We start from the raw sequence: 57,422 nt of genomic DNA on the forward strand, positions 1-57,422 counted from the left end.
GATATAATACGTATTCAAGACGAACACGAGGCAACATGAATGAGGAGGTCACGCTCATGACACAACGAGTCCGCACGGTCTTCGCGGCGTTCATGGCCGTTGCGTCGGCCGTGCTGCTGACCGCCGCGGCGCAGGCGGCCGCGCTTTTCTCGGACATCGGCGGCAGCCCGTATCAGCAGGCGATCATCAAAGTGGGTGTGACCGGCGTGATGACCGGCGGGTCCGACGGCACCTTCAAGCCGGACCAGCCGATCACGCGGCTGCAGGCGGTTGAAGCGCTGGCCGCGGGCCTGAACGTCCAGGGGACCGGGACAATCCCCAACTACAAAGACCTGAACGATATCCCCGAGAGCGTCCGGCCCGCGATCGCGGCGTTGCTCAACACCGGCGCAGCCTCGGCCCAGAACGCCCAAGTCAAAGATGGCGACATCACCTACACCCTCACGACCGACAAGGCGGTGTACGGGGTCGACGACCCCGTCGATCTCACGTTCACGATCGCGAACACCGGCAAGAGCGACGCCGTGTTCCAGTTTCCGTCCACACAGAATTACGATTTCATCATCAAACGCGGCAGCGATGAACTCGCGCGCTGGTCGCTCGGTCAGACGTTCGTGCAGACCCCGACGTCGCTGACCCTGGCCGGGGGGCACGCGTTTTCCTTCACGACGCGCTGGTTGCAGCGGGATCAGGACAGCCACTCGGTTCCGCCCGGGACGTACACGCTGAGCGCGCTGTTCCCGCTGAAGGATCACCCCGTGCAGGTGAACCTGGACTTCCAGAAGGGGTTGTTGACCACGTTTCCGGACAACACGTTCCGGCCGAACGCCCAGGTGACGCGCGCGGAGTTTGCGGCGCTGCTGGTCCGGGCGATGGGGCTGCAGGGCGAGGCGACCCAGAAGGCCCAAGCGTCGCTGTCCTTCAAGGATGCGGGTGACGTGCCGGCGCCGCTGCATGGCTACGTGGCGGTGGCGATCGACCACAAGATCATGCCGTTGCTTCCGGACGGGGGCTGGCGCCCGGCCCAGCCGACCACGCGCGGGGACGCGGCGGGTGCGTTGGCCGCGGTGATGGATTCGCTCAACAAGTTCAACTACGTTAAAGGCACGTTCGTGAGCGTCACCGGGTCCAACGTGACGGTCAGCAGCATCAACAAGACGGTCACAAGCTACGCGCTCACGCCCTCGGTCGCGATCTACCGAAACGGGAAGCCGGCGGCCGCGGGTGATCTGAAACCCAACGATCAGGTGGTCATGCTGCTGACCGGGCCGAGGGGTCGGGCCGGCTACATCGAGGCAACAGGTCAGTGAGCGTCGTGGACACGTTCGCGAGCCTCCTTCCCATGGGGGCGACCACAACGGAGGTGGCACGGCGTGGCGATCGCTGAGCTCGACACCAAGAGTCTCAACGAGCTCCAGGATGTGGCCAAAGATCTCAACATCCCGAATTTCCGGCGTTACCGGAAGCAAGAGTTGATCATGAAAATCTTGCAGGCCCAGACCGAACAGAGCGGGTTGATGTTCCGCTCCGGCATCCTCGAGATCATGCAGGAAGGGTATGGCTTCCTGCGGACGAGCGGCTACCTGCCGGGGTCCGAGGACATCTACGTGTCGCCGTCCCAGATCAAGCGGTTCGGACTCCGCGTCGGAGACGAGGTGCTGGGTCAGGTCCGGGCGCCGAAGGACAACGAAAAGTACTACGCGCTCCTGCGCGTCGAGGCCGTGAACGGTCTCGATCCCGAACAGGCCCGGTCGCGGCCCGACTTCGAGAAGCTCACGCCGGTGTTCCCACACGAGCGGCTCAAGCTGGAGCTGCCCCAGAGCGACCTGACGGTGCGCATCGTCGACCTGTTCTCGCCGATTGGCAAGGGACAGCGGGCGATGCTGGTGTCTCCGCCCAAGGCCGGCAAGACGACGCTGCTCAAGAAGATCGGTCAGAGCATCGTGCAGAACCATCAGGAGATCTACCTGATGGTTCTGCTCCTCGACGAGCGGCCTGAGGAGGTTACCGATATGCGGCGGTCGGTCGAGGCGGAGGTCGTGGCCTCGACCTTCGATCGGCCGCCGGAAGAACACGTGCAGGTTGCAGACCTGGTGCTTGAGCGCGCGAAGCGCCTGGTGGAGGGCGGCCGCGACGTGGTCGTGCTGCTCGACAGCCTGACCCGGTTCTCGCGCGCTAACAACCTCGTGATCCCGCCGAGCGGGCGTACGCTGTCCGGCGGTCTCGATCCAGCCGCGCTGCACCGGCCGAAGCGTTTCTTCGGCGCGGCCCGCAAGATCGAGGAGGGGGGCAGCATCACGATCGTTGCCACCGCGCTGATTGATACCGGCAGCCGGATGGACGACGTGATCTATGAGGAGTTCAAAGGCACCGGCAACATGGAGCTCCATCTCAACCGGAAGCTCCAGGAACGGCGGACGTTCCCTGCGATCGACATCAAGCTCTCCGGGACGCGGCGGGAGGAGCTGCTCCTGTCCGAGGAGGAACTGCGGAAGGTCTGGGTCCTGCGGAAGAGCCTCGAGACGCTCGACACGGTCGCGATGACGGAGTTGATCCTCGACCGCCTGCGCAAGACGCCCAACAACCAAGCCTTCCTGCGCTCGATCATCAAGAACAGCGAGGCGGACGCGTAGGCGACGGCGCGTCGCTTCGTGTCGTCTGAGCGCACTGAGGGCCACCTGGCACGGGTGGCCCTTACGTTCGCTGTCCGCGCCCGTGCGTTGCGCCACGCACACGCGATCGCGGGCGGCGCGATGAACCGAGCGCACCGCGCCGCCGGCGGGTTCCATCGGCCGCCGCCTCGCGGGTGCTCCATCCGACGACGCGTCGGCCAGCCCTGACTCACGCACGCGACGATCGTCGACCGGGCGCTCACCTCAGGGCCGCGAGACGGCGAGAACGAAGGAGATCGAACGACATCCGGGCTGCGCACAGAAGACAGTTGACGGCCAGGCCGACGCCGAGTGCACAGGAAGGGAGTCGCAGTGCCCGCACCGAAGCGCCAGTCAGGCTAGAAAATACACACGCCGCACCCGTTCGACACGCTCAAGCGGACGCTGTTACTTCGACCCAGCGATCCCACGCTACAATCTCAAGGGTCCCGTGTGCCGCAGGAGGGCTGATGACCCGGTTCAGTCGGTTTGCGCCTGCCATCGTGCTGCTCGCCGTCACGCTCGCAATCGTGCCGAGCCTGCTCCCGGGGAGTCTCTTGGCGCGGAGTCACTCTGCGCCAACGCTGTCTGCCCCGACACAGACGAGGGTGCAGACCCACCCCGTGATCGTCGTGCACCTCCGGCCGGTCGCCCTTCCGATGCCGGTGTCCCCACCGCCGCTGGCGCACACGGTCGTCGCAGGCGACACACCCTGGGACGTCGCGCGCATGGCGGGTGTCGACGTTGCGGCGCTGCTCGCCGTGAACCATCTTGTTCCAGGAGCGTTGCTCCATCCCGGTCAGGTGCTCGTGCTCCCGCCGGCCGATACCCCGGGCGTCGGGGACGTCCGTCGTGCCGCGGCCCCGCCGCAGCCTGTGACGCACACGGTCGTGCCCGGGGACACGCTCTGGGATATCGCCGCGAGCGCGGGAGTGAGCGTGAGCGCGTTGGCCGCGGCGAATCAACTTGTCCCGCGCGAGACGCTGCACCTGGGGCGCGTGTTGATCGTTCCGGCGGAGGGAAGTGCGCCGACGGTGCGCACCGCGACCGGCCCCGCCGCGCCACGTCCCGGTTCGGCCGGGTCGAGCGGCGAGCCTCTGTCGACAGCGCAGCAAATCCAGGCGCGGCGATCGCAGTTGTCGTGGCCGGCGTCCGGCACGATCACGTCCCGGTTCGGGTGGCGCATCCATCCGATCTTTCGAACCCGAGAGTTCCACACCGGCCTCGACATCGCGACGCGCTGGGGATCGCCTGTGCTGGCGGCGCGGAGCGGCGTCGTGCGGTTCGTGGGCTGGAAGTCCGGATACGGCCAGATGATCGTGCTAGACCACGGCGACGGTCTCGAGACCACCTACTCTCATCTGTCGTCCGCCGTGGTGTCGCCCGGGCAGACGGTGGCGCAGGGACAACTCATCGGGCACATCGGGAACAGCGGGTGGAGTACTGGTCCGCACCTCTTCTTCGAAGTCCGGCGAGACGGGGTCGCGGTCGACCCGACCGGGTACCTGAACTAGGCTGGCCCTGCGACGCCGCGCCGACTCGCGGCACCCTCATGACTCACAGGCCCGGTGTTTGCTTGGTCGCGAGGGGTGTGGTATACTTTCGGCTGTTGTGACGCGTTCCGCCGCAGGGCACTGACGCCGCGGCGGCGTCCGAGGGAGACCCCCCATGAAGAAGGGCATTCATCCGCAATATCGTCAGACGACGGTGACGTGCGCGTGTGGCGAGACATTCACCACGGGTTCGACGAGGGAGAACATCCGGGTGGAGATCTGCTCGAAGTGCCACCCATTCTATACGGGACAACGGAAGTTCGTCGACTCCGAGGGGCGCGTGCAGAAATTTGCCAAGAAGTACGGCCTTCAGATCTAAGTTCTCGGAGCGATATCCGTGTGGGTCGGGCGGGGGCGGACACCCCCGCCCGCGGTGTCCATGGCGTCCCTGACGATCGGCGGCCAGGCGGTGATCGAGGGGGTGATGATGCGCTCCCCCCGATACGTGTCGGTTGCGACACGCCAGCCGTCCGGCGCGCTCGCGGTCGCGACCCGGCGCGCGTCGTCCCTGCTCCTCGCCGCACGGTGGCTGCGCCTACCGGTTCTGCGGGGCATCGCAGTGCTGTACGATGCCGTGGTGCTCGGCGCGGGTGCCATTCTGGTTTCTGCGAACGCCACCGTCGACGGCGGCGCGCAGCGCCCGCTCACCGGCCGCGACGTGGGGGTCGCCGTCGGGATTGGCCTCGGGGTCTCGCTCGGGCTGTTCTTCGTGGCGCCGACGCTGCTCGCGCGGGCGGCGGAGCCGTATGTCTCCTCCCCGGTTCTGTTCAACCTGGCGGAAGGCATCTTGCGCATCGCGCTTGTGGTGGGGTACGTCGCGGCGATCGGGCACATGTCGGGGCTCGGTCGGGTCTATGCGTATCATGGCGCGGAGCACAAGGTCGTGAACGCGTTCGAGCGTGGCCTGAGCCTGGACGTCCCGTCGGCGCGCGCGTGCAGCCGGTTTCATCCGCGCTGCGGCACGAGTTTCGTGCTGGTCGTGTTGCTCGCGTCCATCATCGTGTTTGCGTTCCTCGGTCGGCCGCCGCTCGGCGTCCGCCTCGCGGAGCGGCTGCTGTTGCTGCCGTTGATCGCCGGACTCAGCTACGAGATCATCCGGGGGGCGCGCCGGTGGGCGGTCTTGCGTGCGCTTGTCGCACCCGGGATGTGGCTGCAACGCCTGACGACGCGCGAGCCTGACGACGCGCAGATCGAGGTGGCGATCCTGGCGTTGCGCCGGGTCGCCGAGGCCGAGGCCGCCGCCGCGCCCGCGGTGTGGTGAGCAGCCGGGGACCCGCCGGTCCGATGCTATAATCAAGGCAGTCTTCAGGGAGGCGGCCGCGGTGCGCCCAGAGCTGCTCAGCAAATTGGTCACCATCGAAACGCGCTACAACGAACTCACCCAGCGGCTGGCGGATCCGGCGGTGTTCGGCGAGCCCGCGCAGTACCAGCAGCTTGCCCGGGAACACGCGGCGCTTCGCGACCTGATGGCCGCGTACGACGAATATCGCCGTGTCGTGCGGGAAGCCGAGGAAGCCGCCGAGCTGGCGCGCGCGGAAGGCGACGCGGAGCTGCGGGCACTTGCCGAAACGGAGCGCAACACGCTCGTCGCGCGGCAGCAGGCGCTCGGGCGCGAGATCGAGGCGCTCTTGGTTCCGCGCGATCCCCGCGACGAGCGCAACGTCATCATCGAAATCCGGGCGGGGACGGGGGGCGACGAAGCGGCGTTGTTCGCCGGCGACCTCTTCCGAATGTACGCTCGGTACGCGGAACGGCACGGCTGGAGCTCCGAGGTACTGTCTGGGAGCCCCACCGGGCTCGGCGGGTTCAAGGAGGTCGTCGTCGGGGTGCAGGGGCGGGGGGCGTACAGCCGGTTGAAATACGAGAGTGGCGTCCACCGCGTGCAGCGGGTCCCGGCGACGGAGGCGAGCGGCCGGATTCACACCTCGACCGCCACGGTCGCCGTCCTTCCGGAGGCCGAAGAGGTCGACGTGATCATCCGTCCCGACGAGTTGCAGATCGACACGTACCGCGCAGGCGGGGCGGGCGGTCAGAACGTGAACAAGGTCGAGACTGCGGTGCGGATCACGCACCTGCCGACCGGGATCGTGATCGCGTGCCAGGACGAGCGCTCTCAGCATCAGAATCGTGAGAAGGCGATGCGGATCCTACGCGCCCACCTGTTGGAGCGGGCGATCGAGCAGCAGAAGGCGGAGATCGACGCGGCCAGGCGACGGCAGGTTGGCAGCGGCGAGCGCAGCGAGAAGATCCGGACCTACAACTTCCCCCAAGATCGCGTGACCGACCATCGGATCGGCAAGACCGTGCATGACCTGCCGAGCGTACTGGACGGCGATCTCGACGAGCTGATCGAGGCCCTGGCGGCGTCCGATCGGTTGGAGAGCCTGACGTCCGCGACCACGTGAGCGAGGAGTCGTCCGCGCGCCCCGGGGCAGTCCAGGCCGGATCGGCACGCGCGCCGCGCACGAGACAGGCGGCCTGGGCGTGGGCCGAGGCGCGGCTGCGCGCGGCCGGCGTTGCTCCGGCCGAGGTGCGTCTCGAGGCCGAGGTGCTCCTGCGGCATGCCGCCCGCCTCAGCCGGGAGGAGTTGTTTGCGCGGCCCGACGGCGCGCTGCGGCCTCAGTGCGCACGGGCGTACGCCGCGTTGATCGACCGGCGGGCGGCGGGGTGCCCCACCGCGTACCTGGTGGGACACCGCGAGTTCTTCGGGATCGACCTGCTCGTGGACGAGCGCGTGCTGATCCCGCGGCCAGAGACCGAGCGGCTCGTGGAGGTCGCGCGCGACGCGTTGCGCGGACGGGCGGCGCCGCTCGCGGTCGATATCGGGACCGGCAGCGGTGCGATCGCGATCGCGCTGGCGCAGGGGCTCCCGACGCTGCGTGTCATCGCCACCGACGTCTCCCCCGGCGCTCTCGCGGTGGCCCGGCGAAACGCGGCGCGTGCCGGGACCGGCGACCGGATCGTGTGGGCTGCCGGGGCGGGTACCGCGCCGCTCCAGGGGCGTGTGCCTCCGGGCACCGTGGACGCGATCGTGTCCAACCCTCCCTACATTCCCACGGCGCAAGTGGCGGGGCTGCCCGTAGAGATTCGCGCGCACGAGCCCATGGCGGCGCTCGACGGCGGGCCCGACGGGCTCGTCGTCCACCGCCAGATCGTGGTCGGAAGCCTGCGGTACCTGCGCGCGGGCGGAGTGCTCGCGCTCGAAGTGGCCGCGGTGGATGATCAGGCGCGCGCCGTTGCCGCCTTGATCGTCGAGGCAGGCGGCTATACCGCACCGACGATCGTGCGCGACTACGCGGGAGCCGATCGCGTGGTGCTGGCCGAAAGGGGCCGAGAACATGCGAATTCTGGGCGTTGATGCGGGAACCGCCGATGTGCCCCCGGAGGCCCTGAGAACGCTTCTCGAGGGCGGGCTCGTCGCGTTCCCGACCGACACGTACTATGCGCTCGGCGCCGTGGCGACGAACGCGGCGGCGGTCGCCCGCGTGTTCGCCGCGAAGGGCAGGCCGCCCGTGGACCCGCTGCCCGTGCTGGTGGCGGATCGACAGCAATGGCGCGCGGTGACCGAGGTGCTCCCCGGTACCGCGCTGCGTCTCGCCGACCGCTTCTGGCCCGGCGCGCTGACGATTGTGTCCCGCCGGGCACCGTATCTGCCCGCGGCCCTCACCGGGGGCGGCGACACGATCGGCGTCCGTCAGCCGCGGGCCCCGTTGGCGATCGGGTTGTGTCGCGTGGTCGGGGCGCCGCTTGTCGGCACGAGCGCGAACGCCCACGGCCGGCCGGCGCCCGTGACGGCGATCGAGGTGGCCCTGGACCTCGGCGCCGCGGTCGATCTGATCCTCGACGGGGGCCGGTGCGCCGCCGCGCGCCCTTCCACGGTCGTGGACGTCACGGAGACGCCGCCGAGGATCGTGCGTGTCGGCGCGATCGGCGAGGATGCGCTGCGGGAGATCCTCGGCGAGATCGTGCGAGCAGGCGCATAGACGCGGGAGGCCCGACGTCCGCGGGAGCCGCTGTGGCGTCCGGCTTGCGGGTATGATTCAAGGAAGGCCGGGCCGCGTCCCGCAGGGGTCGTCCGGGTTCCGGCGGAACAGAGGAGCGGTCGCGCCTCGGATCGCGCGGCCCCAAGGAGGACGTGTTGTGGAAGATCTCCGGCGTACCGACCCCGAGATTGCCGCCGCGATCGATGACGATATCGAGCGCCAGCGGTTCTACGTGAATCTCATCGCGTCTGAGAACTACGCCAGCCGGGCGGTGCTTGAGGCTCTTGGCAGCGTGATGACCAACAAGTACGCGGAGGGGTATCCGGGCAAGCGGTACTACGGCGGCTGCGAGTTCGTCGACATCGCCGAGCGTCTCGCGATCGACCGGGCCAAAGCCCTGTTCGGGGCCGAACACGCCAATGTCCAACCGCATGCGGGGGCGCAGGCCAACATGGCCGCGTACTTCGGGTTGATCAAACCCGGCGATCCGATCCTGGCGATGAACCTCGCGCACGGCGGGCACCTCACGCACGGCAGCCCGGTCAACTTCTCCGGACAGCTCTACCGGGTGATCCCGTACGGCGTCCGTCAGGACACCGAGCAGATCGACTATGACGAGCTCGCGCGGCTGGCCCGCGAGCACCGGCCCCGGGTCATCGTGTCGGGCGCCACCGCCTACGCGCGGGTGTTCGACTTCCCGCGTATTCGAGCGATCTGCGACGAGGTGGGCGCGGTGATGATGGTGGACATGGCACACTTCGCCGGGCTTGTCGCCGGCGGGGCGCATCCGGACCCGGTGCGATACGCCGACGTCGTCACCTCGACCACGCACAAGACGCTGCGCGGGCCCCGCGGCGGCATGATCCTCTGCCGCGCGCAGCATGCGCAGGCGATCGACAAGGCGGTGTTCCCGGGGACCCAAGGCGGTCCGCTGATGCACTGCGTCGCCGCGAAGGCGGTCTGTTTCAAGGAGGCCGCCGCCCCGCAGTTCCGCGCGTACGCCTCGCGCATCGTCGAGAATGCGCGGGCACTCGCGGAAGAAATGCTGCGACGCGGCTACCACGTCGTCTCGGGCGGCACCGACAATCATTTGGTGCTGGTCGACGTGCGGAGCAAGGCGCTGACCGGCCGGAAGGCGGAACAGCTGTTGGATGCCGCGCACATCGTCGTGAACAAGAACATGATCCCGTTCGATCCGCAGAAGCCGATGACGACTAGCGGCATCCGGATCGGCACGCCCGCGATGACGACCCGCGGCATGGGGGTGCAGGAGATGCGCACCATCGGCGCCTGGATCGACACGGTGCTCTCCGCGCCGGACGACGCCGCGGTGACCGGGCGCGTGCGGGGCGAGGTGCGCGAGCTGTGCGCGTCGTTTCCGATTTACCCGGAGCCGGTGGAGGTGGCCGGGTAGGCGATCCTCGCGGCGTGAGCGTGCGTTCCGCCGGCGCCTCCCTCGGCTCGGGCAGAGAGCGCGCCTCCCGCACGCAGGACCGGACGTCCGCCGTCCGCGATCTGCCGTGGGGTTGGTCCCCCCACGGACCAGAATCGGCGTCCTCCTCCACAGGGTGTGAAGAGGCGCAACGCGAATCCCCTGCGAGACGCCGTCCGGAGCGCGGGGTGATCGTATGGGCCAGGTGCGGGTGTTCGACCATCCGCTGATCCAACACAAGCTGACCATCCTGCGAGACGCGCGTACCGGCCACAAAGAGTTCCGTGAGCTCGTTGAGGAGATCGCGATGCTCATGGCCTTCGAGGCCACGAACGACCTCCCGCTTCGCGCTGTCGAGGTGCGCACCCCGGTCGGCGTGGCCCGAGGGGCGACCGTCGCCGGCCAGGAGATCGCGGTGGTTCCCATTTTGCGCGCGGGACTCGCGATGGAGGCCGGCGTACTGCGGCTGATGCCGACCGCCCGGGTGGGGCACATCGGGATCTATCGAGATCCCGCCACGCTCGATCCCCACACCTACTATTGCAAGCTGCCGGCGGACATCGACGCCCGGCAGGTGCTGGTGGTGGATCCGATGCTGGCGACCGGCGGATCGGCCGTGGAATCGATCCGCCTGCTCCGCGAGCAAGGGGCGCGGACCATCCGGTTGATGGTGTTGATCGCGGCGCCCGAGGGCATCGAACGCGTCCACGCCACACACCCAGACGTGGACATCTACACCGCCGCGGTGGACCAGCACCTCAACGATCACGGGTACATCATTCCCGGTCTCGGCGACGCCGGGGACCGACTCTACGGCACGCGGTGACGAGTGGTTCGCAGATGACGGCCCGGCCCTCCTGGGACGAGTACTTCATGAGTCTGGCGCGCCTCGCCGCGACGCGCTCGACGTGTGTCCGCCGGCGTGTCGGCGCGGTGATCGTCAAGGATCGGATGGTGCTGAGCACCGGGTACAATGATACGCCCCGCGGCATGAAGAACTGCGGCGACGGCGGGTGCGAGCGGTGCCGGTCCGGCGCCGCGGCGGGGACCGCGCTCGATAGCTGCCTCTGCCTGCACGCGGAGCAAAATGCGATCATCCAGGCCGCGTATCACGGTGTGGGGATCGCCGGCGGCACGATCTATTCCACCCATCAGCCGTGTCTCACGTGCGCGAAGATGATCGTCAACTCCGGGATCCTCCGCATCGTCTACCAGGAACCGTATCCCGACGCGCTCGCGGAGCAGCTGCTTCGCGAGGCCGCCGTGGAATTCGTCCGCGTCGACGGCGCGGCGGCGTCGCCCGCGACTTGATGTCCCGTTGTCGGCTTCCCGCGGGGGTGTTATAATGGGCCGTCGTAGAGATTCCCGCGCGTGCGATCGTGTGTTCGGGCGTGGCACACCGGAGCGGGGGGCAGGAACCGGGAGGGTTCAGGTATGGAACGGATCAGCCTCGGCGCGGTGACGCGCTCGGCGGTTGGCAAGAACGCGGTCAAGAAGATTCGGCAGGACGGATTTGTTCCGGCGATCCTGTACGGGCGAACGCGTGAGCCGCTGCCGCTGTCGCTGGCACGTAAAGATGTGTTGGGTGCGCTCGCGACCGGCCGGAACGTGCTGATCGATCTTCGGATCGCGCGCGACGGCGAGGAGCTGTCCGATACCGTGATGATCACCGAGATCCAGCGCCATCACCTTCGCCGCGAGGTCCTGCACGTGGATCTTCACCAGATCAGCATGACCGAGGCGCTGGAGGTCGACGTCCCGATCGTGTTTGTCGGAACTCCCGAGGGTGTGGCCTCGGGCGGCGGGATCCTGGAAGCCCACCGGCGCGAGGTCACCGTCCGCTGTCTGCCGACGCAGATCCCCGATCGGCTCGCGGTCAGCGTCGCCGGCCTGGGTGTGGGCGACGCCCTCCATGTCCGTGACATCCAGGTGGCGGAGGGCATCGAGGTGCTTACCCCGCCCGAAGAGGTCCTCGTGGCCGTCGTGGCGCCCAAGGAGGAAGTCGAGGAGGCGCCCGCGGTGGCCGAGGGCGAGGCCGCGGTCGAACCGGAGTTGGTTGGGCGCGCCGCGGCGGCCGAGGGCGAGGCGGCCCCCGCAGCCGAGGCCAAGCCAGCCAAGGCCGAGAAGAAGGAGTAGCCGCAGCCGAAGTAGCGTGGCCGTGTGTATGCGACGTCGGTTGGGAAGGGCGTGGACGTGTGCCGCGCCCTTCACGCTTGTGCGATGATCCTCATCGTCGGCCTCGGCAACCCGGGGCGGCGGTACCGCGGGACGCGTCACAACGTTGGGCGCGATGTCGTCGAGCGGCTGGCCGCAGACTTAGGCGTGCGGCTGGACGACGACGGGTGGGCCCGGGCCGGCCGGACGCGCATCGGTACCGCGACGGTCACGCTCGCAATCCCGGAGACGTTCATGAACGAGAGCGGCGTGGCCGTTCGCGATCTGCTCCACCGCCGTCGCCGGCGGCCTGCGGACCTGCTGATCGTACACGACGACCTCGATCTTCCCTTCGGGCACCTGCGCCTGCGTCCTGGAAACAGCGCGGGGGGCCACAACGGCATCCGGTCGATCATCGACGAGATCGGGACCGGCGCGTTTCCCCGGTTGCGGATCGGCATCGGCCGGCCCCCGGCCGGGATCGATCCCGCGGAGTTCGTCCTGGAGCGGTTCGCCCCCGATGAACGGCCGTCGATCGACGAGGCGGTCTCCCGCGCGGTCGAGGCGGCGCTCGCCGTCGCCCGCGACGGGCTCGAGGCGGCGATGAGTCGGGTCAACCGACGCCCCACACCGCCCGCCGCTGCGGCCGCACCGTGATGCTGGGGTCCCGGCCCGCGTCCTGCGCGTCCCTCCTTCAGGGGAGCCCCCGTGGCTGACGTGGCGGGGACGCCGCCCGCCCAGATCCATCTCGCCCCGGAGCCGCACCTGCGCCGCGATGTCTCGCTGTGGGGCTCGTTCATGTGGGGCTTCGCCGACGTCGGGGCGGACATCTACGCGGCGCTCGGGATCGTGATCGCGGCAACGATGGGCGCGGCGCCCCTCGCGTTCGCCGCGGCCGGGCTCGTCTACGTCATGATCGGGCTCGCGTACACCGAGCTCACCTCCGCGTACCCGATGGCGGGCGGGGGGCAGTATTTCGTGAGCCGGGGACTCGGCGACCTGCCGGGGTTCGTCGCTGGGGCGGCGTTGCTGCTCGATTACACGATCGACATCGCGCTGTTCGCCACGTTCGCGGCCGGCTACGTGAACTTCTTTCTCCCCGCGGTCCGGGACTTCAGGATGACGCTGGGTCCGTTCGTCAACATCAATCCGCTGTGGGCGGGCGAGACGACGATCCTGATCGTATTGCTCGCGTGGGTGAACGTGATCGGTGTGCGCGAGTCGTCGCTGCTCAATGAGGTGCTCGGGGTGTTCGGCCTCGTCGTCGAGGCGGGCCTGATCATCATTGGCCTGGTCTTCGCGTGGCGGCCGGAGCTTCTTGCGCAGCAGTGGGTGCACCAGTTCCCGACGCTGAAACAGTTCATGTACGGGTCGTCGCTGGCGATCATCTCGTACGTCGGATTGGAGTCGATCTCCCAGGCGGCGCAGGAGACGCGGCGGCCTGCGACGGTGATCCCCCGGACCGCGATCGGGCTGATCGGCAGCGTGTTCCTGTTCGCCGTGTTCTTCTCGATCACGGCGCTCGGGATTCTGCCGTGGCAGGCCTACGCGAAGGACGTCGGTGACTCGGTGGCGCTGTTCGGCAGCCGGTTGCCGATCGTCGGCGCGTTTGCCGGGCCGCTCGCCGCGACCCTCGGTGCGGTCGTCCTGCTGATCTCCGCGAACGCCGGCGTGATGGGGGCGAGCCGGCTGGTGTACTCGATGAGCCGCCTCAACCTCGCATCGTCGTGGCTGCGCGATGTGCACCCGAAGCATCGCACGCCGGTGCGCGCGATCATCATCTTCTCCGGGATCGGCCTCTTGGAAGCCCTGCTCGCGTTCCTGACGCCGAACGCGGTGAACGCGCTCGCGAACATGTACGCGTTCGGGGCGACGCTCGGGTACACGCTCGTGTTCGTCGCGCTGATCGCCCTTCGGTTTCGCGACCCGTACACGCCCCGGCCGTACCGCGTCCCGGTGAACATCCCGTGGCAGCGCGGCGGGACGACGGTCATGATCCCGATCGTCGGGTTTCTCGGTCTCGTCGGCGTGCTGTTCACGTTGACCGAGGTCGTGTTGACGCACGCGATCGGCCGGGTGGCCGGTCCGGCGTGGGTGCTGGTGTGTTTGGCGTACTACGTGCTGTACCGACGCCGTCGGCGGCTGCCCGTGACCGGCAGCATCGAGCACCACTGGGAGGAGCAGCAGCGCGCCATTCTCAAGGACGCCGAGGAGCACGACTTGCTCGAGCAGTACGACATTGCGTTGGCCCAGCGCGACCGCCGGCTCACGAGGGCGCAGCCCCATGCGTGAGGCGCCGCGGTTCACCTGGACCGACGGCTACCGGACGGTGTCCAGCGTCCTCATGGTCGCGCTCGGCATCGTGATCCTGGCGCGCACTCTGCCGCTCGGCGTTCACCTCACCGCGATCCTCGTGGGAGGTTGTTTCGCGGGGCTCGGCGTCTACCGGCTCTCGTTCGTCGTCGCGTACCTGCGGCGCGGACGGAGGGCGACGTGAACGCGGCATTGCAGGTGAGCGCCGTCGGTACCGTCCTCGCGGCTGGGTTCGCCGCCGCGCTGGCGGCGCTGTTGCTATGGATGCTTCGGGTTCCCCGTCCGGTCTCGCCGGAGGTGGCGCGCGCGGTCCATTCGGTCGGGGCGGTGCGCACGATCCTCGTGCCGATTCTCGAGGCGTACTACTCGGAGCGTGCGGTGGAAGTCGCGAGCCGGCTCGGCCAGTTTCAGAAGGCGTCGATCCGCCTGAGCTACATCGTCGAGGTGCCCCGCACACTCTCGCTCGGCGTCCCGCTGCCGGACGTGGAGCAACAGGCGACCGTGAGCCTCGAGCGGGCGAAGCAGATCGTGGAGATGCACGATCTCAAGGTCGAAGGAGAGATCGTCCGCGCACGGGACGCCGGCGAAGGCATCGCGCGGACCGCGCGGGACAACGACGTCGATCTCATCGTGATGGGGATCTCGCCGGGCGCCGGGCTGCTCGAGGGCTCGACGGCGCGCGCGGCCGAGTCGCTGCTCCGCCAAGCGCCGTGTGAGGTGATCATCGATCGGCTCGCGGAGACCAGCATCGGGGCGACCGCGGCTCCACCCGACGGAGCGCCGGCGGGGGAAGCGGGGAAGGGGCAGGAAGCGCCTCTGCGTCCGGTGTAACGGGACACGGGGGCATATAGCCAAAGGGGGCGTATGACGATGCACGTAGTTGTCCTCGGGTGCGGACGGGTCGGCGCAACGCTGGCGATGGCCCTCGAGTCCGAGGGGCATTCGGTGGCGGTCATCGACCGGAATCGGGAGTCGTTCCGACGGCTTGCCCGAGGGTTCAAGGGCAAGATGATCCTCGGGATCGGGATCGACGAGGACGTGCTGCGCAAGGCCGGAATCGAGCGGGCGGGGGGATTTGCCGCCACCACGAACGGGGACAACACCAACATCATGTCTGCGCAGATCGTCAAGGTGCGATTCAAGGTGCCCCGGGTCATCGCGCGGATCTACGATCCGCTGCGGGCCGAGGCGTACCGCGAGCTCGGCATCGACACGATCAGCCCGACGCTGCTGGGGGCGGGGATGTGCCGGGACTATCTGGTCGGCGTTCCGTACCGTAGCGTGGAGGACTACCAGGCGGTCCGCGGCACGCCCAGCGCGTGGCCGCGGGGGTCGTCGGGCGCCGTGCCGGAAAGGAGCCGGTAACCAGATGTACGTGATCGTCGCCGGGGGCGGGAAAGTCGGGTACTACCTGACCAAGGCGTTGCACGCCGCGGGGCAGGAGGTGACCCTGATCGAGAAATCGCGTCAGCGGTACGACCTGCTGCAGGAGACGTTCGGGGACAGCGTCATCCTCGGGGACGGGTGCGAGGTGACCACCCTCGAACAGGCGGGCGCCGCGCGGGCCGATCTTGTCGCCGCGGTCACGGGCGACGACGAAGACAACCTCGTGATCTGCCAGATGGCGAAACGGAAGTTCCAAGTGCAGCGCGTGATCGCCCGCATCAACAATCCCAAGAACGAGGTGACGTTCCAGCTGCTCGGGATCGACGAAACGGTCAGTTCCACCAAGCTGATCTACAGCCTGATCGAACAGGAAGTCGAGGTCGCCGACGTCATCCCGTTGAGCGCCCTCCGCCGCGGCAACCTCGAACTGGTCGAAGTCGCGTTGACGGCTGGCGCGCCGGCCCTGCGCAGGCGCGTCCGGGACCTCTCGTTGCCGCCGAACTGCGCGCTCGCGATCTTGGTGCGAGGGGAAGCCGCGGAGGTGATCTCCGGCGACACCGTGTTCGAAGCGGGGGACCTCATCGTGGGGATCACCCCATCGACGTGCGTCCAGGCGTTTCGCGAGGCGCTCCTCGGCGGAGGGGTGCCGACCCGCTGATCTCGCGCGCACGGGGAACTTTCCGCCCCCCGACGACGCTATAATGCGAAGGCGGCACCGAGGGGGCGGGAGATGGGTGACGCGGTATTCGCGCTGGACGGGCTCGCGGGGAGAACCGGGGTGACGTTCGGATCGGCCGACCGAAGCGGTACCCACCGTCTCGCCGCGTTCGAGGAGCTGCTGCATCGCCACCTGCGGAGTATTCACCGCGTCGCGTACCGTCTCGCGGGCAACGCCGACGACGCCGAGGATCTGGTCCAGGAAGCGCTCGTGGAGGCGTTCCGCGCGTTCGACCGGTATCAACCGGGGACGTACTTCGACCGCTGGGTCTACCGGATCATGACCCGTACCCACATCGACCGGGTACGGCGCCGAGGACGACGCCCCGAGACGTCGCTGGATGCGCCGGTCGGGCCAAGCGGCGACGCGCTCGTCACGCTGATCGGCGACACACGCGACGATCCCCAGCAGTTGACCGAGGTCGCCGACTTGGACGGGCCGATCCAGGCAGCGCTGGACCGGCTGCCGGAGGAGTTCAAGACGGCCGTCGTGCTTGCGGACGTGGAGGGCCTATCGTATGATGAGATCGCGGCCGCGGTGGGCTGTCCGGTCGGCACGGTGCGGTCGCGCTTGCACCGGGGCCGGGAGATGCTCCGGCACGCGTTGCGGCCTCATCTGGTGAGAAGGAGCCGGGAGTGAACGAGCACGTCACCGATCGCCTCTCCGCCTATCTCGACGGCGCGCTGAACGCAGGCGACCTCGAGCGGGTCGAGGCACACCTTGAGGTATGCGGGAGCTGCGGCCGCGCCTACCGTGAACTACAGACGCTGCAACAGATGTTGCGCGGGTTGCCGGAGCCTGCGATGCCGGAGGGCCTTACGGAGCGGGTGCACTGGCGGTTGCAGCGAGAAACCGCACGCGCGCCACGCCGCGGTGCGCTCGCGTGGTTTGCCGTTCGTCCGCCGTTTCGCATCGCCCTTGCGTGCGCGACCCTGCTGTTGATCCTGGGGCTGCCGACCGCGTGGATCGCCGATCGGCTCATGCCCCGGGAGACGCCCCTCGATACGGATGCGTACGTTCGCGAGTACCTTGTGTTGTCGGTTGACCGGCCGCTCGGAGACGAGGCGGCACCGACGTTCGTGACCTCGGATACCTCCACCCCGGAGTCGCCTCGTCCGTAACATGATCGCGCTGGCCCGCCGCCGGATCGCCGTTCTGGCGATCGGCGTGATGGGGTGGAGTCTCGTCGGCGCCGCCCTCGCGCCTGCGGCGAGGCCCCAACCCGCCGCGCCTCCGCCGGCAGTCGACGCGGCCGCCTTGGATTGGCTCCGCGCGGCCGCCACCGCGCTCGGCCGGGTGAGTTACCGGGGGACGCGGACGTCGACGGTGTGGGCCGGTCGCGTGCAGGCGGTTCTGGTCCGCGTATATCATCAAGCGCCCGACCGGACGCGGCTCGAGTACCTCGCCGTCGGGGATCAGCCGGCCCGGATCGTGGTGATCGACGGCGGTGCGCAGACCACATACGTCCGCGCGACGAACCGGATCATCCGCTCGCCGGCGGCCCGAACCGACGAAGAAGCGCTGACGCAGCAGATTCTCCCGCAGATCGCGGAGAACTACACCGTGCGTTTCGCCGGGGTCGAGCAGGTCGCGGGCCGGGCCGCGCGCGTGATCGACGTCCAGAGTCGCTTCCCGGGTCGGCCGCGTCTCAGAGTCTGGGTGGACGTGGGGACGCGCCTCATTCTCAGATTTGAGCGGTACGGCCCGGGCGGCGCCCTCAACCAGGCGTCGGCGTTCATCAACATCCAGATCAACCCGACGTTTCCCCCGGGATTGTTCGAGGTCACCCCGCCGCCGGGCGCGCAGATCGAGACACGCCGGCCTCCCGCCAAGCTAGCGATCGAACAGATCGCATCTCGCGTCGGGTTCACGCCGCAACTTCCGGCGTACCTCCCGGCCGGGTACAAACTGGTCGGCTCGCGCGTCGTCGCCCTCCACGAGGTGCCGACCGCAGTGTTCGCCTTCACGGACGGCGTGGCCACGCTCACGCTGTTCGAGAGCCTGGGTGCGCAGGGCGCGCCGCCGAACGCGCAGCAGGTGCAGGTCGACGGCGTCTCCGGCATGATTGCCGCCCGCGGCGTCGCCAACGTGCTGCACTGGAACGCCCGCGGCGTCTCATTTACGCTTGTCGGGGATCTCCCCTCACCGGAGATGGTGCGCGTCGGCGCGTCGCTCCGGTCCGTTGGGTCGTTGCGCACGCCGATGGAGTGGGACGCGCGGGCGCGCGCGTGGCTCGCGGCCATCCTGTCCCCGCTCCCCGCGGAGGCCGCGGCGTCCGGCCCACAACAGCCGTCGGCGGTGCCGCCCGTGCCCGTGTCGCCCTACATCACCAACAACACCCACGTGATCGGATCGGGCATCGCCGCGGAGGAGAAGGTGGTGTGGAGGGCGCTGGCCGCCCGCGGGCTGACACCGTTCGTGGTGAAGGTGACGGTCGCGAGCGACGGGGTCACGAAGCTTTCCGACGGCCGACTGGCGCGTTTGGCCTGGGTCTGGTTCGTGTACGGCATGGACTGGACCGGCGGCGCCGGCGCCGCCGTCCGCGAGGTCCAGGCGAGCGCGTACGCCCTGAGCACCACGGCGCTCCGCGCCGACCCGCGAGTGACGCGCGTGCTGCTAACCGGCTACTTCCACCGGTCCGGCCGGTTCGACGGACGCCGGACCGACGCGACGTTCACCGCCCAGGTCGCGCGCGCGCGCCTCCTCGACGGCGGATCGGATCCGAACCCCGGCGCGGCGCTCGCCCGGGCAGGCGACATCTGGTACAGTCCGGTCCTGCTTGCGGGCGACCTGGTCGAGCCGGCGGCCGAGCCGCACGATCCTCACCTGCCGGCCGGCGAGCGGGTCCGGCTCCCGCGGCTGCCCGGCGACCGGACGGCCGAATCGACGGAGACCTTCCACGGCGGCCTGTTTGCGAGCGTCGTCGAAACGAAGCGGCGGTTGCAGGGGCTCCTGTTCGGTGGCGAGAATCAGGGCCGCGTCTGGCGCGGGACCCCGTTGCGCCGCGAGATTGCGTTGACCTTCGACGACGGCCCGAGCCCGGTGGCGACGCCGCTGCTGCTCGCGATCCTGCGCCGGTACGATGCGCACGCGACGTTTTTCGTGATCGGCGAGCACGCGCAAGCGTACCCGTACCTCCTCAGAGAGATGGCCGCCGACGGCGACGAGATCGGCGATCACACGTTTCATCATCCCAACATGACATCGGTGGACGACGCGACGGTTGCTCAGGAGATCGAGGTCACACGCGCCGTCATCGAGCACGCCGCCTCCCGATGGCCACGCTGGTTCCGTCCGCCCGGCGGCGACTACACCGACGCGGTGGTGGCGGCCGCGCACCGCGCGGGCTTGGGGCTCGCCATGTGGACGGACAACTCGGGGGACTGGGCGCTGCCACCGGCGAAGGTAGTCGTGGACCGCGTGTTGGCGCACGCGGAGCCCGGCGGTATCGTCCTATTGCACAACGGGACGCTGAACACGGTGCGCGCGCTCCCTTCAATCATCGTTGAGCTCCAGCGGAGAGGCTATCGGTTAGTGACGGTCTCCCAGCTCATGCAGGATGCGCAGTGAGATGATGACGCACGACAAAGAGATGACCCTCATCGAGCACTTGGAGGAGCTGCGGCAGCGGCTCACCTACGCCATTGTCGGGTTGCTCATCGGGAGCGGGGTGGGACTGGTCTTCGTGGACGTCCTGCTGCATCTCTTGCTCCGGCCGCTCGGTGGGATCAAGCTCACCACCCTGACGGTGCTCGAGCCGTTCCTCGTGAAGATGAAGGTCGCGTTCCTGTTCGGGATCGGGGTAAGCATGCCGTGGATCGTCTATCAGATGTTCGCGTTCATTGCTCCCGCGCTCACCGACCACGAACGGCGCCGCGTCGTCCCCATCGCGCTTCTCGCCGGCGTGCTGTTCGCGTGCGGCGTCGTGTTCGCGTACGTCTTCGTCCTCCCCATCAGCACGCACTGGCTCATCTCGCAGGCGGGCAGTCAGTTCAACGTGCTGATCACCGCGAACGCGTACATCACCTACATCCTGTTCTTTCTGGCGATCGTCGGCGGGACGTTCGAGACGCCGCTGTTGATCCTGTCCCTCGCGATGCTGGGGATCGTCAGCCCCCGGACCCTCCGCAAGGAGTGGCGGATCGCGTACATGATCGCGGCCGGGATCGCCGTGTTGGGGACCCCGGACTGGAGCCCCGTCACCATGATCCTGGTGTTCATCCCGATGGCGCTGCTGTACGAGTTCAGCCTGATTCTGTGCCGGATCTTCGTCCGGCCGGCGGCCCCTCAGCCCGCCCACACGCCCGGTATGTAGCCGGCGCTCCCCGCGCCGCGGCAGGCTGTTCCAGCCGTGGGGCGCCTGCCCTGTCCGAATGCGCGCGAAACACCGCCGATCGAACGGGCCGGAGCGCGAACAGCGCGAACTTTGTTGGAACAAAGGACCTTTCCCGACCGTGTTTCTGGTATAATGTCGCGCAGAGTGCTAAGCGTCGGTCGGGTCGTGACAGGGTCCCTTCGCCTCCGTGTGATCGCGGGTGTGTTGCTGTGCGCAGTGTGCCTCGTGGTTCCAGGCGCGTGGAGCGCGGCGAGCGTTCCACCGCCCTCGTTCCCCTACCAGTGCTCCGTCACGGTCCCGGTGTACGTCGCGGGCGGGACACCAGCGGGGGTCGCGGCGGCCGTCGCGGCGGCCCGCATGGGAGAGCCGGTGTTCATGACCGAGGCACGTCCGTACCTGGGCGGCGACTTGACCGGCCCCATGCTGAACATGCTCGATATGGACTACGGCCACGACGGGCAGCAGCTGGCCCAGGGCGTCTTCCTGGAGATCTACCAGCGGTTAGGGATGACATTCGACATCGACGTGGCCAAGCGCGTGTTCCTCGACGAGGTCCGCAAGGAGCCCTTGATCACGCTCCGAACGCTGACACGCCCGGTGGCCGCGATCGTCGATGGACCGTGGATCAGGGGCATCATCGTCCAGAACCTCCTGACGCACCAAGAGGAGACGGTCTGCGCGAAGCGGATCATCGACGCGACGGACGACGCGGACGTCTCCGCGATGGCGGGCGTGCCCTACGCCCTCGGGCGCGAGAGTTCGGGCATCGACCGGACGATGATGTCCTCGACGCTCGTGTTCGAACTCGGTGGCGTGAACTGGCGGCAGGTCATGGCGTACGTGAGCGGCCGGAGTCATGCGATGCTTCGCACCGCCGGGATGTATCGCGGAAACGTCTGGGGCTACGACACGATCATGCGGCAGTATCATCCGACGCAGCCCGGCGTCGCCATCTACGATCTCAACATCGGCGCGCAGAGCAACCATTCCGTACTGATCAACGGCCTACTAGTCTTCGATGTCGACGGCACCGACCCCGTGTCCGTGGCGGACGGCATGCGCCGCGGGCGTCTGGAGCTTCCGGCGCTGGTCGAGTACCTTCGCGAGATGGCGCCCGGATTCGACCACGCCTTCCTGATCCGGTCCGCAGACTACCTCTACGTGCGGGAGACGCGGCACATCCGCGGCCTGTACACGCTGACCGCGCAGGACATCGTGGCGAGCCGGGTGTTCTGGGACGCGGTCGGCGTCGCAAGCTATCCGATCGACCTGCATCCATACCGGCCCGGCGAGTTCAACCCGTTCGCGGCGAGGCGGTACGTCTACACGATTCCGCTGAGGTGCCTCGTGCCCTACGGCCTGGGCAACCTGCTCGTCGCCAGCCGGTCGATCTCCGCGACCTATGAGGCCGCCGGCTCGGCGCGCGTCGTGCCGACGACGATGGAGGAGGGCCAGGCCGCCGGTCTGGCCGCGGTGATCTCCATTGACAACCGCACCTCGTTCCGCCAGATGGCGCTCTCCCCGGAGCTCGTGCACAGTCTGCAGGGGGCGCTGCACGCGCAGGGGGCGTACCTGCTTCCCGAGACGCTCGCGGCGGTGGGACATTCGGTGCGGGTTCTCGGCGGCCGTCCGCCGGTGGCGCCGACGCCGATCGCACAGTCGCGCGCGCACCCGTAGCCCCTCCGAGGCAGCTGAGGGAGACCAGGGTGGCAGACACCACGCGGCTGAAACTTCCGCCCGGCCAGACGAAGACCGAGAAGTGGCCGGTGCTCCACTACGGCGGCATGCCCCGGGTCGACCAAGCGACGTGGATCTTTGAGGTGACCGGCGAGGTCGAGACGCCTGTCCGCTGGACGTGGGACGAGTTTTCGCGGCTGCCGCGCGCCCTCGTGCGCTGCGACATCCACTGCGTCACCGCGTGGTCGCGGTTCGACAACACCTTCGAAGGCGTCGCGTGCCGGGAGGTGTTGCGGCACGTCACCCCGAGAGCCGGCGCCGGTTTCGTGACCGTGCACGCGTACGGCGGATACACCACCAACCTCCCGCTCCAGGCCCTGCTCGACGACCATACGCTGTTCGCGTTCACGCACGACGGCCGCCAGCTTGCGGCCGAGCACGGTGGTCCCTGTCGCCTTGTCGTGCCGAAACTCTACTTCTGGAAGAGCGCGAAGTGGGTGCGCGGGATCGAGCTGACTCGCCAGAACCAGCCGGGATTCTGGGAGCGAAACGGCTACCACCTGCACGGCGATCCGTGGAAGGAAGAGCGGTACTCCGACCCCTGGTAGGCCCATGTCGCCCCGGCTGGCCCCGGGAGAGGGGGACGATCGGACGTGCGCGGTGGTGACGATCGCGCGATGATCTGGAACGTGGCCGCCGAGACGATGCCCCGCGCGGACTTGGCGGCGCTCCAGGTCGCCCGGCTACGCGACGTGGCGCGGCGCGTGTACGATCGCGTGCCGTTCTATCGCGCGGCGTTCGACCGGGCCGGGGTTCGCCCCGAGCAGATCCGGCACGTCGACGACGTTCGCCGCCTACCGATGACGCGCAAGACCGACCTCCGCGAGCACTACCCGTTCGGGCTGTTCGCCGTGCCAATGGACCAGGTCGTGCGTGTGCACGCGTCGTCGGGGACCACCGGCAAGCCGACGGTGGTCGGGTACACGCGCGGCGACCTCGGCGTGTGGGCGGAGGTGTGCGCCCGTTCGCTCGCGGCGAGCGGCGCCCGACCCGGCGACGTCTTTCACAACGCCTACGGATACGGGCTGTTCACGGGCGGATTGGGCATGCACTACGGCGCGGAGCTGATGGGGCTCACCGTCGTGCCGGTCTCCGGCGGCAACACCGAGCGTCAACTGCTCTTGATTCAGGACTTCTGCCCGCGGGTGATCGCGTGCACGCCGTCGTACATGCTGACGCTCGCTGAGGCGGCGGCCGCGCGCGGTCTCGATCCCGCCTCCCTGTCGCTGCGGATCGCGGTGCTCGGGGCGGAGCCGTGGACCGGCGAGATGCGCCGGCAGATCGAGCGGCGGTTGCCACTCAAGGCGGTGAACATCTACGGCCTGAGCGAGGTGATCGGTCCGGGTGTGAGCAACGAGTGCGTCGAGGCACAACACGGGTCGCACGTGTTCGAGGATCATTTTCTCGTCGAGGCGGTCGACCCCGGTTCCGGGGAGCCGGTGCCCGCCGGCCAGCCCGGGGAGTTGGTGTTCACGACGCTGACCAAGGAAGCGCTGCCGGTGATCCGGTACCGGACGGGGGACATCGCGTCGCTCGACCCCACGCCGTGTGTCTGCGGCCGGACGCACGTGCGGATGTCGCTCGTGATCGGCCGCACCGATGACATGCTGATCATCCGCGGCGTCAACGTGTTCCCGTCGCAGGTGGAGTCGGTGCTCGTGCAGTTCGACGAGCTGTCGCCCCACTACCAGCTCGTCGTGACGCGGCCGCGCACGCTCGACGCGCTGGAGGCCCGGATCGAGGTCTCGCCGGCGCGGCCCGGCGCGTCGGGTCCGCTCGGGTCGGGCACCCCCGCGGCCGAGGGGCTTCGCGATCGCATCGCCAGGCAGCTTCGCGGGGTCGTCGGCATCGCGATCGAGGTGACCCTCGCGCCGCCGGGCACGCTGCCGCGCAGCGAAGGCGGAAAGCTCCGGCGGGTCGTGGACGAGCGCACGCGGTAGCAGGTTACCTGCGGACCGCCCGCATGCAGGCTCAGCCCGCCCGTCCGAACACCAGGCTCGCGTTGATCCCGCCGAACCCGAAGGAATTGCTGAGCACATAGCGCGGCGACGCCTCGCGGCCCCTCCCCGCCACGTAGTCCAGGTCGCACGCCGGATCGGCGTCTTCCAGGTTCAGCGTCGGGGGGATGTACCCGTGTCGCAGCGCGAGCATGCAGATCGCCGCCTCGATGGCGCCGGTGGCGCCGAGGGCGTGGCCGTGCATCGGCTTCGTGCCGCTGACCGGGATGTCGTGCGCGCGGTCACCGAACACCTGCTTGATCGCCAGCGTTTCGGCGCTGTCGTTGAGCGGCGTACTGCTCGCGTGGGCGTTGACGTAGTCGACCTGATCGGGCGTGAGGTCCGCTTCCGCGAGCGCGTCGCGCATCGCCCGGGCCGCCTGGGCGCCAGACGGCAACGGCGCGGTCATGTGGTGGGCGTCGTTCGAGTTCCCGTACCCGACGACGGTTCCATATGCCGGCGCGCCGCGCCGGCGCGCGTGCTCGCGTTCTTCCAGGACCAGCAGCGCCGCGCCCTCGGCCATCACGAAGCCGTCCCTGCCACGATCGAACGGTCGGCACGCCCGCGCCGGCTCGGCGTTGCGCGTGGACATCGCGCGGATCAGGTCGAACGCCCCGAAGACGAGAGGCGCCAGCGGCACCTCGACGCCTCCGGCGATCATCACGTCGGCGTACCCGTCGCGCACCGCGCGGAACGCGTTGCCGATTGCGATCGTTCCGCTCGCGCAGCTGTCCGAGTTGGCGCTGCTCGGCCCTCGCAGGTCGTGCTCGATCGCGATGTTGCACGACGCGGCGCCGCAGAACACCGCCAACGCGAGCGTCGGCTTAATGCGGCGGATCCCCTGCGACAGGAACGTCGCGTGCTGCTCCTCCGCGAACGCGCCTCCGCCGAGCGCGGAACCGACGAAGCACCCGATTGCGTCGTGGTTCTCGTCGGTGAGGTCGAGGCCCGCGTCGTCGAAGGCCATGCGTGCGCACGCGACCGCGAACTGCGCGTAGCGATCCAGCCGGCGCAGGCGCCTGGCGTCCATGTAGGCGGCCGGATCGAACTCCCGCACCTCACCGGCGATCTGGCAGTTGAACGGCGCGGCGTCGAACCGGGTGATGCGGTCGATCGCGGACCGTTCCCGGCGCAGCCCGTCGTAGAGACCGGCGGCGCGGAGCCCTATGGGCGTGACCGCACCGACTCCCGTCACCACAACCTGGCGTCTCATGCGTCCCCTCCTTCGACGAGTGCCTTGATTCGTGCCAGCGTTCGCCCGGCGATGGGCTCGACGAACACTGGACCGATGATCCACCGCGCCACGGCACCTCCGATGAGCGGCCACCGCAGGGTGAGTTCGTGCACGATCGTGACGTGCACGTCGCCCGCCGCGCCCGGCTCGAGGCGCCACTCGACCTCCATGCCGCGGGTGACGCCCCGCAGATGCGTGTAGCGGATCCGGCGTTCCGCCGGCAGCCGCACCTGCCGCGCCCACCACCACACCGGCAGCCGGCCGCGTCGCGCCTTCATTTCAATGGTGCGCTCAGGACCGTGCGTGTCGAGGATGCGGACGCTGCGATAGTGCGGCAGCCACTCGGGCCAGTGTTCCACGCAGGCCGCGTACTCGAAGATCGCGTCCACGCGGCCGTGGATGCGGATCGTAGTCTCCGTGTGCATCGCCACCGGCCGCCGCCGGGCGCGTGCCTGCGCCGCCATCACAACACCCCGAGCGCCTGCGCGAGGAATCTGGCGCGGAGCACAGATCCCGGCGCGGCGAAGTTCCCGATCGCCCCGATCAGGGCGGCCCCGAGCTCCGGCCGCGCGGCCAGGCGCCGGAGGGTGCGGCTCGCGACCCCGGGGCGGAATGCGAGCGCCTGCAAGACCCGGGAGATCGCGAAGACTCCCCAAAGTTCCCGTCGCCGGTCTCGTTCGTACGTGCCGAGGCTCCCCAGTCGAGGTCCGGTCCGGTCCAGCGCGCGCAGCGCGGTGGCCGCGGCCAGTTCCGCGCCCCGCAGGGCCAGATACACACCCTGACCCGTGAGCGGGTCGATGTACGCCGCGGCGTCACCCACAAGCATGATCCCGTCGGCGACGCAGCGGCGGCGCCAGTAGGCGAGCGGTCCCGTCGCGGCCACGGCATCGACCCGCCGCGCCCGCGCCAGACGGTCCGAGAGCGCCGGGAAACCCCGCAGCGATGCCCAGTACCCTGCCTCGACCGCGCCTCGCCACGCGCGCAGCTCCGTGCGCCCGAGGGCGAGTGTGACGTTGGCGAGGCCGCCCGGCAGGTAGACGACGCCACAGTACCGTTCGCGCCGCAGGTGGATCTCGCCCACATCCCCGCCGCCGCCGTCCTCCAGCGGCAGCACCCCCTCCAGGTATGTGCCGACCGTGTACCGCCCGCGGCGCGGCGGGCCGCCGAGGCCGGTCGCGCGCGCCACCAGGGAGCGAAGCCCGTCCGCGCCCACGACCAGCGCGGCCGTATGCGTCTCGGTGGCCCCGGTGCCGCGATGCGCGACCGTCACCCGCGTCCTCCCGCCGTCTCGCTCGATCGCCACCGCGCTCACGCGCTGGTGCACGCGCACCCCGGTGTTTGCCGCGTGAGCGAGAAGGAGCTGATCGAGCGCCCGACGCGGCAGCGCCCATCCCGCGCGTCCCCCGAACCGCAGGGTCACCGCGGTGCCTTCGGGTGCTACGATGTGCATCCCGAGCACAGGCCGTGCGCCCGCGCCCGCCACCGCGTCGCGCACGCCGAGACGTTCAAGCGCCGCGGCGCAGCCGGCATTCAGGAAGTCGCCACACGGCTTCCGGCGGGGAAACGTCTCGCGTTCGAACAGCGTCACCCGGCAGCCCCGCCGGGCCAGCGCCGCGGCGGTCGCGCTGCCCGCCGGGCCGCCTCCGACGACGATGACGTCGGCCGTCAGCGTCATTCGAGGCGCGTCAGCGAGACGCGAAACAGCGGCAGCGTGGAGACGCGCAGGCCCGGTACGCCCGACGCCTGGACCAGCTGGCGATACTCCCCCACGGAGCGCGCCCGGCGGACGGAGAGCGGTCCGTCATGACGGATCAGGGCGCTGCGGCTCAACCGCGTCATCAGCCACACGGCCGTGTGGCCGGCGCGCCCGCGCACGAGATCCACGGCGAGAAACCCGATGCGCGCGAGCCGGTGCAGTTCCCGGAGGAGGATCGCGCTGTCGTCATCGCTCATGTGGTGGAGCGCGAGCGTGCAGACGCCGACGTCGAAGCTGCCGGCGGCGAACGGGAGCGCGCGTGCGTCCGCCAGCACGACGCTGATATCGGGGTGGCGTGCGGTGGCCTCCCGTGCCAGGCGCACGATCGTGGGGTGGCGGTCGACCGCGACGACGCGCACGTCGACACCGCGCCGGGCGGCCCAGCGCGCCGTGGCAGCCGGGACGTCGCCACCGCCCGTCGCGACGTCGAGCACGCGGAGCGGAGCGGTTGCGTGCGCGCGGTGGGCGCGCCAGACCGGCAGCGCGCGGTCGAGGTAGGCCCGGACGAACGCATGCGCCCCGAAGCTCCGGTTGATCCGGGCGAGATCCCGCAGCGCCTGGCGGAGCTCGTGTTCTCCGCAGGCCGGGTCGTCCATCAGTTCCTGCGCGGGCAGGCGCGCGTCGGTCCGCATCGGCATCTTAGTATAACTTGTCCCCTGCAACGCGCCGGTAACGGTGCCGCACCAAGTCTTGACGCCCCCGCCACCCATCCGCGCCGCATGCCGGCGGCTGCTCGCGCGGCCCCGGCCGCGATTTGCTATCCTGAACGTGATGCCGCCACGCGCCGTGCTGTTCGACTTCGATGGCCTGATCGTCGACACCGAGATGCCGGAATATCTCGCCTGGCAAGCGCTGTACGCGCGCCACGGGCTTACCTTTCCGATGGCGTCGTGGCTCAAGAACGTCGGCCGCAACGACCGGCCGTTCGATCCGTTCGGGCCGTTTCGCGGCGACGACCCCGCATCCGTCGACGCGGTGCAGGCGGAGTGGCGCGCGCTGTACGACTCGATCGAGCCCTCGTACATGGTCCCGCTGCCGGGCGTCGTGCCGCTGCTCCGCCGCCTCCGGGAGCGCGGGTGGCGGCTCGCGATCGGGTCGTCGTCCCGGCACGCCCGGGTCGCCTCGATGGTGGAACGGCTCGGCCTTGCGGGCCAGTTTGGCGCGATTGCGGGAGGGGACGAGGTTCCGCTCGCGAAGCCCGCCCCAGACGTCTATCTGCTGGCCGCGCGCCGGCTGGAGGTGCCACCGGACGTGTGCACGGTGCTCGAGGACAGCGAGAACGGCGTTCGCGCCGCGAAGGCCGCCGGCATGCGATGCATCGCCGTGCCGTCGGCGTTGACGCGCTCGCTCGACTTCTCCGCCGCGGATGCGGTGCTCGACGGTCTGGAGCACGTCACGTTCGAGGTGCTCGTTGCGCCCGAAGACGGGAGCGGATACACAGGGCCGTCGAGCGGTGGGCGGAGGTGAGGATCGCCACGCTCCTGCCGAGCGCCACGGAGATCGTCTGCGCCCTGGGGGTCGCCGGCGATATCGTGGCCGTGACGCACGAGTGCGACTATCCTCCGGAGATCCGCGGCCGGCCGGTCGCGGTGCGGCCGCTGATCGACGCCGCCGCGTCCAGTCGGGAGATCGACGCGCAGGTCACGGGTGCGCTCTCGCGTGGAGAGCCGCTGTACCGGATCGACCTGGACGTGCTCGCCGCCGCGCGGCCCGACCTGCTGATCACGCAGGATCTCTGCGACGTCTGCGCGCTGCCGAGCCTCGACGTAGAGGCGGTGGCGGCGCGCCTGCCCGGGTCGCCACGCGTGGTGCGGCTCCATCCCCACACGCTGGATGACGTCCTCGGGAACATTCTGGCGGTCGGGGAGGCCGCCCGGCGCGGGGAGGCCGCCCGGCAGATGGTGGGGCGTCTCCGGGATCGGATCGCCGCGGTGGAGCGTGCCGTACGTGATCGTCCGCGACCGCGCGTGTTCTGCATGGAGTGGCTCGATCCGCCGTTCTGCGGGGGCCACTGGATGCCCGAGATCGTGGAGCGCGCCGGGGGGCATGAGGTGCTGGGCCGACACGGACGCCCCTCGTTTCGGGTGGAGTGGGATGAGATCGCGCGCGCCGCGCCGGACGTGGTGGTGCTCACGGTGTGCGGGTTCGACGTGGCGCGCACGATCCGCGAACTCGGCGCGATCGCCGGGCGGCCGGAGTGGCGCGCGCTCCCCGCGGTCGTCTCCGGCCAGGTGTACGCAACCGACGCCAGCAGCTTCTTCAGCCGCTCGGGGCCGCGTGTCGTGGATGGGATGGAGATCCTCGCGGCAATCCTCCACCCCGACGCCGAGGCCTCGACGGCACCGCCCGGCGCCTGGGTCCGGGTGACGGGCGAGCTGGTGGGCCCGGCGGTGTCCGGCGGCTAACCAGGTCCGGGCGCTCTCCGCCGAGCGCGCCTCGTCAGTTGTTGGTGTGATCGCCGGTCCGTCCGGGTGGCCGAGCGCCTTCGGCACCCGACCGTCACAGGAGAAGGAGGTAGGCGTGGACCTGTCCGTGAACGCGGTGATGCGCCGCGGTATCCTGAGGCTTTCGACGCACCGCGGCGCGGCCGCGTGGATGCGCCGGTACGGCATGCGGTTGGGCGCGGCGCGGTTCGTGGCCGGGGAGACGCTCGACGAGTGCGTCGCCGTCCTCCGGCGGCTCACCGATCTCGGGTTCGAAACCAACACGACCTTGCTCGGGGAAAGCGTCGGCGACGCCGCGGCCGCGACCGCGATCGCAAACGAGTACCTGGGAGTGCTGGACCGTCTTGCGCATGAGCGCCTCCCCACGCGACTCGCCGTGAAGCTGACGCACCTGGGGTTGAACGTCGGCGAGGAGCTGGCCTACGCCAACGTTGCCCGCCTCGTCGAACGGGCCGCGGCGCACGGGCAGTTCGTCCGAATGGACATGGAAGAGTCGGCGCGCGTGGATCCCACCCTGCGCATCTATCGACGGCTCCTCGCCGCCGGGCACGCCAACGTCGGCACGGTGCTGCAGGCGTACCTGTACCGGACGGAGCGCGACCTCGAGGCGCTACTCCCGCTCCGTCCAAATCTACGGCTGGTGAAGGGAGCCTACCTCGAGCCGCCGGACGTGGCGTTTCCCAAAAAGGTGGACGTCGACCGCAACTTGGTGAGCCTGATCACGCGGTCGCTCCGGGAAGGCGGGTACACTGCGATCGCGACCCACGACGACCACGTCATCGACCAGGCGCTGGTGTTCGTCCGCGAGCAGCAGATCCCTCGCGAGCGCTATGAACTGCAGATGCTGTACGGGGTGCGTCCGCAGTTGCAGCGTGATCTGCGGGCGCGCGGCGAGCGCGTGATGGTCGCGACGCCGTTTGGCGCGGAGTGGTATCCGTACTTCATGCGGAGGCTGGCCGAGCGCCCGGCGAACGTGCTGTTCTTCGTCCGTAATCTGTTGCGCCGGTAGTCCCGCGGTGCCCCCGTGTCCCGTTCGTCCCGCTGCGGCAGGGCGGACCGTGGTACGATAGGAACAGTATCGGACAGGACGGACGGCGGGGAGGGGCGGAGCGTCGTGGAACGTCCGGCGTTGAGCCCGATCGAGCGGTGGCTCCGCATGACGATGGGACTGGTCGTCGTTGCGGCGTCCGCCTACCTCCTGTTTCGCCTCCGCTTCGTCCTGGTGACGGTGGCCATCGCGGCGATGCTGGCGTACGCGCTTCTGCCGCTCGTCGATTGGGTGGCGCGCGTCCACATCGCCGGTCGCCCCGCGCCGCGCGTCCTGGCCGCCCTGTTCGTGTTCGTCGTCGTGGGTGTGGTGCTGACCGGCGTGTTCCGTGTGGCGGCCCGACCCGTGGCGGTCGAGTCCAGCCGGTTCGTCCAAAATGCGCAGCAGTACCGAGACCAGGTGTCGGCGTTCCTCACTAATACTCGCGCGACCGTCCGCCGCGGCCTCCCGCCGCCGGCCCAAGTGAGATTCGATCAGGCCATCGATCAGGCCGGAACCCTGGCGGTCACCGCGGCGGGGCGGATGCTGCAGGCGGCGACACGGTGGCTCACGCACCTGGTTGAGCTCGTGTTGATCCCGATCCTCGCCTTTTACTTTCTCGTCGATCTGCCGTCCCTCAGCCGTGAACTGCTCGGATTTCTGCCGGTGCCGTGGCGCAGCGTGACCCTGCGCGCCGGCCGGCACGCGGACCGTATCGTCGCTGGGTACGTGCGCGGGCAGATTCTCTTGATGCTGATCTCCGGGATCGTCGTATGGGCCGGACTCACTGTCCTCGGCGCGCCCTTTCCGCTGCTGCTCGGCATCGTCGCCGGCCTGACGCGTGCGATTCCGATCGTCGGGCCGGTCTTGGGTGCGATCCCGATCGTCGGGGTGACCCTGCTGCACTCGCCCAACACAGCCGTGGCGGTGTTGACCTTCTTCATCGTGCTGCAACTTGTCGAATCGAAGTTCATCCTCCCGCAAGTCATCGGACACGAACTCCGGCTCCATGCCGCGACGATCCTATTGGCCCTGCTGATCGGGAACGCCCTGTTCGGACTCATGGGGATGTTCCTGGCACCGCCGGCCGCGGCGTTCGTGAAGAGCCTCCGCGAGATGGCCGACGAGGGCGAGATCGGACCGGGCGGCCTGGGCGGAAAGATCGAAGCCACGCCGGTCGCGGCGGGGCGTACGTAGGGGGGACGGCCGTCCCAGGCGCGGACCTACCGTTCGTGCCGCGGGCGCTGGACCAGCGTGTTCAGCAACGCCGGAAGCCCTGCGCTGACGGCGCCGTTCGTGACGACGAGGTCGCATCCGGCCTCGCGCGCCGCCGCCTGCCGCGCGACGTCGCGGTGGCCGCAGAACCCCAGCAGGGGGATCGCGCGCGTGTCGGCGGCAGTCTTCGCGCCGCGGACCGCTGCGGCCGCGTCGAACCGGTGTGCGGCGAGATTGACGATCCCGGCCGCGGGTCCCTCCGCGAGCTCGCGCCGGAAGGCATCGAGCGTGCGCACCACGACCGGCACGTATCCGATGGACGTCAGAACGGCGGAAATCCGGGCCGAAAAGAAGAGGTCGTCGTCCGCCACCACGACGGTGAGCTGGGGCTGCGCATCCTCCATCACGGGACCGGCCGCGCGCCGGGGCCGCGGCGGCTCACGCCGGCCGGACCGGATCGACCGAGGAGCGCGGTCTCAGACGGCGAACCCCATGGCCTGGAGCTGCAGTCGACCGTCATCGCTGAGACGCTCGGGAGACCACGGCGGAGTCCACACCATGTCCACCTTGCAGTCCTCGATGTCCTCGAGAGTGAGCATCTTGGACTGGATGTCCGCGATCAATTGGGGGCCCATCGCGCAGCCCATCGCCGTGAGCGTCATCTTGATGTCCACGACGCCTTCAACGATCGTGATGTCGTAGATGAGCCCGAGATCCCAGATGTTCACCGGGATCTCCGGGTCGTAGCAGGTTTTCAAGACGTCGATGACCTGATCGCGCGTGATCATGGCACCATCCTCGTCAGTATTGTACCATAGACGCTGATCCGCAAACTCGACGGTGGGGAGGCCAGCCGATGACGATTCGCCGCGTGCTGCTCGTCGTGCTGGTTGGCCTGCTCGTGGCCATGCCCGCGCTCGCCCGCTGGTACACCGAGTGGCTGTGGTTCGGCGAGGTCGGGTACCGGGTGGTGTTCTGGACGCCGATTGTCTCCCGCGTGGCCATTGCGCTGATGGCCGGCCTCAGCGTCTTTCTCATCCTCTACGTCAACCTGCGTTTGCTGCTGCGGCTGCGTCCGGTGCCGCGGGTGATCGAGCTGCGGGCCGCGGGCGGCCGTGCGTACCGGCAGATCGTGACCCGGCTGCACCCGGGACGCGTCACCGCGCTCGGCGCGGCGGCGGTGGGCGTGGTTGCGGGCGTGGTCGCCTCCCAGTCGTGGCTCGCGTTCCAGGTGCTCATCCACCAGGTCCCGTTCGGCGTGCGGGATCCCGTACTGGGCATGGACGTCGCATTCTACGTGTTCACGCTGCCGGTGCTCCAGATGATCTACGCGTGGTTGTTCGGCTGGCTGCTGGTGGCGCTGGTCGTTGTCGCGATCGGATACTACCTCGACCTCGCTCCGCTGGCGATGCGAGGGGTCTGGGCGGTGCCGAAGGGGGTCCGCGGCCACCTCAGCGTGTTGCTGGGGCTGCTCGCGCTGCTCCAGGCCGGAGGGTTCTGGCTTCAGACCTACGGACTCCTCCTGGCGCAGCGCGGCGTGGTGTTCGGCGCGGGCTACACCGATGTGCACGCGACGCTGCCGGCGCTGCGCCTGCTGTCGGTGCTCTCGGCCGTGGTCGGCGTCCTGCTGCTCCTGTCCTCCCGGATGCGCACCTTCCGGCCCGCGGTGGTCGCGCTGGTGGTGCTCGCGGCCGCCTGGCTCGTCGGCGTCCAGTTCTACCCAGGCTTCGTCCAGCAGTTCAACGTTGCCCCCAACGAGCTGCGCCGCGAGACGCCGTACATTCAGAGCAGCATCGACGCCACGCTGCGGGCCTACGGCCTCGACAAGGCGCAGGAGAAGCAGTTCCCGGCGTCGGCGAACCTCGAGCCGGCCGCGGTGATCGCGAACCAGTCCGTTCTGGATAACGTGCGGCTCTGGGACGACCGCCCGCTGCTGCGCACGTATTCGCAGTTGCAGAGCCTGCGGCTGTACTACACGTTCACGAGCGTCGGCATCGATCGGTACCGCGTCGGCGGACGCGAGCAGCAGGTGATGCTCGCCGCGCGTGAGATGGACATCTCGCGGGTGCCGTCCGATGCGCGCACCTGGGTCAACGATCACCTGGTGTTTACGCACGGCTACGGGTTGGTCATGAACCCCGTCAACCGCATCTCCGCCGAGGGGCTGCCCGAATTCTACATCAAGGACATCCCGCCCCAGAGCGTCATCGGCCAGCGTGTCACGCGTCCGGAGCTGTACTACGGCCTCCTCGCGACGCCGTACGTCGTCGTGCACACGCGGACGAAGGAGCTCGACTATCCCCAGGGCGACCGGAACGCGTACGCGAGCTACGCCGGCAGCGGCGGCGTGCCGATCGGCGGGCCGCTCAGCCGCCTGGGGTTTACCTACCGGTTCGGCGCCCTGCCGCTCTCCCTGAGCGCGGACATCACGCCGGACAGTCGGATCATGTTCCATCGCGCGGTGCCGGAGCGCGTCGCGCACATCGCGCCGTTTCTGACGTTTGACCACGATCCGTACCTGGTGCTCGCGGGCGGGCGCTTGTTCTGGATCGTCGACGGCTATACGACCAGCGCCGCCTATCCGTACTCGCAGTCGGCGGGCGAGATCAACTACATTCGGAACTCGGTCAAGGCGGTCGTGGACGCCTACGACGGCACGACCCGCTTTTACGTGGCCGACCCAACGGATCCAATCATCCAAACCTACGCGCGTGTCTTCCCCGGTGTGTTTGTACCGCTGTCCACGATGCCGCGCACCCTGCTTGCGCATCTGCGGTACCCGGTGGACCTGTTCACGGTGCAGGCGCAGATCTTCGCCACGTTTCACATGCGGGATCCGCAGGTGTTCTACAATCGTGAGGATCTGTGGGCGGTGCCGAACGAGCTGTTTGCCGGCGCGGCGCAGCCGCTGACGCCGTACTACGTGAACTTGAAGCTCGATCGGTCCTCGGGCGACGAGTTCACGCTGATCCTGCCGTTTACGCCGTCCGGGAAGGACAACATGGTCGCCTGGATGGCGGCGCGGAGCGACCCGCCCAACTACGGCCACCTGCTCATCTACCGGTTCCCGAAGGACCGGACGGTGTTCGGTCCCATGCAGATCGAGGCGCGCGTCGACCAGGACCCGACGATCAGCAGCCAGCTGACGTTGTGGAATCAGCAGGGGTCGCAGGTGATTCGCGGCAACCTCCTCGTCGTTCCCATCGCGAACGCCCTGCTGTACATCGAGCCGCTGTACCTGCAGGCTTCGGGGAGCGCCCTGCCCGAGCTGAAGCGGGTCATCGTGGCCTATGGCACTCGGATCGCCATGGAGTCGACGCTCGACGAGGCGCTCGCGAGAATTTTCGGGGTCCCATCGGAGGAGTCGGCGTCCGCGGCGCCGCCGTCGGGCCCGTTGGGGTCCGGGCCGCCCGTCGGGGCAGCGGGCTCGAACGGCGCCGCCAGCGCCGCCCCCTCGACTGCGGGCGCGGCTGCCCGTCCCGCCGCGCCATCGGCGCCGGGGGCCGCCGCCGGTGCGGCCGCCCATCCCGGCGGGACACCGTCCCAAGGCGCCGCCTCCAGCGCAGCCACGCCTCCCGCCACGACACCGTCTCTGCCGGCCGCTCCCAGCGCGGCCACCCCTCCCGTCGCGACCCCGCCGCAGGGCGCCGTCTCCAGCGCGGCCACGCCGTCCGGCGGCGCCTCGAAGCGGGGGCCGACCGGTGGTCCGTCCGGGGTGGGGTCGCCCCGGGTCGCCGCCCCGGCTGCACCCTCCGGAGGAGCTTCCCAGCGCATCTTCACGGAGCGTGTCGCGGCACTCGTGGCGCAGGCCAACGTCCACTATGCACGAGCGCAGGAGGCGCTGCGCGCAGGGGACTATCCGACATACGGGCGTGAGATCGGAGCCTTGGGGCGCGTGCTCGACGAGCTCAGGCAGGTGACGGGCGCGCCGTAGCGCGGAGGCGGGCATGCGCGATCCGTATCCGGGTTCCGTCGTGCAGGACCGCGAGCGCGGCGGGGCGGCGGATACCGGCGAGGGGGACACCGGGCGCATCGAGCCGTTCAGCGACGGCGTGTTCGCGATCGCGATCACGCTGCTCGTGCTCGAGTTGCACGTCCCGCAGCGTGCTGCGGGCGTGCCGCTCGCAGCTGCCCGCGCCGGTCAGTGGCCGTCTTATCTGGCGTTTCTGACCAGTTTCGCCACGATCGGCATCATGTGGATCAACCACCACCGGATGTTCTTGGTGATCCAGCGGTCCGATCACACCCCGCTCGTGTTGAACGGGCTGCTGCTGCTGGCGATCACGGCCGTCCCGTTCCCGACCGGGTTGGTCGCAGCCTACCTCCCGGATCGGGACGCGCGGACCGCGGTGATGGTGTACTGTGGCACGTTCACCGCGATCGCGGTGTTCTTCAATGGTTTGTGGCGGTACGCGTCGTCTGGCCACCGGTTGTTGGATCCGAGCATCGACCGACGTGCTGCGTCGGCGATCACCCGGGCGTACGCGTTCGGCCCGCCGCTCTACTTCGCGCGTTTTGCCTCTCGGTGGTGTCCGTCGCCGCAGCCCTTGCGCTGACGGTTGCGCTCGCCACATTCTTCGCGCTCCCTCCGCGTCGCGACCCGACGGGCTAGTCGGCGATCACGGCGAGCGGAGCCGGACGAGCGCGGCGGCGTACTCCGCGGGGGTGTTGATGTTCTCGAACGACGCGAGGGTGGGGTCGAGGCGCCGGAGTTCGTCTTCCTCGACCGCCCGCACGCGCACTTCGTCGAAAAACCCAGTGGTGGGGCCCTGCCGCGCGACGCAGCGGCGCATCGCCGCGAGGCACGCCGGCGTATACACCGCGTGCAGTGGTTCGTAGCCCCGGCTGTGGCGCGGAATGACCACGTCCGCGTCGTCCGCGAGCGCCGCCAGGTAACGGATCAGCGCCGGGTTGAGAAACGGCATATCGCAGGCGCAGACGAACGCCGGGCCGTTCGCGTGAAGCACCCCAGTGTAGACGCCGGCCAGGGGATGCCCGGAGGGGAGCGCATCTCCCGCCGTCCGGAACCCCGCGTCCGCGAGATGCGCAAAGCCTTCCGGCGCGTTCGTCACCACGAGGAGCGGATCGAGCGCCGCCTCGCGGAGACGGCCGGCGATCACCTCCACGAGTACCCGTCCGTCTACCGGGAGCAAGGCCTTGTCGCGGCCCATCCGGCGGCTCTGTCCGCCGGCGAGGATCACGCCGGAGATCGTCACGGCCCGAGTATACCATCGTGGTCCGCCCGCGCGCCCCGGGGCGGCGCGGGACGGTAGACGAGCCAGGCAACACGCACGGTGTCGTGAGGGAACCGCGATCGGTGAGGCCGGCCGGTACGACGGTCTTTCGCGAGCAGGTCGCGTGGTTCATCGACCGGCGGCGCGCGCGATCGGAGGACAGGATGGGACGGCCGGGGCCGCCGTTCTCATCCAGCTCGGCACCGAGGCATCCGAGTTGCACCGGCAGTGGCGGCTGTGCCCAATCTCGTGCTCCACGAGGAACGCGAGGCGTACTGTGAGATCGCGCACGCGGGGGCGTTCCGTCCCGCGCCCGTAGGAGCGGGGCCGTTACTGCACCGTTACCTCAGTTGGCCAGCGGGCTGTCCGGCACATGGCCCGGCCGCGAAGGCACGGCGCACGGAGAGGGGCCCGACGCCCGCGCAACGAACTTGGAATACCTTGCGGATTGCGTTCATGCCGTTGAACGGGGGAGGTCATGTCAAACATGAAGATCGAGAACGTGCTCGCTGATCGTCAGCCCCGCGCGCGTCTGTCGCGCCGTGAGCTGATTCGAATGGCCGCGCTCGGTGCCGCCGCGGCCGGAGGGCTGGGCTCGGTGCTCGGGGGGCCGACCGGGACGCGGGCGGCGGCGATGGTCGGCAAGCGCGGGGGCGTGTGGCGGATGGCGATCCCCGGGAATCCGACTGCGTACCCGATCACGATTCCCGGCAAGCTCGTGGACATTCTGGTCGACAAGACGATCTTCAGCACGCTCGTGAAGTACCAGTTGCACAATGGCGCCATTCAAGTCGTCCCCGATCTCGCGCAGTCGTGGACGACCAACGCCACGTTGACCGAGTACACGTTCCGGTTGCGTTCCGGCGTGAAGTGGCACGACGGCCAGCCGTTCACGGCGGACGACGTGAAGTTCACGATGGACGCGACGCTCAATCCCAAGGTCAACGCGGGAATGGCCGGCGTGGTGTCGGCGATCGCGCAGACGACGGTCGTCGACCCCAACACCGTCAAGTTTACGCTCAAGTACCCGTATGCATCGCTACCGGTGATGCTGGGCTACAACGTCGCGATCGTCCCGAAGCATCTGCTGGAGAACCAGGACCTGAACCAACCGGTGCAGTTCATCCGGAACCCCGTGGGGACCGGGCCGTTCAAGTTCAAGGCGTTCGCGCAGGACAGCTACCTCGAGGTCGCGGCCAACCCCGACTACTACTTCGGCGCCCCGATGCTCGACGGGATCGTGTTCAAGGTGATCCCCGACAGCAACGCCCGCCTGGCGCAGCTGAAGGCCCGCGAGATCGATTTTTCGGTGATCGATCCGCCGCAGGTCCCGGCGGTCCAGGGCGCGGCGGGCATCGAACTCCGCCGTGCCCCTCAGGTCAACTACTACTTCTTCGCGATCAACCACGACTTGCCGAAGTTCGCGGACGTGCGCGTCCGGCAGGCGCTGACGTACGCGATCGACAAGGCCGCGATCGTGAAGAACGTCCTGAAGGGTGACGGGCGTCCGGCGACGGGCCCGATCAACCCGCTCCTCGGCGCGTATTACAATCCGAACGTCGAGACGTACCCGTACAGCCTGGACAAGGCGCAGGGACTGCTCGCCGAGGCCGGGTGGAAGAAGGGGGCCGACGGGACCCTCGCCAACGCGAAGGGCGAGAAGTTCACGCTGCTGTTCAACGGGCCGAAGGGCTACCCGGTGATGGAGCAGGTGATGACGTACGCCCAGCAACAGTACCAGAAGCTGGGGTTCGACGTCACGCTCGACATCGTGGACTGGCCGGTGCATCTGCAGAAGTACCATGACCACAAGTACGACCTGTTGATGGAGTGGTGGATCACTCCGCCCGACGCCGATCTGTACGATCACTATTACAGCCGATCCTCGGACAACTGGTGGGGATATAAGAACGCGGCGCTCGACCAGATGCTGATCAAGGCGCGCAGCGAGCCCGATCAGCAGAAGCGGATCGCCATGTATCACGAGATCCAGGCCGTGATCGCGAAGGACGTGCCGCTGGTGTACCTGTACTACCCGCCGGAACTCCAGGCGCTCAGCTCGCGCACGCAAGGACTGCCGTTGATCGGATATCGGGACGCCCTCTCGTGGGCGTCGCTGATTTGGCTCGCGTGACGATCGTCTGAGGGGCTCCACGCTCGGCGGCAGGGCCCGCGAACGCCCCGGGGCGTTCGCGGGCCCATCGTCGCACCCGATGAACGCGCGATGACCGGCTACCTTGTGCGCCGCCTGTTCCAGGCGATCGGGCTCCTGTGGATCGTGAGTGTCGTCACGTTCGTGCTCATCCACGCGGCGCCCGGGGGACCCGCCATGCTCCAAAACCCCGATCTCAGCCGGGACCAGATCGCGCAGTTCCGCGCGAACCTCGGGCTGGATGACCCGCTGCCCGTGCAGTACACGCGCTGGCTTCGAGGCGTCCTGCACGGGGACTTCGGACGAAGCTACAACACCGTCGAGTCGGTCCCGCGCCTCCTCGCCACGCGCATTCCGAACACCTTGGCGCTGACCGGGCTCGGACTCGGGCTCTCGCTCGCCATCGCGATCCCCCTCGGCGTCGCCTGCGCGACCCACCGCAACACACCGTTCGACCGGGTCATCGCCGGGGTCGCCTTTCTCGGCATCTCCACGCCCGTGTTCTGGCTCGGGATCGTCCTGATCGTGGTGTTCTCGGTCCAGCTCAAGGTGTTGCCGGTGGGCGGGATGTACGAGATCGGCGCGCCGTTCTCCGTCGGGGATCGCATCCGGCACCTGCTGATGCCGGTGTTCGTGCTGGTGATCGCCAACCTCGCGGAGATCACCCGCTACACTCGGTCGGCGATGATCGGCGCGCTCGGCGAAGACTACGTCCGCACGGCCCACGCGAAGGGGTTGTCCGGGCGGGTCGTGCTGTTCCGTCACGCGCTGCGCAACGCGCTCATCCCCGTGATCACGATTGTCGGCGTGTACCTCCCGCGCGCCGTGAGCGCCACGGCGATCACGGAGACCGTGTTCTCGTGGCCCGGCATCGGGCAGCTCGCGGTCCAATCGGCCGCGACCCGTGACTACCCGGTCGTGTTGGGCGCGACGCTCGCCGTCGCCGTGGTCGCGCTCGGGAGCAGCCTGCTCACCGACCTCGCCTACGGGTACGTCGATCCGAGGATCCGGCTGGGGTAGGGGCGCATGGCGGTTACGGTATCCGTGCGTGAGCGCAACGCCGACGGGAAGGGATCCGGGAGGCCGCGAGGGCGGGCCGGATGGCGCCGCTTTCGCGCGAACGGCGTGGCGGTGGTCTCGGCCGTGTTCCTCCTCTTGATGTACGCGGTCGCGGCCACCGGCCCGGCGATCAGCCCGTACAGCCCGAACGCGGTGGACATCGCGAACACCAACGCGCCCCCATCGCCCGCGCACTGGCTCGGCACCGACGAGAGCGGGCGGGACGTCCTCGCGCGGGTGATCGCCGGTGCCCGTACCAGCATGACCGTGGGACTGATCGCGATGGTGCTCGCGATTGCGATCGGCGCTCTGGTGGGGAGTCTCGCGGGATACCTCGGCGGGTGGGTCGACACCGTCCTGATGCGGTTTACCGACGGGATGCTCGCGATCCCGTACTTCTTCCTGGTGCTCATCGTCGTCGCGGTGTTCGGATCGAGGTTTTGGAACATCGTCGGCTCGATCGGTCTCATCAGCTGGATGGTCGTCGCTCGGATCGTGCGCGGGGAAGTCCTGCGCTATCGCGGGCTGGATTTCGTCCTCGCCGCCCAGGGGTTGGGGGCAACCTCGGCGCGGATCCTCGGGCGCCACATCATTCCCCAAACGGTGCCCTCGCTCATCGTGGCCGCCACGTTCGGGGTGGCAAACGCCATCCTGCTCGAGTCCGCGCTCAGCTACCTCGGCCTCGGCATCCAGCCGCCCCAGGCGAGCTGGGGAAACATGTTGAGCAACGCGCAGGCGTACGTGTGGGAGAACCCGCTGTTGCCGATCTACCCCGGGCTCCTGATTGTGTGCACCGTCCTGGCCTACAATTTCCTCGGCGACGCGCTGCGGGACGCGCTGGATCCTCGGTACCGGGAAAGCGACGTCTAGCCGCCAGGGCTCTGGGTGCGCCCGCGTCGAAGACTCAGCGAGCGGGTTAGCGCGCGGAGACGCAGGCGCAGCCTGGAAAGGGAGGCGCATGAACACCACGGGGTCGGGGACCGTCAGTCTCGTCGGCGACGTGATGATCGAGCGTCCGTTCGCGCGGAGCGGGCGCGGGAACGCGCCCGGGTTTCAGGCGGCGATCGCCGCGATGCGCGAGGCCGATCTAGTCATTGCCAACCTCGAGATGCCGCTGTCGCGACGGGGATCGAAGGTGCCGAAGCACAGCAACCTGCGATCCGATCCGGACGTAATGCACGACGTGCAGGCGATGGGCGTGCAGGCCGTGACGCTCGCCAACAATCACGTGTGCGACTACGGCCCCGACGGCCTGCACGATACGGTTGCGGCCTGCCGCGAGGCCGGGATCGCCTGCTGCGGCGCGGGCGCGGATCTGGACGAGGCGCTGGCGCCGGCGCGGCTGCGGGCCGGCGGAGCGGAGGTGGCGCTCCTCAGCGTCGCGTGCACGTTGCCGGTGGAGTCCGCGGCGCGCCCCGGGAAACCGGGGATCGCGCCGATCGACGTGGGGTTCTCCTTCGAGACCGACGTCAACCTGATGGTCGAGCAGCCCGGCACGATGCCGATCGTACACACGTGGACGTCGGCGAAGGACCAACAACGCGTCTGCGACCGGATCGCCGCGCTGCGCGTCGACGGGCGGACCGTGATCGTCGGCATCCACTGGGGCGTGCCCGAACACTGGTTGTCCCCGGTGTCGGGCCGCCTCGCCGAATACCAGCGGCCGCTCGGCCACGCGCTCATCGATGCCGGCGCCGACATCGTCTTCGGGCACCACTCGCACTCGCTGCACCCGATCGAAGTCTACCGCGGTCGGCCGATCTTCTACAGCGCCGGGAACTTCTTGTTCGAGGATCCGCGGGCGTTTATGGCGCCGGAGTCGGTCATCGTCCAGGCGGCGGTTGGGCCGCGCCTCGGGGTCTGGCTCATCCCGGCGGTGGTGGACGCGCAGGGTTTTCCGCAGCTCGCAACGGGCGGCGAGGCCCGTCGCGTGGTGGACTGGCTCCGGGAGTTGTCACGGGGGTTCGGCACCGCGCTCGAGATCGAGGGCGATCGGGCCCGTCTCATTCTTGACTAGGTCCGCGTTCCACAGTTCGGCATTCAGGAAAGGAGAGAGAACCGGATGAGCCGTCTGGCAGAGATCACCGGGTGGAGCGACGGCGAGCTCGAGCGTCGTGTGCTCGACGCCGTCTCGCTCAAGGCCCCGTGGCGGGTGGTGGAACAGTTCTCGAAACTCACGCGCCTGTCGGGGTCGCCCGAGGAGAGGCGCGCGTTCGAAATCCTCATCGCGCAGCTCGGGCGATGGGGCGTGCCGTACCACCTGCACGAGCCGCTGTGCTTCATCTCGATCCCCGGGCCGTCGGGCGTCCGCTGCAACGGCACGTCCTACCGGGCGAAGACGCCGGCGATGTCGGTGTCGACCGGCGGCAGCGAGGTGTCGGGCGAGCTCGTGTACGTTCGGGGCGTGGGCGGCGAGAGCGCGGGCGACGTGTTTTCCACCGGCGTGGAGTTTGGGGGCACGCGCGTCGCCGGGAAGATCGTCGTCACCGAGGGCATGGCGTCCCCCGGCAAGGTCAAGGATCTCATGGCCGCCGGCGCGCTCGCCGGGATCTTCGTCAACCCCGGCCAGAACATTCACGAGGGGATCTGCACGACCATCTGGGGGACGCCGGATGTCGACTCGGCCGTGCGGCAGCCGACGATCCCGGTGGTCGCGGTGAACCTGCCGGACGGGCAGGCGCTGATCCGCGAGGCCCAGCAGGCAAGCCGGGGTTCGGTCTCGACCCAACTCGACACCGGGTGGCGCACGATCCCCGTGCTCGTCGCCGAGATCCCGGGGCGGCACGCCGCCGACGAGTTCGTCCTCCTGCACGGACACCTGGACGGGTGGCATTTCGGCGTCGGGGACAATGCCACCGGGAACGCAACGCTGCTCGAGCTCGCCCGCGTGTTCTGGCGGCATCGCCGCCGGCTCTCGCGCACGCTCCGCATCGCGTGGTGGTCGGGCCACTCGCACGGCCGGTACGCCGGCTCGACATGGTACGCCGACACCCACGCGATCGATCTGGCCCGGTCCTGCGTGGCGCAGGTCAACTGCGACTCGCCGGGCTGCCGGTGGGCGACCACGTACAACCACCTCACGGCGATGAGCGAGACGGTGCCGCTGGTCGACAGCGTGATCCGGGCGACGACCGGCATCACCCCCGAGCCGGAGCGGCCGCCGCGCGCCGGCGACTACTCGTTCAACAACATCGGGCTGTCGTCGTTCTTCATGCTGAGCTCCACCATGGCCGAGGCTGACCGCGCGGCGAAGGGCTACTACGCGGTCGGCGGCTGCGGCGGCAACATCGCGTGGCACACCGAGGACGACCTCATGGACATCGCCGACAAGGACAACCTGCTGCGCGATATGCGCGTGTACGCCGCCTCGGTGCTGCGGACGCTGAACGCGCCGCTGCACCCGCTGGACTGGACGAGGACGGTCGGGGAGTTCCGTGCGACGCTCGCCGGCTACGAGCAGGCCGCGGGGGGCCGGTTCGACTTTGGCCCCGCGCGCGCGGCGCTCGACGGACTGGACGCCGCCCTCGAAGGATTCTACGCGAAGGCGCCAGCGCGGGGCACCGCGAAGACCCCAGCGGTGAAGCGCTTCAACGCCGCGCAGCGGCGACTGGGGCGCCTGCTGATCCCGGTCAACTACAGCCGGATGCCGGCGTTCTGGCATGACCCCGCCGTCAACGTGCCACCTCTCCCGGATCTCTCCCCAGCGGTAGGACTGGCGCGCGCGGGCGGGGACGCCGGCCAGGAGGGGGTGCTCCGGACGCACCTGACCCGCGGCCAGAACCGGCTCGTGTGGGCGCTTGAGCAAGCGCGTGAGGCCGTCGGCGGCGCCTGAAGCGACCGCGCGCTTCAAGAGGCGATCGGAGGGGGGCCGGCGCGCGCCGGCCCCCTCCGCGTCGCTGCTTGGCTATCTCTTGCGATCGATCGCCGACAGCGTCGTCTCCACTTCGCGCGTCGCGTCGCGGAGCGCCGAGGCGACGCGATTCGCCTCTCGGGTCACCTGCGCCCGAAGAAACCCGTACGTCGCCTGGCCGTGGAGTTGCGGCAGGCCCGCCGCCTGGCCGAGCGCGGCGAGCGTGGACTGCGTCGTGGCCCGCATGATCGGCGACCATTCCGCGGGGTCGTGCTGGAAGCGCCCCCCCTGACTGTAGACGACCGAGGTCAGGATCCGGCTGATCCGGATGAGCGACTCGTTCAGGGGCCGCCGGGCCGCGGCGCTCCGCGCGCTCGCCGCAGCGTCCTCCAACCTCGCGGCGGCGGCGGCGAACACCTCGGCCTCGGCGTGCACCCGGGAGAGGTCCAGGTGCGTTCCGGTCTTCTCCGCGATGGCGGTCAGGACCCGGCGGATCTCGTTCGCGCCGTCGACGTGGCTGATCGGCAGCACCGGGGCATTGGCCAGTTCGACAATCGCCGTCAGCGACACCCGCGTGTCGAGCGCCAGGATCTCGACGTCCGCCTTGTCGAGCGTGTCGAACTCGGTGTGCCACCACCACGCGTTCGCCGCACCGCCGGTCCAGGGCCGCTGGTCGGGGTGACCGTCGGGAAGGAACGGGTAGGTCGAGAACGCGGGCACGCCGTTGGCGAGGAACGACTGATCCGCCGCGCGGGAGGGGCGGTGGATCGGCGCGTTCGCCTGCCCGGTGACGCGCTCGATCACGCCTCGGCAGAACCGCTCGACCTCCGCGGTCGTGTGCCGGGCGACATACTTCGTCGCGCCCCGTACGCCCGGGGAGTCGATATTGTGGTAGGCGAGACAGTGGTCCGCGATGTCCTGGAAGAACTGGTCCGCGTACCAGGTCGAGCCCGCGTAGCGGCCGTGGGAGTGCCCCGGCCACCAGCACAGCCGCACGCTGCGCTTGAGCCCGGCGCGGTGCTCCCAGAGCACCTTGGCCATTTCGATCAGGCACGCGTCGCCGGTCGCATTGTCCGTGATGCCCACGTCCCAGGAGCAGTAGTGGGCGCCGACCAGGACGAACAGCTCCGGCTCGTCGACGCCGGGGATGCGCGCCTCGGGAAGGAGGGCCGGCGTCCACCCGGTCGTGACCTCGGTCGTGATCTTGGCGCGCACGCGCGCGCCGCCGCCGAGCAGTCGCTTCAGCGCGTCGCCGCTCTCCTTGTTGACCGAGACCACGGGCACGTGGGGCAGCCGGTCCAACTGGTCCAGCCCGGGCGTGCCCCAGATCGTGGTGCCGATCATGTTGTGGATGACGCGGTCCTGGTTTGCGAAGATCACCGCGGCGCACCCAGCCCGCGTGGCGCGCATGATCGTCACCGGTGTGGCTAACCCGTCGATCAGCGCGGCTTCGCCGGCGCCGCGTGCCAGGTTGCCGTCCGCGAGGTACGTCAGATCGGCGACGATCCCGTCCGGGCCTGTGCTTCGACCGAACGAGTGGGTCAGGCAGCGCAGCTGCATCGGCTCCGGCTCCAGCACGTGCAGCGTCGCCCGGATCGGGTAACTCAAATAGGCGTCGAACTCATGCACCGTCACCGGCACGCCCGTACCGCGGAGTTGATCGGCGATGTACGCCGCGGCCCGCGCCTCGCCGGGCCCTCCCGTGTCCCGGCGCACGGTGGCAAACCACTCGAGGGACTGCTGCAGCCGGTCGGCCCGGACCGCCCTGGTTACGGTGTCTACCGTCGTTTCCACGTCGGGGCTCACGCCGTTCGTCCTCCTCCGTGCGTGCGTTCTCCCTGCGCGCGGAACGTTTCTTTGCGGAGCGTGTACTTCTCCACGAGCGGCTCCACCACGGCGACCCCCAGCCCCGGGCCCGTGGGAACATCCACGGTGCCGTCCGCGTTGACCTCGAACCACGGATCGATGATGTCCTCGTGAAAGTAGCGGCGGCTTGCGCCGAGGTCGGCGGGCAGCGTGAAGTTCTCGAGCGCGGAGAGCGCGACATTCGCCGCCCGGCCCACGCCCGTTTCGAGAAAGCCGCCGCACCACACCGGCACGCCGCGGGCGCGGCACACGTCGTGGCACCGGAGCGCCTCGGCGAGGCCGCCCATGCGTGCGGCCTTGATGTTGATGATGCGGCACGCACCCAGGTCCAGCGCCTTGCGCGCGTCCTCGGCCGAACAGATCGACTCGTCGAGGCAGAGCGGCGTGCGCAGCTCGCGTTGCAGCGTGGCGTGGTCGATGATGTCGTCATGGTCGAGCGGCTGCTCGATCATCATGAGATCGTACGCGTCGAGCGACCGGAGGCGCGCCGTGTCCTCGAGCGTGTAGGCGGTGTTTGCGTCCACCTGCAGGCCGATCGGGCCGAAGCGGCGCCGAATCGCCTCCACGACCTCGAGGTCGAACCCCGGCTTGATCTTCATTTTGATCCGCTGGTAGCCTTGCCCAAGCCACGTCTCGATCCGCCGGAGCACCGCGTCCACCGTGGGTTCGATCCCGACGCTCATCCCGACGGCCACCTTCGCGCGCGTGCCGCCGAGCGCACGTGCGAGCGAGATGCCCCGGGATTGCGCGTGCGCATCCCACGCGGCCGCCTCCAGGCCGGACTTGGTCAGATAGTTCCGCCGGATGGGGTGGAGCCAGTGCGCGATCTCCCGAGGATCCGAGAATTCGCGGCCGAGCACGCGCGGGATCGCGAAGTTCGCGAGGATCGGCCAGGCGGTGTCGATCGTCTCCTCTTTGTAGTATGGCTTCGCCGTGACCGGTGATTCGCCCCACCCCGCCACCCCGTCCGCCCAAATGCGGACGAGGAGGCAGTCTTTGTTATCGTCCCGGTCCACGGACGTTTCGAACGGAAACACGTACGGCATCTGGATCTGGCGGAGTTCGATGCGCTCGATCTTCACGACAGGACTCCCTTCAGCTCAAGGACGTAGGCGACGCGGGGGCTGCCCGCGCTTGCCTGGCGGACCACCGCGGTGACCTCATACCGGCGGCCGAAGTAGTGGAGGAACACGTGCCGCGTCACCTCCCGCCACTGCAGTGCGGCCGCGGGGCCGTGCGTTTTGAGGCGGGCGAGATCCGCGGGGATCTCGACGAGCAGGCACGGGTCCGCCAGCGCGAGGTCGGGGGTCGCCGGGGGCGAGAGGGGCCCGGGCGCGGCGCCGTCCGCGCCACGCGCCGCGGTGAGGGCCCACGCGGACGTGGCCGTCGACGGAGGCGGGGCTCCGGCGAGCCGGGCGACGACACGCGGCGACCGCAACCACCAGTCCACTTCGAATCGATCGCTCGGGAGGCCTTTGTTGATCGCGTCGGTCATCTGGCCATAGTAGTCCACGTAGTATCGCGACGCCACGACGCCGAGGCGGTCAAAGTTGAACCACGCGTTGCGGCCCTGGAGCGGGTCGTACGTCCACACGATGCGGTCGAGCCCTGCGGCGAGCGCCGCGTCGCGCTGGGCGCGTTTGAGGCGGAGGCCCAGCCCGGCCCCCTGGTGCGCGGGGAGGACGCCAGCCATGTGCGAGTACCACAGCGGTCCCTCGGGCCGCAGGCCTGGGAACGCGTACGCGAAGCCGATGAGCTCGTCGTCCGCGGTGAACGCGCCCAGGACCAACCCGCCCGCGGAGACGGCGGCGACGAGTTGGTTGAGGGGGACGATCTCGACGGCAGGCATCCCCCACACGGCCATCTGGAGCGCCTCGCAGCGCCGCAGCGTTGCGGGGTCGGTCATCGGCCGGACGGTGTACGTCGCTGCCGACCGATGGCGTTGCGCGGGGGCATGGTCACCCAACGAGCGTGTGCGCCTCCTCCACAAACGCGGTTACGAGCCGGATCGCGCCCTCCACGTCGCCAAGTCGCAGGAGGCTAAGCGGCGTATGGATGTACCGGCACGGCACGGAGATCCCGCCGGCGAGCACTCCACCGCGGCTCAAGTGGATCGCGCCCGCGTCCGTGCCGCCGAACAGCGGGGTCTTGAGCTGGTAGGGGATCCCGCGCGCCTCCGCCATGCGCTCGAGCGCGCGCACGAACTGAGGCCGCACGATGATCGAGTTGTCCGCGACGGAGATCGCCGGCCCACGGCCCAGGCGCGTGACCTGGCGGGCGCCCGATACGCCAGGGACATCCGCGGCGACGGTGCCCTCGAGCGCCAGCGCGATCACGGGGTCGAGCTGGTATGCGGCCGTGCGCGCGCCCCGAAGCCCGATCTCCTCCGCGACCGCGAAGTTGCAGGCGACCGTCATCTCGGGCGTCCGCCCGGCCAGCGCCTCCAGCGTCTTGAGCATGACCACGCAGCCGACGCGGTCGTCGAACGCCTTACCCAGCACGCTGCCGTCTCCCAGCGTCTCGAACGGATACGCGAGCGTCCCGGGATCGCCGATGCGAATCCCCCGGTCGGCGACCTCGACCGCGGAGTCCGCGCCGATGTCGATGAACAGGGCCTCGATCGGGAGCGGTTTCGTGCGCTCGTCGGCGCTGAGCAGGTGTGGAGGGAGGGCGCCGATCACCCCCCGATGCAGCGTGCCGGACCGCGCGCGGATCGTAACCGCCTGCGCGGGGAGGATGCGCGCGTCCCATCCGCCGATCGTCGCGAATCGGAGAAACCCCGTGTCCTCGACGTGGTTGATGATGAAGCCGATCTCGTCCATGTGCGCGTCCAGCATCAGCACGCGCGCCGTGCGGCCGCGGCGGACCGCGATCAGGTTCCCGAGGGGATCGGTCCGCGTCTCGTCCGCAAGCGGCGTCACGAGCGGGCGCAGGACGTCGCGCACGTCGTCTTCGAAGCCGGCGACGCCGAACGTGTTCGACAGTGATTCCAGCAGCGCGAGCGTCTCCATGGGGCCCCTCAACCGATGAAATGGACGCGTACTGCAGATTCCGCCCCGCGCGAGACTCCTCCTGTAACGCGCGGCGTGACGCCGTCGCGCTCCGTGCCCGGCGGTGCGCGACCGGCCGTGGCCAGGGAAACTCGCGCGCGGCCGCCAATTCTGACCCGCAGCAGGCCGGATGATTCCAAGGGAGGACGCATGGACGCGTTGACCGCGCACGTCGATCGTGAGATGCCGAGAACGCTCGAGGACCTGCGGGGTCTGGTCCGCATTCCCTCCGTCGCGGCGCAGCGCCGGGGCATTCCCGAGTGCGCGCGGGCGGTCGGGGACCTCCTTCGCGGCGCCGCCGGCCGCGTGACCGTGATCGAACAGGACGGAGCGAGCCCCATCGTGACCGCCGAGTTCGACGGGCGGTCGCCGCGGACGCTCCTGTTCTACAACCACTACGACGTCCAACCCGCGGAGCCGCTCGAGGAATGGACGGCGCCGGCTTTCGACGTGACTCAACGAGACGGCCTCCTGATCGGTCGCGGGATCGCCGACAACAAAGGCGACCTCGTCACCCGCGTCGCCGCGCTCCGAGCGCTGCGGGCGGTCCACGGCGGGCTGCCGTGCCGTGTCAAGTTTGTCGTCGAGGGCGAGGAGGAGGTCAGCAGCGTTCACTTCGGGGCCGCGACGCGGGCGCACACGGATCTACTGCGCGCCGACGCCTGCATCTGGGAGTACGGCGAGCGGGATCACCAGGAACGGATGCACCTGGTGCTGGGCATGAAAGGCATCTGCTACCTGCAGCTTGAGGCGACGACCGCGCAGGTCGATCTCCATTCGTCGTTTGGGGCCGTAATCGAGGGGGCGGCGCTTCGCCTGACCTGGGCGCTGAGCACGTTCAAAGATCGAAGCGGACGTGTGCAGATTCCCGGCCACTACGATCGCGTGCGCCGCCCGACCTCGGCCGAGGAGGACGCGATCCGCCAGATCCCGCCGGACGTCGTGGACGGTGTGCGCCGGCAGGCCGGCGTGGAGACGCTGATCGGCGGCGTCAGCGGGCCGGATGCGGTGCGCCAGCTTCTCTTCACGCCGACGTGCACGCTCTGCGGGATCTGGGGCGGATACACGCTGGAGGGGTCGAAGACGGTGCTCCCCAAGGTGGCGAGGGCGAAGGTGGACTTTCGCCTCGTTCCCGACCAGGATCCGCACGAGGTCGCGCGCAACGTGCGGAAGCACCTCGACGCGCTCGGCTTCACGGATGTCGCGATCACCGTGCTCGGCGCGGAGTTTCCGTTCCGCACCGATCCGACGGACCGGTTTGTCGGCGTGGTTCGGCAGGCGGTCGAGGCGACGACGAAGCGGTCGGTGCTCGTGTATCCGACGTCTGCGGGCACGGGGCCGATGCATGATATCGGGCCCGTGCTTAATGTCCCGATGGTGAGCACGGGGTCGGGGTACTGGAACGCCCGCGCCCACGCGCCGGACGAGAACGTGCGCATGGCGGACTTCCGCGAAACGGTGTTGTTGATGGCCGACGTGCTGGCGCGCTTCGCGGATACCGACTAGGCGACCGCCAGCGGCCATAGGCGGGCTCCCGTATCCGTCCGAGGTCGCACGTTGTCGTTCTCAATATATCGTACATATGTTCGCATAATATGACCTCGGGTGTCGATCCGGACGGCGAATTGCGGGCGTAGTTGATCGTTGGTCGACCCTGAGTCAACTCTCGACCTCGGAATCTCGAGAATCTGGCGCGTCGTTTTACCCCATGGTGGCATCCGCGCGATAGTATACTAGGGAATGCGGGTGGAGGCCCGGTGCCTATTTATCGGCCGTCGAATCCCAAGCCCGCGCTTCCCATCTGGAGCATCCAAGCGAGTCGCGCATCATCCAGCACAAGCATCACCAAGGAGGGAGCGTATGTCGGTTTCGGTGGGACAACAGGCGCCGGAGGCGGTCTTGGTCAACGGGGAGCGCAAGGCGGTGAAACTCAGCGAACTGCGGGGGAAGCCCACGGTGCTCGCATTCTTTCCCGCGGCGTTCACGGGGACGTGCACCAAGGAGATGTGCCGGTTCCGCGATGATCTGAGCCGGTTCAACACGATGAACGCGCAGGTATTCGGCATCAGCGCGGATACCCCGTTCGTGCTCTCGGAGTTCGCGAAGCAGCATCAATTGACGTTCCCACTGCTGAGCGACTTCAACCATCAGGCGATGAAGGCGTTCGACGTCTACGACAGCAGCTTCCTTGGCCTGCTCGATGGGATCTCGAGGCGGTCTGTGTTCGTACTTGACAAGAACGGCAAGGTCGCCTACGTGTGGCTGTCCGATGCGCCCGGACAAGAGCCGCCGTACGACGAGGTGCAGGCGGCGGTTCAAAGGATCCAGTAGCGTGGCGGGGCCCGGCGCAGGTTCGCCGCGCCGGGCCTGTTCATCGGACGGCGGAGCCGCTCGCAGCCGCCGCCCGCGCGCCCCGGGCGGGTCGGCCCGCCCGTGAGGCAAGAGAGCGAGAGGAGCCTGGCGATGACGCCCACGATCCGTACGGTGCTGCCAAATGGTCTCGTCGTGCTCCTGCGCGAGGTGCACACGGCCCCGGTTGCCACGTTCTGGGCGTGGTACAGGGTCGGGAGTCGCAACGAGGTGCCGGGGGTCACGGGGATCTCCCACTGGGTGGAGCACATGTTGTTCAAGGGCACGCCGACCCTCGGCAAAGGGGAATTCTCCCGGCTCGTGAACCGGCACGGCGGCACGTGGAACGGGTTCACCTGGAAAGACTTCACCGCGTACTTCGAGACGCTGCCGGCGGAGCACGTGGGGCTCGGCATCCGGATCGAGTCCGACCGCATGGTCAACACCCTCTTCGAACCGTCCGAGGTCGAGAGCGAGCGGACGGTCATCATTTCCGAGCGAGAGGGCGCCGAGAACAATCCCGAGTATGCGCTCTACGAGGAAGTCGAGTCGGCGGCGTACCGCGTCCACGCGTACCGCCACGCCGTCATCGGCTACAAGAGCGATCTGTGGGCGATCACGCGGGACGACCTGTACCGCCACTATCGAACCTACTACACGCCGAACAACGCGGTCATCGTCGCGGTCGGCGACTTCGACGCGCGGGAGCTGCTGGGGCGCATCGAGGATGCCTTCGGCGGGATTCCCGCGGCCCCGCCGCCGCCGAAGGTCCGCAGCGTCGAGCCGCCCCAGGAAGGCGAACGTCGCGTGGTGGTCCGTCGCCCCGGGGGAGCGGTGCCGATGCTGCAACTGGGATTTCACGCGCCCGAGGTGACGCACCCGGACTTCTTCCCGCTCCTCGTCGTGGACGGGGTGCTCTCGGGGTTCAAGGGCCCCGGCGTATTTGGCGGCGAGGGGATCGGAGCCCGGAGCAGCCGCTTGTATCGCGCGCTCGTGGAACGGGAGCTCACCGTCGACGCCGGCAGCTCGTTTCGTCCGTCGCACGACCCGACGCTGTTCGAGGTGGGCGCGACGCTGCGCCCGGGCGTCGAACCCGAGCGCGTCGAGGCGGCGGTGCTCGATGAGCTGCGCCGCATCGCCGACGAGCCGGTCGGTGCCGATGAGCTCGACAAGGTATTCAAGCAGGCACGTGCGCAGTGGGTGTACGCGGGGGACGGGGTCTCGCCGCAGGCGGTGCTCCTCGGCAGCATGGAGATCGTCGCCGGCGCCGAGTTTCTCACGGGGTTTTGGGAACGGTTGTCGGCGGTCACCCCGGAGGCGATGTGCGCCGCTGCCGCCCGAACGTTCACGGACCGCAATCGTACGGTAGGGTGGTATTTCCCGGACTCGCAGATCCTTGGGACGGCTGGGGCAGAGGTCGAGGAGGTGGCGCATCATGCCTGATTCGATCGGTGCGACCAGCCCCGCCAGCCGTCCACCGGCCGCGGTGCCGATCACGCCCGAGGTCGTCGTGCGCCGCCAACTCACCGGGGGCGCTGTCGCGCTGGTGCGGGAAAGCCGCGCGACGTCCGCCCTCACGGTGCGGGGATACCTCCCGGCCGGCGCGATTCGCGAGCCAGCGGGGCGGGAGGGGTTGGCGCTGCTGACCGCATCGTTGCTCACCCGCGGTACCGCCTTGCACACGTCCGAGAGCCTCGCGTTGACGCTGGACTCGCTCGGGGCGAGTCTCAGTGTTCGCGCGGACGTCGAAGGCGTGTCGTTCGGCGTACGGTGTTTGTCCGAAGACGCCGGCCGGATGCTCGACTTGCTGGCCGAGGTGCTGATCCGGCCGACGTTCCCGGCGGACGAGACCGAGAAGCAGCGCGCCAAGCTCATCACCGGGATCCGGGAGTCGCGCCACGACACTCGCGCCATGGCGGACAAGGCGTTCCGCGCCGCGGCGTTCCCCCTCGGCCATCCCTATCACCGGCCTCTTGAGGGGGAGGAAGAGACCGTGGCTGCGCTCACCCGGGACCAGCTCGCGGATTTCCACCGGCGGTGGTACCGTCCGCACGGCACGGTCCTGGCCGTAGTCGGCGATGTCGAGGCCGCCGAGGCGGTGGCGCGGCTCGAGGGGGCGTTTGCCGGATGGCAGGCCGGGCCGTCAGTCGATGCTTCGCCGGTGCCGCCGGCCGGCCCCGCGGCGTCGGTGCAGCGCAGTACGGTCGCCATCCCGGGCAAGACCCAGGCCGATATCGTGCTCGGCGTGCCGGGGTTCAGCCGAACAAGTCCAGACTACTACCCGGCGATGATGGCCGATCTGATCCTCGGACGTCTCGGCCTCATGGGCCGGCTCGGCGCGACCCTTCGAGACGAGGAAGGGCTCGCGTACTACGTCTACAGCCAGGCCCAGGCTGGGTTTCTGGCCGGACCCTGGGCCGTCCGCGCGGGCGTGAACCCGAAGAACGTTGACCGCACGATCGCCGGGATTCTCCGTGAGATCGGGGGCCTCCACCGCGAACCGGTTCGCGGCAGCGAGCTCGAGGACGCGCGAGACTATCTCGTCGGTTCGCTCGCGATCCGGCTGGAGACGGACGCCGGGATCGGGCAGGCGCTCCTCGAGATCGAGCTGTTCGAGCTAGGCCTGGACTACCTGCTGCGGTATCCGTCCCTGATCCGGTCGGTGACGCCCGAACAGATCGGTGCGGCGGCCGCGCGGTATCTGCGGCTCGACGGGTACACGGTCGCGACCGCGGTCCCAGCGTAGGACGCGGCGGGAGATCCGGAGGCATCGGGCGAACGGCGCCGTCCCCGCCCGGTGCGGCGGCGCAGGCGTGGAAGTCCGCAAGAGGGGGCGGCAGTGGCGATCGCGGTGATCGGGGGAACCGGACGGCAAGGCCTCGGGCTCGCGCTCCGGTGGGCCGCGGCCGGGATACCGATCATCATCGGTTCGCGGTCGCTCGACCGTGCCGAGGCGGCGGCGCGCGAGGTCCGTGCCATGGTCGGGAAGGTCGCCGCTGTCCAGGCTCAGGAGAACGTCGATGCGGCGCGCGCCGCGGAGATCGTCGTGATCACGGTGCCCGCCGCAGCCCACGCGGAGACGGTCGCGGCCATCGCCCCCGCGGTCGCCGGCAAGATCATCGTCGACGTAACCGTGCCGCTCGAAAAGAATCCATCGTACGCCGTTCAGTTGCCCGAGGGGTCCGCGGCCGAGGCGGCACAGCGGGCGCTCGGTCCGGAGGCACGGGTCATTGGGGCGTTCCACACCGTTCCTGCGTCGCTGCTCGCGGATCTCGGCCGCCCGGTGGACTGCGACATCCTCGTCTGCGGCGACGACGCGCAGGCGAAGGCCCGGGTGATGGAGCTCGCGACTGCGTTGGGCTCCCGCGGGGTAGACGTTGGGGCGCTGCGCCAGACCCACACGCTCGAACGTCTGACCGCGCTCCTGATCGGGACCGGGCGCAAGGCCCACCGCCACGAACTGGGCGTTCGCATCACCGGGCTCTGATGGCGACGTCCGGCGGCGCCCGCGCACACGGGACGACGTTCACCGCGTCGCCGCCGGCGTTTACGCCCACGGGGAACGACGGGTGACCGCCTCCGCGACGCTCACGGTGATCGAGGGCATTCCCGACGTGCTCCCCGGCGCGTCGCTGCCGGACCTGCTGGTCGATGTGCTGCGAACGCACGGTCCCGTGCCGGAAGACGGCGACGTTCTGGTGATCGCGCAGAAGGTCGTCAGCAAGGCGGAAGGCAGCATCGTCGATCTGGCGGACATCACGCCCGGGGAGGAGGCGACGCGCCTGGCCCGGGAGGGCGGAAAGGATCCGCGCCTGATCGAGGTGATCCTCCGGGAGTCGAAGCAGGTGGTGCGGGTGCACGGCGGCGTGCTCATCACCGAGCACCGGCTCGGGTTCATCTGCGCCAACGCCGGCGTGGACCACAGCAACGTCGGGATCGGGCCGGAGGTCGTGAGCCTGCTGCCTCGCGATCCGGACGCGTCGGCGAGGGCGATCCGCGAGGCCGTGCGCGGCGCGTTCGGTGCGTCGGTGGCCGTCGTGATCAACGACAGCCACGGCCGTCCGCACCGCGAGGGGGCGGTCGGCGTCTGCATCGGCGCGGCGGGGCTCGAGCCGCTCCTCAGCCTTGTCGGGCGGCCGGACCGGTACGGCTACACCATGCGCACATCGGTCGAGGCGGTGGCGGACGAACTGGCGGGTGCGGCCACCTTGCTGCAGGGGCAGTGCGACGAAGGGACCCCCGTCGTGTTGATCCGGGGGGCGCCCGTGCCGCGGGGCGACGGCGGGGCGGCGACGCTACTTCGCGATCCATCTCGCGATTTGTTCCGCTAGCGACAGCGCGCCCCGACGCGATGTCGAGTTTGAGCGGCGTCATTCGTCTCCCAGGTGCCACCGTAGGGGTCCGACGACAGGCACCCTCGGTGGAGGAGGTCGAGTATGTCACGGTTTCTGCTGCTTCTGTACCAATCGCCTACCCGGGACGGCGAGTTGTCGCCCGAAGACATCCAGCGGATCATCGCCAAGTACACGGCGTGGCGGGACGGCCTCGTCCAGCGCAACAAGATGCGGGGCGGGGAAAAACTCACGGATGACGGCGGCCGGCACGTGCGGGTCCAAGGCGGCGCGGTCACGGTCACCGACGGCCCGTACAGTGAAGCGCACGAGGTGCTCGGCGGGTTCTTCGTGATCGACGCGGTCGACTACAACGAGGCGGTTGACATCGCTCGGACGTGTCCCCACCTGGCCGAGGGGCAGCGGATTGAGGTGCGCGAAGTCGATGCCGTGAACCGGTGACCGCCGGATCCCATGGACGGGCGCCCCGAGAGCATCAACCAGCTGGTCGACCACCTGTTCCGCCATGAGGTGGGGCGGCTGGTGTCCCGGCTTGTACGAGTGTTCGGTGCACACCGCTTCGACCTGGCCGAAGACGCGGTGCAGTTCGCGATGATGCAGGCGCTTCGGCTGTGGGCGTTCAAGGGCATCCCGGACGTTCCGCAGGCCTGGCTCATGCGGGTGGCTCGCAATCGCGTGCTGGACGTCTTGAAGAGCGAGCGGAAGCTGCACTTGTTCGCGGACGAGGCGGACGTGTGGGCGGACGCGGGCGTCCTGGAGCCCCGGACGACGGCGGTCGACGACCTTGACCGGTCCGCCGGCGAGATGGTGGACGACCGGCTGTCGCTCATCTTTGCCTGCTGTCATCCCGCGCTCCCGCGTTCCGCAAGCATCGCGCTGACGCTGAAGGTCGTGTGCGGCTTCGGCGTCGAGGAGATCGCCCGCGCATTCCTGTCGACCGGGGTCGCGGTGGCTCAGCGGCTCGTGCGCGCCAAACGCCTGATTCGCGAACGCGGGATTCGCTTCGAGGTCCCGAGTCCCGAGCACGTCTCCGAGCGCTTGGACGTGGTGCTTGAGGTGCTGTATCTGTTTTTCACGGAAGGCTACGCCGCCACGACGGGCGATCGCCTCATCAAGGACGACCTGTGCGCGGAGGCCATCTGGCTGGCGACCCTGTTGGCCGGACACGCCGTCACCGCGCAGCCCCAATGTCACGCCCTCCTGGCGTTGATGTTGTTTCAGGCGGCTCGCCTTCCGGCCCGGACCGATGCGGCGGGCGACCTGCTGCTCCTGGCAGACCAGGACCGCGGTCTGTGGGACCGGTCGATGATCGATCGGGGCTTGCGCCATCTCGGACGGGCTGCACGAGGGGACACCCTCACGGTCTACCACCTGCAGGCTGAAATCGCCGCGATCCACGCCACGACGGAGCAGTTTACCACGACGAACTGGGAGCAGATTCTGTCCCTCTACGATCTCCTGCGGGAGCGGCAGCCGACGCTCGTCGTGCTGATCAATCGGGCGGTCGCCGTTGCGCAGGTCCACGGCCCTGCCGCGGGGCTCGACGCCCTGAAGATGATTCCGGCGGAGGGCCA

At 69.2% G+C, this 57,422-nt stretch carries 55 protein-coding genes (1 of these 55 running past the window's edge); 44 read left to right on the forward strand and 11 right to left on the reverse strand.

From position 1 onward, the window contains the following. Positions 1-56: 56 nt before the first annotated feature. The 25 genes from VKZ50_07480 to VKZ50_07600 all read left to right on the forward strand — a co-directional run bounded on the left by VKZ50_07480 (position 57) and on the right by VKZ50_07600 (position 24,203). Complete coding sequence (locus VKZ50_07480) at positions 57-1,310, forward strand: S-layer homology domain-containing protein (protein HLJ59556.1); 1,254 nt, start codon at positions 57-59, stop codon at positions 1,308-1,310. Between the two features lie 63 nt (positions 1,311-1,373). Beyond that, positions 1,374-2,633 carry a transcription termination factor Rho gene (rho, locus tag VKZ50_07485; protein ID HLJ59557.1) on the forward strand — a complete coding sequence of 420 codons (1,260 nt, stop codon included), beginning with the start codon at positions 1,374-1,376 and terminating at the stop codon, positions 2,631-2,633. A gap of 488 nt (positions 2,634-3,121) precedes the next feature. Further along, a complete protein-coding gene (locus VKZ50_07490) occupies positions 3,122-4,165 on the forward strand; it encodes a M23 family metallopeptidase (protein ID HLJ59558.1) in 1,044 nt (347 codons plus the stop codon). Positions 4,166-4,319: 154 nt separating this feature from the next. Beyond that, on the forward strand, positions 4,320-4,523 hold the full coding sequence (gene rpmE / locus VKZ50_07495) for a 50S ribosomal protein L31 (GenBank protein ID HLJ59559.1): 204 nt from the start codon (positions 4,320-4,322) through the stop codon (positions 4,521-4,523). Positions 4,524-4,583: 60 nt separating this feature from the next. Next, the gene (locus tag VKZ50_07500) at positions 4,584-5,465 is read left to right on the forward strand and encodes a DUF1385 domain-containing protein (protein HLJ59560.1); all 882 of its coding nucleotides are present in this window, start codon (positions 4,584-4,586) and stop codon (positions 5,463-5,465) included. A gap of 73 nt (positions 5,466-5,538) precedes the next feature. Further along, positions 5,539-6,609 (forward strand): peptide chain release factor 1, encoded by a 1,071-nt coding sequence (gene prfA, locus VKZ50_07505; protein HLJ59561.1) that lies wholly within the window; start codon positions 5,539-5,541, stop codon positions 6,607-6,609. Then, positions 6,606-7,562 carry a peptide chain release factor N(5)-glutamine methyltransferase gene (prmC, locus tag VKZ50_07510; GenBank protein ID HLJ59562.1) on the forward strand — a complete coding sequence of 319 codons (957 nt, stop codon included), beginning with the start codon at positions 6,606-6,608 and terminating at the stop codon, positions 7,560-7,562. The genes prfA and prmC overlap by 4 nt, the downstream gene beginning before the upstream one ends. Then, positions 7,543-8,187, forward strand: coding sequence for an L-threonylcarbamoyladenylate synthase (locus VKZ50_07515; protein HLJ59563.1), 645 nt, complete (start codon positions 7,543-7,545; stop codon positions 8,185-8,187). The genes prmC and VKZ50_07515 overlap by 20 nt, the downstream gene beginning before the upstream one ends. A 157-nt stretch (positions 8,188-8,344) precedes the next feature. After that, on the forward strand, positions 8,345-9,601 hold the full coding sequence (gene glyA / locus VKZ50_07520; protein ID HLJ59564.1) for a serine hydroxymethyltransferase: 1,257 nt from the start codon (positions 8,345-8,347) through the stop codon (positions 9,599-9,601). A gap of 214 nt (positions 9,602-9,815) precedes the next feature. Continuing rightward, positions 9,816-10,445: a uracil phosphoribosyltransferase gene (upp, locus tag VKZ50_07525; protein HLJ59565.1), complete on the forward strand. Its 630-nt coding sequence runs from the start codon at positions 9,816-9,818 to the stop codon at positions 10,443-10,445. Between the two features lie 14 nt (positions 10,446-10,459). Next, positions 10,460-10,930, forward strand: coding sequence for a cytidine/deoxycytidylate deaminase family protein (locus VKZ50_07530; protein HLJ59566.1), 471 nt, complete (start codon positions 10,460-10,462; stop codon positions 10,928-10,930). Positions 10,931-11,053: 123 nt separating this feature from the next. Beyond that, positions 11,054-11,755 carry a 50S ribosomal protein L25 gene (locus VKZ50_07535; GenBank protein ID HLJ59567.1) on the forward strand — a complete coding sequence of 234 codons (702 nt, stop codon included), beginning with the start codon at positions 11,054-11,056 and terminating at the stop codon, positions 11,753-11,755. 24 nt (positions 11,756-11,779) lie between these two features. Continuing rightward, positions 11,780-12,430, forward strand: coding sequence for an aminoacyl-tRNA hydrolase (pth, locus tag VKZ50_07540; protein HLJ59568.1), 651 nt, complete (start codon positions 11,780-11,782; stop codon positions 12,428-12,430). Positions 12,431-12,481: 51 nt separating this feature from the next. Next, positions 12,482-14,065, forward strand: a complete 1,584-nt coding sequence (locus VKZ50_07545; GenBank protein HLJ59569.1) for an APC family permease — start codon at positions 12,482-12,484, stop codon at positions 14,063-14,065. Next, the gene (locus VKZ50_07550; GenBank protein ID HLJ59570.1) at positions 14,058-14,270 is read left to right on the forward strand and encodes a hypothetical protein; all 213 of its coding nucleotides are present in this window, start codon (positions 14,058-14,060) and stop codon (positions 14,268-14,270) included. The genes VKZ50_07545 and VKZ50_07550 overlap by 8 nt, the downstream gene beginning before the upstream one ends. Beyond that, positions 14,267-14,917, forward strand: coding sequence for a universal stress protein (locus VKZ50_07555; GenBank protein HLJ59571.1), 651 nt, complete (start codon positions 14,267-14,269; stop codon positions 14,915-14,917). The genes VKZ50_07550 and VKZ50_07555 overlap by 4 nt, the downstream gene beginning before the upstream one ends. A gap of 39 nt (positions 14,918-14,956) precedes the next feature. After that, positions 14,957-15,451, forward strand: a complete 495-nt coding sequence (locus VKZ50_07560) for a TrkA family potassium uptake protein (GenBank protein ID HLJ59572.1) — start codon at positions 14,957-14,959, stop codon at positions 15,449-15,451. Between the two features lie 4 nt (positions 15,452-15,455). Next, the gene (locus VKZ50_07565) at positions 15,456-16,130 is read left to right on the forward strand and encodes a TrkA family potassium uptake protein (GenBank protein ID HLJ59573.1); all 675 of its coding nucleotides are present in this window, start codon (positions 15,456-15,458) and stop codon (positions 16,128-16,130) included. A 72-nt stretch (positions 16,131-16,202) separates the two neighbouring features. Continuing rightward, on the forward strand, positions 16,203-16,829 hold the full coding sequence (locus VKZ50_07570; protein HLJ59574.1) for a sigma-70 family RNA polymerase sigma factor: 627 nt from the start codon (positions 16,203-16,205) through the stop codon (positions 16,827-16,829). After that, on the forward strand, positions 16,826-17,311 hold the full coding sequence (locus VKZ50_07575) for a zf-HC2 domain-containing protein (GenBank protein ID HLJ59575.1): 486 nt from the start codon (positions 16,826-16,828) through the stop codon (positions 17,309-17,311). The genes VKZ50_07570 and VKZ50_07575 overlap by 4 nt, the downstream gene beginning before the upstream one ends. Position 17,312: 1 nt before the next feature. Then, positions 17,313-19,760 (forward strand): polysaccharide deacetylase family protein, encoded by a 2,448-nt coding sequence (locus VKZ50_07580; protein HLJ59576.1) that lies wholly within the window; start codon positions 17,313-17,315, stop codon positions 19,758-19,760. Between the two features lies 1 nt (position 19,761). Then, the gene (gene tatC / locus VKZ50_07585) at positions 19,762-20,505 is read left to right on the forward strand and encodes a twin-arginine translocase subunit TatC (GenBank protein HLJ59577.1); all 744 of its coding nucleotides are present in this window, start codon (positions 19,762-19,764) and stop codon (positions 20,503-20,505) included. A 186-nt stretch (positions 20,506-20,691) separates the two neighbouring features. Then, a complete protein-coding gene (locus tag VKZ50_07590; GenBank protein ID HLJ59578.1) occupies positions 20,692-22,203 on the forward strand; it encodes an FAD-dependent oxidoreductase in 1,512 nt (503 codons plus the stop codon). Between the two features lie 29 nt (positions 22,204-22,232). Next, positions 22,233-22,811 carry a sulfite oxidase-like oxidoreductase gene (locus tag VKZ50_07595; protein HLJ59579.1) on the forward strand — a complete coding sequence of 193 codons (579 nt, stop codon included), beginning with the start codon at positions 22,233-22,235 and terminating at the stop codon, positions 22,809-22,811. 69 nt (positions 22,812-22,880) lie between these two features. Beyond that, entirely contained in the window at positions 22,881-24,203 is a 1,323-nt protein-coding gene (locus VKZ50_07600; GenBank protein HLJ59580.1) for a phenylacetate--CoA ligase, read from the forward strand. A 31-nt stretch (positions 24,204-24,234) separates the two neighbouring features. Here the strand turns inward: VKZ50_07600 and fabF are convergent, their stop codons facing one another. Genes fabF through VKZ50_07620 form a run of 4 tightly spaced genes read right to left on the reverse strand, consistent with a single transcriptional unit; the run spans position 24,235 to position 27,888 of the window. Next, a complete protein-coding gene (gene fabF, locus VKZ50_07605) occupies positions 24,235-25,473 on the reverse strand; it encodes a beta-ketoacyl-ACP synthase II (GenBank protein ID HLJ59581.1) in 1,239 nt (412 codons plus the stop codon). Beyond that, the gene (locus tag VKZ50_07610) at positions 25,470-25,958 is read right to left on the reverse strand and encodes an SRPBCC family protein (GenBank protein ID HLJ59582.1); all 489 of its coding nucleotides are present in this window, start codon (positions 25,956-25,958) and stop codon (positions 25,470-25,472) included. Before VKZ50_07610 ends, fabF begins: the two co-directional genes overlap by 4 nt. Continuing rightward, positions 25,958-27,169: an FAD-dependent oxidoreductase gene (locus VKZ50_07615; protein HLJ59583.1), complete on the reverse strand. Its 1,212-nt coding sequence runs from the start codon at positions 27,167-27,169 to the stop codon at positions 25,958-25,960. The genes VKZ50_07610 and VKZ50_07615 overlap by 1 nt, the downstream gene beginning before the upstream one ends. Beyond that, complete coding sequence (locus VKZ50_07620) at positions 27,166-27,888, reverse strand: methyltransferase domain-containing protein (protein ID HLJ59584.1); 723 nt, start codon at positions 27,886-27,888, stop codon at positions 27,166-27,168. Before VKZ50_07620 ends, VKZ50_07615 begins: the two co-directional genes overlap by 4 nt. A gap of 37 nt (positions 27,889-27,925) precedes the next feature. Here VKZ50_07620 and VKZ50_07625 point away from each other — a divergent pair, with 37 nt between their 5' ends. The 4 genes from VKZ50_07625 (at position 27,926) to VKZ50_07640 (ending at position 31,918) form a co-directional block, all read left to right on the forward strand. Next, entirely contained in the window at positions 27,926-28,717 is a 792-nt protein-coding gene (locus tag VKZ50_07625) for an HAD-IA family hydrolase (protein ID HLJ59585.1), read from the forward strand. Further along, positions 28,714-29,655 carry a cobalamin-binding protein gene (locus VKZ50_07630; GenBank protein ID HLJ59586.1) on the forward strand — a complete coding sequence of 314 codons (942 nt, stop codon included), beginning with the start codon at positions 28,714-28,716 and terminating at the stop codon, positions 29,653-29,655. Before VKZ50_07625 ends, VKZ50_07630 begins: the two co-directional genes overlap by 4 nt. A gap of 115 nt (positions 29,656-29,770) precedes the next feature. After that, positions 29,771-30,703, forward strand: a complete 933-nt coding sequence (locus VKZ50_07635) for a proline dehydrogenase family protein (GenBank protein HLJ59587.1) — start codon at positions 29,771-29,773, stop codon at positions 30,701-30,703. A gap of 105 nt (positions 30,704-30,808) precedes the next feature. After that, the gene (locus VKZ50_07640) at positions 30,809-31,918 is read left to right on the forward strand and encodes an AI-2E family transporter (protein ID HLJ59588.1); all 1,110 of its coding nucleotides are present in this window, start codon (positions 30,809-30,811) and stop codon (positions 31,916-31,918) included. A gap of 26 nt (positions 31,919-31,944) precedes the next feature. Here VKZ50_07640 and VKZ50_07645 read toward each other — a convergent pair whose 3' ends face one another. Both VKZ50_07645 and VKZ50_07650 read right to left on the reverse strand, forming a co-directional pair. Continuing rightward, positions 31,945-32,340 (reverse strand): hypothetical protein, encoded by a 396-nt coding sequence (locus VKZ50_07645; protein ID HLJ59589.1) that lies wholly within the window; start codon positions 32,338-32,340, stop codon positions 31,945-31,947. 72 nt (positions 32,341-32,412) lie between these two features. Further along, on the reverse strand, positions 32,413-32,724 hold the full coding sequence (locus VKZ50_07650) for an iron-sulfur cluster assembly protein (protein ID HLJ59590.1): 312 nt from the start codon (positions 32,722-32,724) through the stop codon (positions 32,413-32,415). 68 nt (positions 32,725-32,792) lie between these two features. Between VKZ50_07650 and VKZ50_07655 the strand changes: the two genes are divergently transcribed. Together VKZ50_07655 and VKZ50_07660 are read left to right on the forward strand one after the other, a co-directional pair. Further along, on the forward strand, positions 32,793-35,870 hold the full coding sequence (locus tag VKZ50_07655) for a UPF0182 family protein (GenBank protein HLJ59591.1): 3,078 nt from the start codon (positions 32,793-32,795) through the stop codon (positions 35,868-35,870). A 13-nt stretch (positions 35,871-35,883) separates the two neighbouring features. Continuing rightward, the gene (locus VKZ50_07660; protein HLJ59592.1) at positions 35,884-36,492 is read left to right on the forward strand and encodes a TMEM175 family protein; all 609 of its coding nucleotides are present in this window, start codon (positions 35,884-35,886) and stop codon (positions 36,490-36,492) included. A gap of 63 nt (positions 36,493-36,555) precedes the next feature. On the opposite strand, the gene VKZ50_07665 is transcribed toward VKZ50_07660, so the two are convergent. Beyond that, positions 36,556-37,152 (reverse strand): molybdenum cofactor guanylyltransferase, encoded by a 597-nt coding sequence (locus tag VKZ50_07665; GenBank protein ID HLJ59593.1) that lies wholly within the window; start codon positions 37,150-37,152, stop codon positions 36,556-36,558. A 505-nt stretch (positions 37,153-37,657) separates the two neighbouring features. Here VKZ50_07665 and VKZ50_07670 point away from each other — a divergent pair. From VKZ50_07670 to VKZ50_07690, 5 genes are all read left to right on the forward strand, one after another. Next, positions 37,658-39,304, forward strand: coding sequence for an ABC transporter substrate-binding protein (locus VKZ50_07670; GenBank protein HLJ59594.1), 1,647 nt, complete (start codon positions 37,658-37,660; stop codon positions 39,302-39,304). Between the two features lie 90 nt (positions 39,305-39,394). Then, entirely contained in the window at positions 39,395-40,342 is a 948-nt protein-coding gene (locus VKZ50_07675) for an ABC transporter permease (protein HLJ59595.1), read from the forward strand. Positions 40,343-40,348: 6 nt separating this feature from the next. Next, positions 40,349-41,251, forward strand: coding sequence for an ABC transporter permease (locus tag VKZ50_07680; protein ID HLJ59596.1), 903 nt, complete (start codon positions 40,349-40,351; stop codon positions 41,249-41,251). 88 nt (positions 41,252-41,339) lie between these two features. Further along, a complete protein-coding gene (locus tag VKZ50_07685; protein HLJ59597.1) occupies positions 41,340-42,398 on the forward strand; it encodes a CapA family protein in 1,059 nt (352 codons plus the stop codon). 45 nt (positions 42,399-42,443) lie between these two features. Continuing rightward, positions 42,444-44,213, forward strand: coding sequence for a M28 family peptidase (locus tag VKZ50_07690; protein HLJ59598.1), 1,770 nt, complete (start codon positions 42,444-42,446; stop codon positions 44,211-44,213). Between the two features lie 72 nt (positions 44,214-44,285). On the opposite strand, the gene VKZ50_07695 is transcribed toward VKZ50_07690, so the two are convergent. Genes VKZ50_07695 through VKZ50_07710 form a run of 4 tightly spaced genes read right to left on the reverse strand, consistent with a single transcriptional unit; the run spans position 44,286 to position 49,108 of the window. Beyond that, complete coding sequence (locus VKZ50_07695) at positions 44,286-46,037, reverse strand: M28 family peptidase (GenBank protein HLJ59599.1); 1,752 nt, start codon at positions 46,035-46,037, stop codon at positions 44,286-44,288. Further along, on the reverse strand, positions 46,034-47,179 hold the full coding sequence (gene menC, locus VKZ50_07700) for an o-succinylbenzoate synthase (protein HLJ59600.1): 1,146 nt from the start codon (positions 47,177-47,179) through the stop codon (positions 46,034-46,036). Before menC ends, VKZ50_07695 begins: the two co-directional genes overlap by 4 nt. Further along, positions 47,176-48,063 carry a GNAT family N-acetyltransferase gene (locus tag VKZ50_07705; protein ID HLJ59601.1) on the reverse strand — a complete coding sequence of 296 codons (888 nt, stop codon included), beginning with the start codon at positions 48,061-48,063 and terminating at the stop codon, positions 47,176-47,178. Before VKZ50_07705 ends, menC begins: the two co-directional genes overlap by 4 nt. Next, entirely contained in the window at positions 48,056-49,108 is a 1,053-nt protein-coding gene (locus VKZ50_07710) for a M42 family metallopeptidase (GenBank protein ID HLJ59602.1), read from the reverse strand. The genes VKZ50_07705 and VKZ50_07710 overlap by 8 nt, the downstream gene beginning before the upstream one ends. 189 nt (positions 49,109-49,297) lie before the next feature. Between VKZ50_07710 and VKZ50_07715 the strand changes: the two genes are divergently transcribed. The 8 genes from VKZ50_07715 to VKZ50_07750 all read left to right on the forward strand — a co-directional run. Further along, the gene (locus VKZ50_07715; protein ID HLJ59603.1) at positions 49,298-50,653 is read left to right on the forward strand and encodes a M20/M25/M40 family metallo-hydrolase; all 1,356 of its coding nucleotides are present in this window, start codon (positions 49,298-49,300) and stop codon (positions 50,651-50,653) included. A 354-nt stretch (positions 50,654-51,007) separates the two neighbouring features. Continuing rightward, positions 51,008-51,478, forward strand: a complete 471-nt coding sequence (locus VKZ50_07720; GenBank protein ID HLJ59604.1) for a peroxiredoxin — start codon at positions 51,008-51,010, stop codon at positions 51,476-51,478. 132 nt (positions 51,479-51,610) lie between these two features. Continuing rightward, entirely contained in the window at positions 51,611-52,939 is a 1,329-nt protein-coding gene (locus VKZ50_07725) for a pitrilysin family protein (GenBank protein HLJ59605.1), read from the forward strand. Continuing rightward, complete coding sequence (locus tag VKZ50_07730; protein ID HLJ59606.1) at positions 52,932-54,242, forward strand: pitrilysin family protein; 1,311 nt, start codon at positions 52,932-52,934, stop codon at positions 54,240-54,242. The genes VKZ50_07725 and VKZ50_07730 overlap by 8 nt, the downstream gene beginning before the upstream one ends. A gap of 93 nt (positions 54,243-54,335) precedes the next feature. Then, the gene (gene npdG / locus VKZ50_07735) at positions 54,336-54,983 is read left to right on the forward strand and encodes an NADPH-dependent F420 reductase (protein HLJ59607.1); all 648 of its coding nucleotides are present in this window, start codon (positions 54,336-54,338) and stop codon (positions 54,981-54,983) included. An 82-nt stretch (positions 54,984-55,065) separates the two neighbouring features. After that, on the forward strand, positions 55,066-55,827 hold the full coding sequence (gene cofE / locus VKZ50_07740) for a coenzyme F420-0:L-glutamate ligase (protein HLJ59608.1): 762 nt from the start codon (positions 55,066-55,068) through the stop codon (positions 55,825-55,827). A gap of 105 nt (positions 55,828-55,932) precedes the next feature. Beyond that, positions 55,933-56,289, forward strand: a complete 357-nt coding sequence (locus VKZ50_07745; GenBank protein HLJ59609.1) for a YciI family protein — start codon at positions 55,933-55,935, stop codon at positions 56,287-56,289. A gap of 12 nt (positions 56,290-56,301) precedes the next feature. Further along, positions 56,302-57,422: the 5' portion of a DUF6596 domain-containing protein gene (locus VKZ50_07750; protein HLJ59610.1), read on the forward strand. It continues 217 nt past the right edge of the window; 1,121 of the gene's 1,338 nt are visible here — the first part of the coding sequence; the start codon lies at positions 56,302-56,304; its stop codon lies beyond the right edge, outside the window.

The sequence above is a fragment of the bacterium genome (assembly GCA_035295165.1).
GTDB lineage: Bacteria > Sysuimicrobiota > Sysuimicrobiia > Sysuimicrobiales > Segetimicrobiaceae > JAJPIA01.

What these genes read in the sequence shown, in the direction of transcription:
- VKZ50_07670 (HLJ59594.1), top strand. Translation starts at nt 37,658, where the DNA reads ATGAAGATCGAGAACGTGCTCGCTGATCGTCAGCCCCGCGCGCGTCTG.
- VKZ50_07530 (HLJ59566.1), top strand. Translation starts at nt 10,460, where the DNA reads ATGACGGCCCGGCCCTCCTGGGACGAGTACTTCATGAGTCTGGCGCGC.
- VKZ50_07715 (HLJ59603.1), top strand. Translation starts at nt 49,298, where the DNA reads ATGGACGCGTTGACCGCGCACGTCGATCGTGAGATGCCGAGAACGCTC.
- VKZ50_07565 (HLJ59573.1), top strand. Translation starts at nt 15,456, where the DNA reads ATGTACGTGATCGTCGCCGGGGGCGGGAAAGTCGGGTACTACCTGACC.
- VKZ50_07620 (HLJ59584.1), bottom strand. Translation starts at nt 27,888, where the DNA reads ATGCCGATGCGGACCGACGCGCGCCTGCCCGCGCAGGAACTGATGGAC.
- tatC (HLJ59577.1), top strand. Translation starts at nt 19,762, where the DNA reads ATGATGACGCACGACAAAGAGATGACCCTCATCGAGCACTTGGAGGAG.
- VKZ50_07490 (HLJ59558.1), top strand. Translation starts at nt 3,122, where the DNA reads ATGACCCGGTTCAGTCGGTTTGCGCCTGCCATCGTGCTGCTCGCCGTC.
- VKZ50_07645 (HLJ59589.1), bottom strand. Translation starts at nt 32,340, where the DNA reads ATGGAGGATGCGCAGCCCCAGCTCACCGTCGTGGTGGCGGACGACGAC.
- VKZ50_07610 (HLJ59582.1), bottom strand. Translation starts at nt 25,958, where the DNA reads ATGGCGGCGCAGGCACGCGCCCGGCGGCGGCCGGTGGCGATGCACACG.
- VKZ50_07535 (HLJ59567.1), top strand. Translation starts at nt 11,054, where the DNA reads ATGGAACGGATCAGCCTCGGCGCGGTGACGCGCTCGGCGGTTGGCAAG.
- VKZ50_07725 (HLJ59605.1), top strand. Translation starts at nt 51,611, where the DNA reads ATGACGCCCACGATCCGTACGGTGCTGCCAAATGGTCTCGTCGTGCTC.
- VKZ50_07500 (HLJ59560.1), top strand. Translation starts at nt 4,584, where the DNA reads ATGGCGTCCCTGACGATCGGCGGCCAGGCGGTGATCGAGGGGGTGATG.
- VKZ50_07685 (HLJ59597.1), top strand. Translation starts at nt 41,340, where the DNA reads ATGAACACCACGGGGTCGGGGACCGTCAGTCTCGTCGGCGACGTGATG.
- VKZ50_07675 (HLJ59595.1), top strand. Translation starts at nt 39,395, where the DNA reads ATGACCGGCTACCTTGTGCGCCGCCTGTTCCAGGCGATCGGGCTCCTG.
- VKZ50_07690 (HLJ59598.1), top strand. Translation starts at nt 42,444, where the DNA reads ATGAGCCGTCTGGCAGAGATCACCGGGTGGAGCGACGGCGAGCTCGAG.
- rpmE (HLJ59559.1), top strand. Translation starts at nt 4,320, where the DNA reads ATGAAGAAGGGCATTCATCCGCAATATCGTCAGACGACGGTGACGTGC.
- VKZ50_07615 (HLJ59583.1), bottom strand. Translation starts at nt 27,169, where the DNA reads ATGACGCTGACGGCCGACGTCATCGTCGTCGGAGGCGGCCCGGCGGGC.
- VKZ50_07570 (HLJ59574.1), top strand. Translation starts at nt 16,203, where the DNA reads ATGGGTGACGCGGTATTCGCGCTGGACGGGCTCGCGGGGAGAACCGGG.
- VKZ50_07660 (HLJ59592.1), top strand. Translation starts at nt 35,884, where the DNA reads ATGCGCGATCCGTATCCGGGTTCCGTCGTGCAGGACCGCGAGCGCGGC.
- VKZ50_07560 (HLJ59572.1), top strand. Translation starts at nt 14,957, where the DNA reads ATGCACGTAGTTGTCCTCGGGTGCGGACGGGTCGGCGCAACGCTGGCG.
- VKZ50_07600 (HLJ59580.1), top strand. Translation starts at nt 22,881, where the DNA reads ATGATCTGGAACGTGGCCGCCGAGACGATGCCCCGCGCGGACTTGGCG.
- VKZ50_07650 (HLJ59590.1), bottom strand. Translation starts at nt 32,724, where the DNA reads ATGATCACGCGCGATCAGGTCATCGACGTCTTGAAAACCTGCTACGAC.
- VKZ50_07745 (HLJ59609.1), top strand. Translation starts at nt 55,933, where the DNA reads ATGTCACGGTTTCTGCTGCTTCTGTACCAATCGCCTACCCGGGACGGC.
- VKZ50_07550 (HLJ59570.1), top strand. Translation starts at nt 14,058, where the DNA reads ATGCGTGAGGCGCCGCGGTTCACCTGGACCGACGGCTACCGGACGGTG.
- VKZ50_07680 (HLJ59596.1), top strand. Translation starts at nt 40,349, where the DNA reads ATGGCGGTTACGGTATCCGTGCGTGAGCGCAACGCCGACGGGAAGGGA.
- VKZ50_07730 (HLJ59606.1), top strand. Translation starts at nt 52,932, where the DNA reads ATGCCTGATTCGATCGGTGCGACCAGCCCCGCCAGCCGTCCACCGGCC.
- fabF (HLJ59581.1), bottom strand. Translation starts at nt 25,473, where the DNA reads ATGAGACGCCAGGTTGTGGTGACGGGAGTCGGTGCGGTCACGCCCATA.
- VKZ50_07720 (HLJ59604.1), top strand. Translation starts at nt 51,008, where the DNA reads ATGTCGGTTTCGGTGGGACAACAGGCGCCGGAGGCGGTCTTGGTCAAC.
- upp (HLJ59565.1), top strand. Translation starts at nt 9,816, where the DNA reads ATGGGCCAGGTGCGGGTGTTCGACCATCCGCTGATCCAACACAAGCTG.
- VKZ50_07710 (HLJ59602.1), bottom strand. Translation starts at nt 49,108, where the DNA reads ATGGAGACGCTCGCGCTGCTGGAATCACTGTCGAACACGTTCGGCGTC.
- VKZ50_07515 (HLJ59563.1), top strand. Translation starts at nt 7,543, where the DNA reads ATGCGAATTCTGGGCGTTGATGCGGGAACCGCCGATGTGCCCCCGGAG.
- VKZ50_07580 (HLJ59576.1), top strand. Translation starts at nt 17,313, where the DNA reads ATGATCGCGCTGGCCCGCCGCCGGATCGCCGTTCTGGCGATCGGCGTG.
- VKZ50_07480 (HLJ59556.1), top strand. Translation starts at nt 57, where the DNA reads ATGACACAACGAGTCCGCACGGTCTTCGCGGCGTTCATGGCCGTTGCG.
- VKZ50_07655 (HLJ59591.1), top strand. Translation starts at nt 32,793, where the DNA reads ATGACGATTCGCCGCGTGCTGCTCGTCGTGCTGGTTGGCCTGCTCGTG.